Source organism: Treponema sp. JC4, from assembly GCF_000260795.1.
Classification (GTDB): Bacteria; Spirochaetota; Spirochaetia; order Treponematales; family Treponemataceae; genus Treponema_D.
The window spans coordinates 1-57,671 of sequence record NZ_AJGU01000002.1; the positions used below are offsets into that span (position 1 = coordinate 1).

Annotated in this window: 49 protein-coding genes and 1 other RNA gene (1 of these 50 running past the window's edge); 22 read left to right on the plus strand and 28 right to left on the minus strand. The window is 42.1% G+C overall.

Annotated features, from left to right (window positions below; translation table 11 throughout):
• From MSI_RS01295 to MSI_RS15125, 6 genes are all read left to right on the plus strand, one after another.
• A partial coding sequence (locus tag MSI_RS01295; RefSeq protein ID WP_039923918.1) for a cyclic nucleotide-binding domain-containing protein occupies positions 1-673 on the plus strand: 673 nt, incomplete at its 5' end.
• A 50-nt stretch (positions 674-723) separates the two neighbouring features.
• On the plus strand, positions 724-1,254 hold the full coding sequence (locus MSI_RS01300; protein WP_009102878.1) for an adenine phosphoribosyltransferase: 531 nt from the start codon (positions 724-726) through the stop codon (positions 1,252-1,254).
• A 12-nt stretch (positions 1,255-1,266) separates the two neighbouring features.
• The gene (asnA, locus tag MSI_RS01305; protein ID WP_009102880.1) at positions 1,267-2,298 is read left to right on the plus strand and encodes an aspartate--ammonia ligase; all 1,032 of its coding nucleotides are present in this window, start codon (positions 1,267-1,269) and stop codon (positions 2,296-2,298) included.
• Between the two features lie 26 nt (positions 2,299-2,324).
• Positions 2,325-3,311, plus strand: a complete 987-nt coding sequence (locus tag MSI_RS01310) for a hypothetical protein (protein ID WP_009102882.1) — start codon at positions 2,325-2,327, stop codon at positions 3,309-3,311.
• Entirely contained in the window at positions 3,302-3,955 is a 654-nt protein-coding gene (locus MSI_RS15120; protein ID WP_009102884.1) for a pseudouridine synthase, read from the plus strand. The genes MSI_RS01310 and MSI_RS15120 overlap by 10 nt, the downstream gene beginning before the upstream one ends.
• A gap of 17 nt (positions 3,956-3,972) precedes the next feature.
• Positions 3,973-4,314 (plus strand): pseudouridine synthase, encoded by a 342-nt coding sequence (locus MSI_RS15125; RefSeq protein ID WP_155815460.1) that lies wholly within the window; start codon positions 3,973-3,975, stop codon positions 4,312-4,314.
• Here MSI_RS15125 and MSI_RS01320 read toward each other — a convergent pair.
• Both MSI_RS01320 and MSI_RS01325 read right to left on the minus strand, forming a co-directional pair.
• Positions 4,279-6,117, minus strand: coding sequence for a hypothetical protein (locus tag MSI_RS01320; RefSeq protein WP_009102886.1), 1,839 nt, complete (start codon positions 6,115-6,117; stop codon positions 4,279-4,281). The genes MSI_RS15125 and MSI_RS01320 overlap by 36 nt on opposite strands.
• A 1-nt stretch (position 6,118) precedes the next feature.
• Entirely contained in the window at positions 6,119-7,090 is a 972-nt protein-coding gene (locus MSI_RS01325; RefSeq protein WP_009102887.1) for a hypothetical protein, read from the minus strand.
• Between the two features lie 136 nt (positions 7,091-7,226).
• Between MSI_RS01325 and MSI_RS01330 the strand changes: the two genes are divergently transcribed.
• From MSI_RS01330 to MSI_RS01345, 4 genes are all read left to right on the plus strand, one after another.
• Entirely contained in the window at positions 7,227-7,781 is a 555-nt protein-coding gene (locus tag MSI_RS01330; RefSeq protein WP_009102888.1) for an STAS domain-containing protein, read from the plus strand.
• A 417-nt stretch (positions 7,782-8,198) separates the two neighbouring features.
• On the plus strand, positions 8,199-9,251 hold the full coding sequence (locus tag MSI_RS01335) for a polyprenyl synthetase family protein (protein ID WP_039923973.1): 1,053 nt from the start codon (positions 8,199-8,201) through the stop codon (positions 9,249-9,251).
• On the plus strand, positions 9,251-9,772 hold the full coding sequence (locus MSI_RS01340) for a tetratricopeptide repeat protein (RefSeq protein ID WP_009102892.1): 522 nt from the start codon (positions 9,251-9,253) through the stop codon (positions 9,770-9,772). The genes MSI_RS01335 and MSI_RS01340 overlap by 1 nt, the downstream gene beginning before the upstream one ends.
• Positions 9,769-10,092, plus strand: a complete 324-nt coding sequence (locus MSI_RS01345; RefSeq protein WP_009102894.1) for a hypothetical protein — start codon at positions 9,769-9,771, stop codon at positions 10,090-10,092. Before MSI_RS01340 ends, MSI_RS01345 begins: the two co-directional genes overlap by 4 nt.
• Positions 10,093-10,179: 87 nt before the next feature.
• Here MSI_RS01345 and MSI_RS01350 read toward each other — a convergent pair whose 3' ends face one another.
• The 10 genes from MSI_RS01350 to MSI_RS01395 form a co-directional block, all read right to left on the minus strand.
• Positions 10,180-11,376: a chemotaxis response regulator protein-glutamate methylesterase gene (locus MSI_RS01350; RefSeq protein ID WP_009102895.1), complete on the minus strand. Its 1,197-nt coding sequence runs from the start codon at positions 11,374-11,376 to the stop codon at positions 10,180-10,182.
• A 43-nt stretch (positions 11,377-11,419) separates the two neighbouring features.
• The gene (locus tag MSI_RS01355) at positions 11,420-12,247 is read right to left on the minus strand and encodes a protein-glutamate O-methyltransferase CheR (protein WP_009102896.1); all 828 of its coding nucleotides are present in this window, start codon (positions 12,245-12,247) and stop codon (positions 11,420-11,422) included.
• 83 nt (positions 12,248-12,330) lie between these two features.
• Positions 12,331-13,350, minus strand: a complete 1,020-nt coding sequence (locus MSI_RS01360; RefSeq protein ID WP_009102897.1) for a sugar kinase — start codon at positions 13,348-13,350, stop codon at positions 12,331-12,333.
• A gap of 11 nt (positions 13,351-13,361) precedes the next feature.
• The gene (locus MSI_RS13725) at positions 13,362-14,480 is read right to left on the minus strand and encodes a hypothetical protein (RefSeq protein ID WP_009102898.1); all 1,119 of its coding nucleotides are present in this window, start codon (positions 14,478-14,480) and stop codon (positions 13,362-13,364) included.
• Positions 14,477-14,890, minus strand: coding sequence for a biopolymer transporter ExbD (locus MSI_RS01370; RefSeq protein WP_009102899.1), 414 nt, complete (start codon positions 14,888-14,890; stop codon positions 14,477-14,479). The genes MSI_RS13725 and MSI_RS01370 overlap by 4 nt, the downstream gene beginning before the upstream one ends.
• A 22-nt stretch (positions 14,891-14,912) precedes the next feature.
• Complete coding sequence (locus tag MSI_RS01375) at positions 14,913-15,521, minus strand: MotA/TolQ/ExbB proton channel family protein (protein ID WP_009102900.1); 609 nt, start codon at positions 15,519-15,521, stop codon at positions 14,913-14,915.
• Between the two features lie 30 nt (positions 15,522-15,551).
• Positions 15,552-17,234 carry a hypothetical protein gene (locus MSI_RS01380; protein ID WP_039923921.1) on the minus strand — a complete coding sequence of 561 codons (1,683 nt, stop codon included), beginning with the start codon at positions 17,232-17,234 and terminating at the stop codon, positions 15,552-15,554.
• An 18-nt stretch (positions 17,235-17,252) separates the two neighbouring features.
• Positions 17,253-20,159, minus strand: a complete 2,907-nt coding sequence (locus MSI_RS01385; RefSeq protein ID WP_009102903.1) for a tetratricopeptide repeat protein — start codon at positions 20,157-20,159, stop codon at positions 17,253-17,255.
• Positions 20,146-21,534, minus strand: a complete 1,389-nt coding sequence (locus tag MSI_RS01390) for a hypothetical protein (RefSeq protein WP_009102904.1) — start codon at positions 21,532-21,534, stop codon at positions 20,146-20,148. The genes MSI_RS01385 and MSI_RS01390 overlap by 14 nt, the downstream gene beginning before the upstream one ends.
• Positions 21,535-21,558: 24 nt before the next feature.
• Complete coding sequence (locus MSI_RS01395) at positions 21,559-26,076, minus strand: 2-hydroxyacyl-CoA dehydratase (protein ID WP_009102905.1); 4,518 nt, start codon at positions 26,074-26,076, stop codon at positions 21,559-21,561.
• A gap of 68 nt (positions 26,077-26,144) precedes the next feature.
• On the opposite strand from MSI_RS01395, the gene MSI_RS01400 reads away from it, so the two are divergent.
• Positions 26,145-26,546 (plus strand): N-acetyltransferase, encoded by a 402-nt coding sequence (locus tag MSI_RS01400; RefSeq protein WP_009102906.1) that lies wholly within the window; start codon positions 26,145-26,147, stop codon positions 26,544-26,546.
• 67 nt (positions 26,547-26,613) lie between these two features.
• On the opposite strand, the gene MSI_RS01405 is transcribed toward MSI_RS01400, so the two are convergent.
• Positions 26,614-27,300: a YitT family protein gene (locus MSI_RS01405; RefSeq protein WP_009102907.1), complete on the minus strand. Its 687-nt coding sequence runs from the start codon at positions 27,298-27,300 to the stop codon at positions 26,614-26,616.
• Between the two features lie 69 nt (positions 27,301-27,369).
• Here MSI_RS01405 and ffs point away from each other — a divergent pair.
• Positions 27,370-27,468: signal recognition particle sRNA small type (ffs, locus tag MSI_RS14235), an RNA gene on the plus strand.
• 333 nt (positions 27,469-27,801) lie between these two features.
• Here the strand turns inward: ffs and gdhA are convergent.
• Positions 27,802-29,160 (minus strand): NADP-specific glutamate dehydrogenase, encoded by a 1,359-nt coding sequence (gdhA, locus tag MSI_RS01410; protein ID WP_009102908.1) that lies wholly within the window; start codon positions 29,158-29,160, stop codon positions 27,802-27,804.
• A gap of 222 nt (positions 29,161-29,382) precedes the next feature.
• Here gdhA and MSI_RS01415 point away from each other — a divergent pair, with 222 nt between their 5' ends.
• Complete coding sequence (locus tag MSI_RS01415; RefSeq protein ID WP_009102910.1) at positions 29,383-31,587, plus strand: SpoIIE family protein phosphatase; 2,205 nt, start codon at positions 29,383-29,385, stop codon at positions 31,585-31,587.
• A gap of 80 nt (positions 31,588-31,667) precedes the next feature.
• Here the strand turns inward: MSI_RS01415 and MSI_RS01420 are convergent, their stop codons facing one another.
• Together MSI_RS01420 and MSI_RS01425 are read right to left on the minus strand one after the other, a co-directional pair.
• The gene (locus MSI_RS01420) at positions 31,668-32,876 is read right to left on the minus strand and encodes a maltose ABC transporter substrate-binding protein (RefSeq protein ID WP_009102912.1); all 1,209 of its coding nucleotides are present in this window, start codon (positions 32,874-32,876) and stop codon (positions 31,668-31,670) included.
• 25 nt (positions 32,877-32,901) lie between these two features.
• On the minus strand, positions 32,902-34,983 hold the full coding sequence (locus MSI_RS01425) for a methyl-accepting chemotaxis protein (protein ID WP_009102914.1): 2,082 nt from the start codon (positions 34,981-34,983) through the stop codon (positions 32,902-32,904).
• 178 nt (positions 34,984-35,161) lie between these two features.
• Between MSI_RS01425 and MSI_RS01430 the strand changes: the two genes are divergently transcribed.
• The 4 genes from MSI_RS01430 (at position 35,162) to araD (ending at position 40,274) form a co-directional block, all read left to right on the plus strand.
• Positions 35,162-36,184, plus strand: coding sequence for a LacI family DNA-binding transcriptional regulator (locus MSI_RS01430; RefSeq protein ID WP_009102917.1), 1,023 nt, complete (start codon positions 35,162-35,164; stop codon positions 36,182-36,184).
• Between the two features lie 22 nt (positions 36,185-36,206).
• Positions 36,207-37,808, plus strand: coding sequence for a xylulokinase (locus MSI_RS01435; protein ID WP_009102919.1), 1,602 nt, complete (start codon positions 36,207-36,209; stop codon positions 37,806-37,808).
• A 228-nt stretch (positions 37,809-38,036) separates the two neighbouring features.
• Positions 38,037-39,545 (plus strand): L-arabinose isomerase, encoded by a 1,509-nt coding sequence (gene araA / locus MSI_RS01440; RefSeq protein WP_009102920.1) that lies wholly within the window; start codon positions 38,037-38,039, stop codon positions 39,543-39,545.
• A 3-nt stretch (positions 39,546-39,548) separates the two neighbouring features.
• Positions 39,549-40,274: an L-ribulose-5-phosphate 4-epimerase AraD gene (araD, locus tag MSI_RS01445; protein WP_009102921.1), complete on the plus strand. Its 726-nt coding sequence runs from the start codon at positions 39,549-39,551 to the stop codon at positions 40,272-40,274.
• Positions 40,275-40,403: 129 nt separating this feature from the next.
• On the opposite strand, the gene MSI_RS01450 is transcribed toward araD, so the two are convergent.
• On the minus strand, positions 40,404-41,789 hold the full coding sequence (locus tag MSI_RS01450; protein ID WP_009102922.1) for a TrpB-like pyridoxal phosphate-dependent enzyme: 1,386 nt from the start codon (positions 41,787-41,789) through the stop codon (positions 40,404-40,406).
• 165 nt (positions 41,790-41,954) lie between these two features.
• On the opposite strand from MSI_RS01450, the gene MSI_RS01455 reads away from it, so the two are divergent.
• Positions 41,955-42,944, plus strand: coding sequence for an aldo/keto reductase (locus MSI_RS01455; protein ID WP_009102923.1), 990 nt, complete (start codon positions 41,955-41,957; stop codon positions 42,942-42,944).
• Between the two features lie 218 nt (positions 42,945-43,162).
• Here MSI_RS01455 and MSI_RS01460 read toward each other — a convergent pair whose 3' ends face one another.
• The 8 genes from MSI_RS01460 to fabF all read right to left on the minus strand — a co-directional run bounded on the left by MSI_RS01460 (position 43,163) and on the right by fabF (position 51,857).
• Entirely contained in the window at positions 43,163-44,023 is an 861-nt protein-coding gene (locus MSI_RS01460) for a DUF5718 family protein (protein WP_009102924.1), read from the minus strand.
• Positions 44,023-44,400, minus strand: coding sequence for a hypothetical protein (locus MSI_RS01465; RefSeq protein WP_009102925.1), 378 nt, complete (start codon positions 44,398-44,400; stop codon positions 44,023-44,025). The genes MSI_RS01460 and MSI_RS01465 overlap by 1 nt, the downstream gene beginning before the upstream one ends.
• 9 nt (positions 44,401-44,409) lie before the next feature.
• The gene (locus MSI_RS14860) at positions 44,410-45,843 is read right to left on the minus strand and encodes an HD-GYP domain-containing protein (RefSeq protein WP_009102928.1); all 1,434 of its coding nucleotides are present in this window, start codon (positions 45,841-45,843) and stop codon (positions 44,410-44,412) included.
• Positions 45,844-45,923: 80 nt separating this feature from the next.
• Positions 45,924-47,318 (minus strand): dihydroorotase, encoded by a 1,395-nt coding sequence (locus tag MSI_RS01475; protein WP_009102930.1) that lies wholly within the window; start codon positions 47,316-47,318, stop codon positions 45,924-45,926.
• A gap of 201 nt (positions 47,319-47,519) precedes the next feature.
• The gene (locus MSI_RS01480; RefSeq protein ID WP_009102932.1) at positions 47,520-47,954 is read right to left on the minus strand and encodes an aspartate carbamoyltransferase regulatory subunit; all 435 of its coding nucleotides are present in this window, start codon (positions 47,952-47,954) and stop codon (positions 47,520-47,522) included.
• A gap of 91 nt (positions 47,955-48,045) precedes the next feature.
• Entirely contained in the window at positions 48,046-48,969 is a 924-nt protein-coding gene (pyrB, locus tag MSI_RS01485; RefSeq protein ID WP_009102935.1) for an aspartate carbamoyltransferase, read from the minus strand.
• A 241-nt stretch (positions 48,970-49,210) separates the two neighbouring features.
• A complete protein-coding gene (fabV, locus tag MSI_RS01490; protein ID WP_009102938.1) occupies positions 49,211-50,464 on the minus strand; it encodes an enoyl-ACP reductase FabV in 1,254 nt (417 codons plus the stop codon).
• Positions 50,465-50,597: 133 nt separating this feature from the next.
• Positions 50,598-51,857, minus strand: a complete 1,260-nt coding sequence (fabF, locus tag MSI_RS01495) for a beta-ketoacyl-ACP synthase II (protein ID WP_009102941.1) — start codon at positions 51,855-51,857, stop codon at positions 50,598-50,600.
• A 160-nt stretch (positions 51,858-52,017) separates the two neighbouring features.
• On the opposite strand from fabF, the gene MSI_RS01500 reads away from it, so the two are divergent.
• The gene (locus MSI_RS01500; RefSeq protein WP_009102943.1) at positions 52,018-52,605 is read left to right on the plus strand and encodes an O-methyltransferase; all 588 of its coding nucleotides are present in this window, start codon (positions 52,018-52,020) and stop codon (positions 52,603-52,605) included.
• An 84-nt stretch (positions 52,606-52,689) separates the two neighbouring features.
• Entirely contained in the window at positions 52,690-53,370 is a 681-nt protein-coding gene (locus tag MSI_RS01505) for a lysoplasmalogenase family protein (RefSeq protein WP_009102944.1), read from the plus strand.
• A gap of 139 nt (positions 53,371-53,509) precedes the next feature.
• Here the strand turns inward: MSI_RS01505 and MSI_RS01510 are convergent, their stop codons facing one another.
• Both MSI_RS01510 and MSI_RS01515 read right to left on the minus strand, forming a co-directional pair.
• The gene (locus tag MSI_RS01510; protein WP_009102945.1) at positions 53,510-54,406 is read right to left on the minus strand and encodes an RluA family pseudouridine synthase; all 897 of its coding nucleotides are present in this window, start codon (positions 54,404-54,406) and stop codon (positions 53,510-53,512) included.
• A 4-nt stretch (positions 54,407-54,410) separates the two neighbouring features.
• Positions 54,411-55,871, minus strand: coding sequence for a PLP-dependent aminotransferase family protein (locus MSI_RS01515; protein WP_009102946.1), 1,461 nt, complete (start codon positions 55,869-55,871; stop codon positions 54,411-54,413).
• 86 nt (positions 55,872-55,957) lie between these two features.
• On the opposite strand from MSI_RS01515, the gene MSI_RS01520 reads away from it, so the two are divergent.
• Together MSI_RS01520 and MSI_RS01525 are read left to right on the plus strand one after the other, a co-directional pair.
• A complete protein-coding gene (locus MSI_RS01520) occupies positions 55,958-56,797 on the plus strand; it encodes a pyridoxamine kinase (protein ID WP_009102947.1) in 840 nt (279 codons plus the stop codon).
• 105 nt (positions 56,798-56,902) lie between these two features.
• Entirely contained in the window at positions 56,903-57,367 is a 465-nt protein-coding gene (locus MSI_RS01525) for a hypothetical protein (RefSeq protein WP_009102948.1), read from the plus strand.
• Between the two features lie 75 nt (positions 57,368-57,442).
• Here MSI_RS01525 and MSI_RS01530 read toward each other — a convergent pair whose 3' ends face one another.
• Positions 57,443-57,671, minus strand: partial view of a hypothetical protein gene (locus tag MSI_RS01530; RefSeq protein ID WP_009102949.1) — the 3' portion only. Its footprint extends 161 nt past the window's final position; the window shows 229 of its 390 coding nt (coding positions 162-390); its start codon lies beyond the right edge, outside the window; the stop codon is at positions 57,443-57,445.

The following is a 57,671-nucleotide window of genomic DNA, read 5'->3' on the forward strand; positions in this document are numbered from 1 at the left end:
CGTATACCTTCTGCTTTTTATCGTAACTCTCTATTATTATAAAATAGGTTCAGGAACAAAACCCAAATGGCGAATCTGCATTTTTTATTCTTTTCTGAATACCCTTTCTGCCTTTATCTTTTCCTTTTTCCTGAATCACTTTATCACCTTCGCAAATTACAACGTAATCTACGGTACAATCAGCGCATTAATCATCATGATGCTTAAAGTCTACTTCTTCTTTGTAATCTTTTTATTTTTTGCCCAGATGATTTATGCTTCCCAGTTTTTTGATACCCTTCTGCTTAAGGAACTTTACCTTCTTCCAGACTTTTATGAAAATAAATTGTTCAAAAACCTCAAACGCATCCTCTTTATAAATCCGATAAGCAATGAAACTTCAGAAAACTCCCTTTACTATAACGGAGGAGATGTCATTTTTACCCCGGAAGAAGAATCCGACTGCGTTTACTACATCTGCCAGGGCTTTGTAAAAATAAGTGATGAAAATACAACCAGGCTCATAAACCTTGGCAGTTTTATTGGAGACAGCAGCTGTATTCTTGGAAAAGAAAGAGGCCAGACTGCCATTGCTTTTACCCAGTGTAAATTGATTAAAATTTCACGAAAAGATTTTATGTCCGTCCTTCATGAAAACTCTCAGGCCGCCTCAAAGGCAATGGAAAAACTATAGGAAAGACTAACTATTGTTTTTTCTCATTAAGAGTACTAAAATAAACCATTATGAGTTTAGAATTACTTGATAGTGCGGTTCGCCGCGTTCACGATTTCCCAAAACCGGGAATCCTTTTTTATGATATTACAGGCGTTCTTGTAAACCCTGAAGCCTTTAAATTCTGCCTTGATAAAATGGTAGAATTGTACAAGGATGCAAATCTTGATGCCGTTGCCGGTGTTGAATCACGTGGTTTTGTTTTTGCAGCTCCACTGGCAGAAAAATTAGGCATTCCTCTTATCCTTATCCGCAAAAAGGGAAAACTTCCTGGAGATACTTACAGCTGTAAATATGCCCTTGAATATGGCGTTGCAGAAGTTGAAGTTCACAAAAAGGATATTAAAAAAGGTCAGAAAATTCTTGTGATTGATGATTTGATTGCAACTGGCGGAACTCTTGCCGCAGCTAAGAACCTTATTGAACAGGGTGGCGCTGAAGTTGAAGAATTCTTTGGAATTATCGGACTTCCTGAATTGAACTACGAAAAAGCACTTGCTCCTTGCAAGGTTACAACACTTATCAACTATCAGGGCGAATAGAAGGCAATTAAAATGTACACACTTCCTCTTACTTACAAAAGCATTTTGAACAACAAAGAAACAGAGCATGCTATTGTTGCAATTAAAGATTTTTTCCAGCTTGCTCTTTCTACAGAACTGAACCTTACCCGCGTTACTGCCCCTCTTTTTGTACCGGCAGGAATCGGTATTAACGATGATTTGAACGGTGTTGAACGCCCTGTTTCATTCCCTATCAAGGCTTTGAATGAAAAGAAAATGGAAATCGTTCAGTCACTTGCAAAATGGAAGCGCCTTAAGGTAACAGAACTTGGACTTGATCCAGACTTTGGTATTTACACAGATATGAACGCTTTGCGCCCTGATGAAGATCTGGATGCAATTCATTCTATTTACGTTGACCAGTGGGACTGGGAAATGGCAATTGATGAAAAGGACAGAACAGTATTCTTCCTTCACGAAATTGTAAAGAAGGTTTACCGCTGTATTCAGCGCACAGAATTCTTCCTTTACGACCGCTATCCTGAAATCAAACCGATTCTTCCAAAAGAAATTAAGATTGTATTTGCAGATGATTTGCAGCGTGAATATCCACAACTTACTCCAAAAGAGCGCGAAGATATCGTTACAAAGAAATACGGTGCAGTTTTCATCACTGGTATTGGCGGCAAGCTTGATGACGGCACAATTCACGACGGCCGTGCTCCTGACTATGATGACTGGATTACAGAATGTGGCGACGGCCACCGCGGATTGAACGGTGATATTCTTGTCTGGAACCCTGTTTTGAACAGCGCTTTTGAACTTTCTTCTATGGGTATTCGTGTAAGCCCAGAATCTTTGAAGGCTCAGCTTGAAGAACGTGGCTGCACAGAACGTGCTAAACTTGAGTTCCACTCAAAACTTTTGAAGGGAGAACTTACTCAGACTTTGGGTGGCGGTATCGGTCAGTCACGTCTTTGTATGTTCCTTTTAAGAAAGGCACACATCGGAGAAACCCAGGTAAGCATCTGGTCTGATGAAATCATTAAAGACTGCGAAAAACGCGGTATAAAGCTTTTGTAAAGCTTTTCGTTTATCGAACTCCTGTAGTGAAAGAAAAAGAATATAAATTTCGTTCCAATGAAATTGAAACTCAGATTCCTCATCTTGCAGAAAAAGGAATTACTGAGTTTTCAATTCATGACGAAAAACTTTCGTGTGATAAAACTTCTCTTTTAAGAATCATGCGTCTGGCTGCAAAAAAAGCGCCGGACGTATATTTTTCTTTTTTGATTGATGCATCGGCAATTGACCGTGAGGTTGTTGGCGCATTGCAGAATCTTTTTTGTTCCATTGATATCCCGCTTCGTCCAATTGAAAAAGGCGGAAAGCTTTTATTTGATAAAAAGTTTTTTGCAAATAAGGCAAACCTTTTGAACCAGGCTGGAATTGTATTCGGCTTTCAGCTGAAATATGCAGCGCAGACGGGCGACACATTAAAGGCTTTTACAGACCGCCTTGATTTTGCGGCCAATCAGTATCCAAATCACATTGATTTTGCCCAGACAGAAAATGCAGAAGAGGCACAGACTGCTTCTGTAAGCGGTATTTTCAGCGCAAAAGACATCCGCTATGCACGAGACCTGAGTTTTGCCTGCCGTACTTTTTATTCTGCCGGACGCGCAGTACCCTGGTTCTTAAACGTGCTAAAACCATTAAAAATCTACCCTTCCCGCTTTTTTGCAGACTTTGCTGAATGGCAGCGCTGTAATAACTGTGATTTTAAAAGCGGCTTTTTACCGGAAGAACAGAATCATACAGATATAGAAAAAATGCAGCTTCTCTTCCTTGCAGAAAAATACGAAGAAAAAAATCAGCACGATTTAATTGCACTTGTTGATGATGTAGTAAGAATTAACGGTGCAATTTCCCGCCTTGAAAAAGAAGGCGATTCTTGCGAACTTGAACTTTCCTATTCTGCAGATGATTTGCTTGGACCAGAATCCTTTGATTTGAAGGCCTTTTTAGAAAACGTCTGCATGGAGCCTGCAAAAATCAAACTTAAAATAGAAAACGGCGAGCTCAAATGCTTATAAAGATTTTAGTAAATAAAACCTGCCGTCTGGATGAACTTTTGCGGGAAGAACTGCCTGCACGAGTGCAAGCAGAAATGCCTTCTAGCAGCACAAATTCCTATTCCAGCCCAGCAATTTCAAACTCAAAAATCCGCCGCCTTATTTTAGCCGGCAGCGTAAGTGTAAACGGCCGCCAATGCCGCCGCCCCGCCTTTGAACTTCGCGGCCGCTCAGAAGTAATCGTAGACTTTGAAGCAGAAAAGTTCTTTTTTGAAAAACAGCCCGACGACATCGATTTTGTAATGACTGAGACTGACGTACTATACGAAGACCAAAACCTTATTTTTGTAAATAAACCTGCTTTTCTTCCCGTTGAACAGACAATCACTGGAAACAGAAAGAACCTTCACGACGCAGTAGTAGATTTTTTATGGAAGCGCAATCCGGAACTAAGAAACCCGCCTTACGTTGGAATAATGCACCGCCTTGACCGCGAAACTTCAGGTGTAATTCTTTTTACTAAAAACCGGGCTGTAAACAAAGCTGTTCACGATATCTTTGAAGCTCACAGCTTTACAAAGATTTACAAGGCTGTGGTTGTGCCTGCAAAAACACTTGGCGGGCGAGCAGCAAATCTTCTAAAAAAGGTAATACTTTTACAGTAGAAAACTATCTTGGCCGCATATCCTCAAAATCTCAGGCAGGAAAATGGGGCGCTGTACCGGAAAAAGCTGGCGGACTCTATGCAAAAACATCTTTCCGAGTCTGCGGAGAAGTTACCGTAGAAGGCAAGAAAGCTTATTTAATTGAATGCGAGCTTTTTACAGGCCGCACTCATCAGATTCGCGTACACTTAAGCGGAGCAGGCCTTCCCCTTTTGGGAGACAGTCTCTACGGAGGACTGCCTGCAAAACGAATCTACCTTCACGCAGAACGACTTGCCTGCTCCGAAGCGGGGCTGACCTTTGATGTTCAGAGCCCTTTCCCACTATCTGGCAGTATGTCTTGCAAAGAAGTAAAGTGACATCAGAACAAGAATTCCCGCATAGAGAATAAAGCCGATAAATATTGCCGAAGCCGAAGGAACAACTCCTACAATTACATAATTAATCAGTTTGAAGATATACAAAAGCCATTTATTTAAGAAATGGCAAATTATAATTATAAAAGGAAAGCCGAAAACCCAAGTCATCTTAAAATACTGATTAACTTTTGTCCTGTAATTCCAGGCAACAGAAGCATAACCAATCAAAAGAATTACAATCCAGAAAGGATAGAAAATGCGGTTCAAAAGAGCTTCGCAATAAACTTCAGAGGAATAACCGTAAAGGCTGGCTTTTTTTACAAGCTTATAAAGGTTGCCGAAAGGAATGCGGGCCGGTTCACTGGTCTGAGTTTCAAGCATGGTAAAATCGCTGTAATTCATTGGAAGAAGAATATATTCCGGCACATGAGCAGTTTCACCAGATTCATAAACGTAAAGCGGTTCTGTCCTTACATTAGGGTCATCGCGTCCTACAGAATTCAGCATAATATATGGAATAACACTTACTTTAAGATCAATTCCCAGAAGTTCCTTTGTTTTTTCATTGATTGATTTTATAGAAACCGGCAGAACCTTTGCATAAGGCACAGTCATAGTCCTGAAAAGACTGCCGTTTTCAGCGATTGTCTGAATTGTTAAATCACGAAGATACTGAACTGTGCGGCCTGTTTCCTTTATTGAAGTAACCCCGCGGAAATAAATGATATCCTTTGAACCGTCGGTATAGGTATAAGAAAAACAGATATCATTCAAATCTTCAAAACTTTCAAGCTGGAAAACTTCATCATCAAAGAAACAGCGCTCATCAATTCGCTTTGACGCAACATCCAGATAAAAAAGCACGTCCGGGTCTGTAGCATAATCACGAGAAGACAAGAATAAATCACGGAAAATATAATAGGCGGTTAAATCATCATTTTTTACAAGGGCAAGATAACCTTCGTATTTTGCATCATAAAATTTCTGATCGTCATTTTTTGCAAGGTTATGCTCTGTTGTAATCTTGTTCCAGGCCTGAGTAGCAATATCCTTCAATTTATCAACATTAGGATCTTTTGGACTTGAAAGTTTAAGCCCTTCCTGTGCATAGTAATGAGCATTAATCCACTCGCCCCTGTCAAAGCAGGAAGAAGCATTCAAAAAGCACTTATAGGCATCTGAAATTTTTCTTGTATCAATATTGGCCTTTGAAAAATTATCATGAGTTTCCTTGCTGGAACGGTATATTTCAAAACGGATATTAGAAGTATTTTCACGGTTAATTTCTACATCAGAACGATCTTTTAATTCCGCAGCTTCCCGTGAATTAGGGTTCAGCACAAGGGCCGCATCAGCATAGGCATAACTTTTTGAATAAAGCCCTTCTTCAAAGAAAGTCTGACCAGCCTTAATATATTGAGCAACAAGCTTTGGATGATTGATTATATTTCTCTTTCCCCTGTTAATTAGGCTTCCAAAAACTTCTGTACTCATAGTAAGAATCAGGGCGCAGGCACAGGCATAAATAATAAGGATTTTAAACCTGCCAAGCATTGCAGAAGAAAAACGGGTTAAGCTTCCCTCGCAGTTATTTCCAAAATAAACAGAAAGGCTTACCAGAAAGCCCGAATAAACAACAGAAGGAAGATAGCGCAGAAAATATCCCAGTCCTACAAGCAGTTTATATTTGCTGGCGGCATTTTCTGGTACACCAGTTGGAATACTGCCGATAAAACCAGCAACAAGACTTACAATAAGAGCAAAAACTAAAAAGAAGGATAAGGTTCCTATGATCTTCTTCATTTTAATCCTCCTCCTTTTTAACTGCAGTTTTTTTTAAGATGAACTTAATAATTCCTGCTGTTGTTATAATCAAACCAAATACCGTATTTACAAAAACAAGGAAGGAATTCTGAATGAATCTGTTTGTAAAATCAAAAAATCCTATTTTATAAATCTGTCGGATTACAGGCTGGAAAGCCGCAGAAAAATATAATGAATTAAAAATCAGGATTGCAGAAAGACTTACCACAATGGCGCATACATTCAGTAAGTTCCAGTCAAACATGGAAGAAAGACCATATATAGAACAAATAGCAAAGGCAAGTGAAAGAAAGCAGAGGTAAGCAATAAAACCTTTTGAAAAAGAAGTTTCGCCATAATCAACAAGACTTTTAAGATTTATAAAATTAGTAATAGAAGAATCTTCAAAAGTACTTTTTATGATAATATCCTTATAAGGTTTTCCAGCCTTCAAAAGTTCGAAAGCTTCATCAGAAAAAACAACTCTGTAACGGGCAGCCTGGTCACTTTCTGTATCAAGTTCAATAATGCGGGTTACGCGGTCATAATTATAATCTTCAACCAGATAGTAAATTTTATCTCCAACTTTTCTGAAATAACCGCCTGTAAGGCCCTGCTCCTTTTCTACTGTAGCAAAATCATAATTATTATTTACAAAAGTTTTAAGTTTATAATTCATAGGAAAAACTACAGTCCAGGTAAGGGCAAATATAAAAATATAGGCAAAAGTCTGGGCGGCTCCAAAAGGATGTCTTATGCGGTAATAGCACAAGACAGGACCTATTAAAAAAGCATAGCAGGCAGAAATATAAAAGAAGGACTTGATAATATCCCCGGTCTGAAAGAGAGCCATTGGCTGGCCCGCTGTAAAGTTTGTAACATTCAGATAAAGAGAATACAGGAGGGTTGCCAGAAGGGTTCCCAAAATGAGCAATACAAGATAAATCAAAATAAAATACAGTGCTTTTTTCATTAAAGTCTTTCCTATCTATATTATCGGCAGAAAATATATGAATTATTAATTACAAGAAAGTAAATAAAGAGTTTGACGATGACGAAATTGTTATATATAATTAAATAGAATAAATTACTAAGGAAAATATACGCGTATGGATAGCAACAATTCAATTATTCCAGGATTTGACAATGAAAAGGACGACAGCCTTTCAATTGCTTTAAAAAAGGCTGAAGGTGTTAACCGCGGAATTTTCATTTATCTGAACGGTTATATTGATACTTATAATTCTAGTTTTTTCCAGAAACAAATCACTAAAGTTATTGAAGCCGGTTATATCAATTTGATTTTTAACTGCTCAGCTCTTAACTATGTTTCTTCTACCGGTATCGGTTCATTTACTGTATTCTTGAAAATAGTAAAACCAAAGGACGGAGATGTTGTTCTTTTGGAAATCCAGCCAAAGGTATATGAAGTATTCCAGCTTTTAGGCTTCTCTCAGTTCTTCAATATTAAATCTTCTGCAGAAGAGGCTCTGGCTTATTTCTCTGCAGGCGGAAGTACAGCTCCAAGTTCAACCTTCCCTCTGATTATTTCCTGCCCTGTATGCAACAAAAAGCTGCGTGCAACAAAAGCAGGCCGATTCAGATGTTCAGGCTGCCGTTCAATTCTTGCAATCAACGACAGCGGAGAAGTTACACTGGGCTAAAAATTTACATGAACTTAAGCAGGGGTATTCCTTAGGGAATACCCCTTTTTTATCCACATTTATTCCACCTGAAATTTTATAAAATGTGGATAACTTGTGGAAAACTTCTTAAAATGTTTCACATGTTATATTTGTGAAACAAAATTAAAATGAAGTTTACGCCTTAAACCCCTACACAATATATTCGGATATACTACTTATTTCTTATTATTATATAGATTTAATTTGTTATAAGAACTATTCGTAAAAATTTTTAAACATTTTTTTCAAATTCTATTGACACGAATTTTATCCACAAGTCCAAAATCCAAATGTGGATAACTTGTGGATAAGGGGTTAATTAATGTTGATAAATGGTGAAATTCTTTGAAAATTCAAGGATTTGTTTTTTTGTCAATTCTTTTATATAATTTACTTATGAAACAGGAACTTTTAAATAGGCTCACAAAAATAGAGGAAGCACTTAACAAGTCTCTTTGCAAAGAAGTCTCAAAAAAATGGCAGGACTCTTCTTTCGGAAAGCTTTCAGAAGCCATTACAGAAAACTTTATTCAGAACCTGATAACCCCAAATAAAAACCTTATAGATCTTGGAGGAAAACGCTGGCGCCCTCTTCTCTTAATTTTATGCTATGAATTACAGAGCCGCCTGAACAGCACCACTTGTCTTTCAGAAGAAACAGCTTACTCTCTTACACCACTTGTTGAGTTCGTACACACTGCAAGCCTTATCCATGATGATATAGAAGACTCTGCTGACCTGCGCCGTGGAAAACCTGCTGCCCATATTACTTATGGATTGGACACAGCGCTCAACGCTGCCAGCTGGCTTTATTTTGAAGCTCCTGTCTGCATTAATTCTACAGAGCTTGAAATCCCGGATGACCGCCGTCTTACCCTCTACAAACTTTATACAGAAGAACTGCGCCGCCTTCACCTTGGTCAGGCAATGGATATTTTCTGGCACAGAACACCGGAGCTCTTCCCGACTAAAGAGGAATATCAGGGAATGGTACGCTGTAAAACAGGAACCCTTGCTTCTATGGCGGCAAAAATCGGCTATATAGCAGGAGGAGCAAGCCAAGAAGAGGCAGATAAAGCTGGAGAAACCGCTGCAAATATAGGCATGGGCTTTCAGATTATCGATGATGTAATTAACCTTACAAGCGGAAACCCTGGTAAAAAACGAGGAGATGACATTGTAGAAGGCAAAAAGAGCCTTCCGGTTCTTATTCACGTAGAAAAAAATCCTTCTGATGCAGAAAAGATTGCAAAGCTTATGAAGCAGGCGTCCGAAGAAGGCTTTGATTCCCCTGCCGTAGAAGAATGCATTAAACTGCTTGAAACAAGCGACTGTATAAAAGACGCTGCACAGGAAGGTAAAAAACTTATAAAAGATAACCTTGCCTTCTTTAATTCTGACTTAATTTCAGAACTCTTTACATCAATGATTCCGGAGAATTTCAGATAATGACAGAGCACCCAGATAAATTAAACAATGAAGCTATTCACCTGGCCTCTGCAGGACATTTTCCTGAAGCAATTGCATGTTTTAAACGGGCACTTACCCTCGACCGGTTCAATTATCTCTTATGGTTTAATATGGGGGTAACCTACCGCGATATGGGCAACACAAAGGCAGCAAAAGACTGTCTTGCAAAAGCCTACTCAATTGCGCCTCATAATCCGGATGTTGCCGAAACCTACGCACAGATCTGTCTTACCCTAAAGCTTTACAGCCTTGTTCAGGAAATCTGTGAAGAAGAACTTGATTTTAATCCTCTTGATACCCATTTGTGGAACCTGCTTGGAGTAAAATGCTTCCAGACAGAAGATTACGAAGCAGCCGCAGATTTTTTTGAACAGGCAGTTTACATCAATCCTTATTATGAAGATGCGCTTTTTAATCTTAAGGACACTTACAATGTGCTTGGAAACGCCACCGGTGAAGCTGAATGTACTAAAAAGCTTCAGGAAATGAATGCCCTATGAAAGATGTAATAAAAGATTTTATTATAGAAAAAGACTTACGACGCACCTGGAAGCAGAAAATCGGGCATACTCTCTGCCTTTTTATTCCAATTGCATCAGCCTTTGCTGGATTTTTCCTTTCTCCGGCTATTATAGCCTTTCTGACGGGCTCAAAACTTGAAGACGGCTATAATCCTTCTGAAGCCTCAAAGTTCGCCATAACGCTTATATTTTTCGCTATTCCGGCCATAATAATCTTTCTGCTATCCCGCGGAGCAAATCCAATCATGAAAATTATCGTAAAGGACGAAAAAAAAGCTGCCCTTTCGGACAGCCTTTAAATTTTATCCAATGCAAACTTGCGTCTCCGCAAGTTTGATGCTAAGGTTACATGCTTTCGGAAGTTGGAGTTCCCGTTACGACCTTAGCTAACAATGCTCTCTTGCTAACTTACTAATCTCATCAGCCATCTGCATAAGAGGAACCTGCTTCTGAACGCCGCCAAGTTCAAAGGCAACCTTTGGCATTCCGTAAACAATACTTGAAGCCTGATCCTGTCCAAGTGTCCAGGCACCCTGCTTACGCATTTCTGCAAGCTCTGCAGCACCATCACGACCCATACCGGTCATAATTACACCAAGAGCATTGTTCTGGTAGATTTTTGCAACAGACTCAAAAAGAACGTCTGCAGAAGGTCTGTGACCGTTTCTCTGCTCGTCCTGACTGAGTTTTACGTAATTACCGTCTGCACGATGCTCTACGAACATATGATATCCGCCTGGAGCAATGTAAACGTGTCCGCCTTCAATCTTTTCGCCGTCTACGCCCTCTGTAACAGTAAGAGGACAGATATTGTTCAAACTAGCCGCAAACTCTTTTGTAAAGCCGGCAGGCATGTGCTGAACAACCATTACAGGCTGTTTAAGGCGAGGATCTATCATTTTAAATACATCGCGCAAAGCATTAGGTCCACCTGTTGAAATACCGATTGCAATAAGGTCAATTCTACCGCCGGAGCGGGCTGGAGTAATGGTAACAGGTTCCTTTAGCTTTGGTTTATTCCACAAAGAAGAAGCCGGTAAGTCGGTCTTCTGAATGGTAAAGTTCTTAGCAGCTTCCTCACCCTTCTTAAGAACAACCTGACGCTGTGCTTCACGCAGTTTTACCTGCTGTGTAAAATAATCAGCTTCAGGAATTTCTTTTCCGTGAGCGCTCGCATAAGCACCACCATAAGACGCAATATATTCAATAATTTCACTTGATACATCAGCAATTTTAAGTGTTACAGAAGATCCGCCTGGCTTTGTAATAAAGTCAGAAGCACCAAGCTCAAGACACTGCATGGTTACTTTTGCACCTTCAGTAGCAACACTCGAAAGAATGATTACAGGAACTTTGATTTTCTGTTCCTTGCGTTTTTTAAGGAATTCAACACCGTTCATTACCGGCATTTCAATATCAAGAAGGATTACATCAGGATTACACTGAGGAATTTTATCCAGCAAATCCTGACCATTTTCAGCCTTTCCGCATACTTTCAAGCCGGTTGTTTCATCAACAATTCGTCCAATAAGGTTGCGCATCAACGCAGAGTCATCACAAACCAATACCGAAATATCATCCATAGCATATACCTCGCAGTTTTATTGAGATTTATTGAACTTTTTTTTATTTATCAAGAAGTTTTCTATAAAGACAAGCCCATTGAGTCTTTAAGAATTCAAACTTTGTATTCATACCGAACAGCGATTCCGAATGGCCGATGTAGAGATATGAATGAGCTGCCATTGAATTCCAGAAGTTATCAATTACCTTAAGCTGAGCAGGTTCATCAAAATAGATAAGAACATTACGGCAGAATACAACATCAAGGTTGCGTGCACCGGAATCGTTCTTAAGGTTATGGTAGTCGAATTTGATTTTTGCCTGCAGATCTTTATTTACCTGATAGCCTCCATCGACCTTGGTAAAATACTTCTGAAGATAATTTTCAGGAATACCATCGATTTTGTTGTCAGCATAAAAACCAGTCTGAGCGGTCATAAGACACTTGAGGGAAATATCCGAAGCCGTAATCTGGAAATCCCAGCCCATAGGTGTAATTTCCTTCATAATCATAGCCAGAGTATAAGGCTCTTCACCAGTAGAACAGCCGGCACTCCAGATTTTTATTGTCTTATCAAAAGAATTTTTTGCCTTTTTGGCTTCTATGATATTAGGAATTACATAATTGATAAAAGCATCAAAATGAGGTTGATTTCGGAAGAATCGGGTAAGGTTTGTTGTAACCGCATCCAGCATCTCCTTCATTTCCTCGGTGCTTTTAGTAATCAGGGCATAATACTCCTGAGGAGTGGACATATTCTTTTTGCGAAGCAGTTCCTTTATTCTGCTGTCGAGAATTGACCTGTTTGTTGCAGAGAATGTGATACCGCTTTCATCATAAATGACCTTTCGAAAAAGTTCGTAGTCTGCATCATTAAGTACTTCTAACATAAGTAAAATTATAAACCTACATTATCCAAAAGTAAAACTTTAAATTTAAAAATGCAGTATATTTAGAACAAATTGTTTTATTTTTAACGTTTTACGCGTCCACAGTTGTCGCCGCCGGCAAGAAAAAGCACTTCTTCCGCGCTTACCATATTAAAATCGCCTTCAATTGTATGTTTAAGACAGCCGGCAGCCACCGCAAAATCAAGCTGGCACTGACAGGTCATTTTCTTCAACTCGCCGTAAATAATTCCCGCAGTAAAAGCATCCCCTGCCCCAACGCGGTCTACAATGTTGATTTCATATTTTTTACTCTGAGTAAATCCGTCATCGCTGAGCATAAGTCCTGCCCAGCCGTTCAAACTGGCCGACTTCGATTCCCTGAGGGTAATGCAGACCTTCTTAAAGCCAAAACGAGCCGCAAGTTCTCCCGCAACCTCTCTGTATCCATCCATATTCAGGCTGGAAAAATCCTTCTGAGGCATATTTATTCCAAATAAAAGCGAAGCATCTTCCTCGTTTGTAATGCAGATATCCACATAACGGCAGATTTCCCCCATAACTTTGCCTGCGGTCTCTGCTGTCCAGAGCTTTTTGCGGTAATTGAGGTCAAAAACAACAGTAATTCCCTTCTTCTGTGCAATCTGACAGGCCTGAAGGCATATTTCCGAAAGAGCCTTACTAAGAGCCGGGGTAATTCCGGATAACATGAAAATCTTACAGCCCTCAAAAATGCTGTCCCAGTCATAATCCTCAGAAGTAGAGAGTGATACGGCAGAACCGGCACGGTCATAAATCACTTTAGAAGCACGGGTTCCGGCACCCTTTTCTAAAAAATATAGGCCGGTTCTGCCGTCTTCCGAACGGGAAATAAAATTTGTATTTACGCCAAATCTTCTTAAATAATTAACGGCACACTGGCCGATTTCATTTTCAGGAAGGCGGGTCACAAAAGCCGTATCAATTCCGAAGTTTGCAAGACTGACAGCAACATTTGCTTCTGAGCCGCTGTAGGAGGCGCCGAAAGTATCTGCCTGAAGAAAGCGCATATATCCTTCCGGTGCAAGGCGCAGCATGATTTCTCCGAATGTAACGACTGTGGACATAATATTCTTTCCTAAAGTTTTTTAATTGTGTACTGGAATTTTCCCATTGAAGAAAAGTCTGCACGTTCAAAACGCCATTTTCCGATAATCTGAGCGCGGATTTCCTGCTGAGCAAGAGGCGGTACAATGGAAGAAGGATTAACATCTACACTTGTAACATTTCCGCTAGGCTGTACTTCAATAATAATTGACACATTGATAGTTGTATCAACCTGATTAGCCGCCGCTTCAGACAAATCAATGCGGGGTTCTGCAGGTTCAATAAGACCGCGGGAAGAACCGTCTGCCATGGCAAACTGATTATGCCCGCTGCCATTAGAAACAGAAGCAGTAAGTTCAGAAGAATGGCTTGTTCCCGCACTTCCTTTATAGGTGGCATTTTTAATACCTTTAAGAGCACCGGTTGTAGATGAAGAGGCTGTTTCGTTTATAGAACCATCCTTTTCCTGCTGGCTGGTAACTCCAGAACTTGACGAATTTGCCTTACCGGAAGTTCCCGTAACAGAAGAGGAAGAAGCAACTTTCTGTGGCTGGGAAGAAGTTACAGGAGAATCATCATTTGAATCATCAAAATCATCCCAGTTGAAGGATTTGGTTGATGCAGATTTTGAAGACATCTGTTCTGCCATAAGTTCTTCTACGCTCTTTGCATATTCAACAGGAGCTGCGGGAGCTGGTGTCTTTGCCGGGGCAGCTGTCTTTTTTGTTTCCACCGGCTTGGCAGGCGCCTTTGCAGCTGGTTTTTCAGCAGCCTTTTTAGGAGTTTCTGCAATCTTCTGCTCTTTTTTTGCAGGAGCGGGTGCCGGAGCTTCTTTTACCTGTTCAGATTTTTTTATCTGCTTTTCTGAACTTGCCGCCTGTGGAGCAGCAGCCGCAGCAGCCGCCGCACTGTCCTTTTTTTCTGTCTTTGCAACCGGAGTAGAAGAAAGTACTATCTGAACCGGCTTGAAATCATTTTTCTTTGAAAAAGGCTTTGCAAAAATAAAAAAGAGAAAAAGAATCAGCCACAAAAGGACGGTTCCCGACAGAGCCACAAATTCACTTGTGTTCTGGGGATTGCTGTCGCGTCCAAAGACTGGTATTCCCTTATATTGTATTTTCTGGATTTTAGTCCATAAATTTTCTGTCATTTTTTGGATGTCGTCCTCAAATTAATTACCGCATATCCGCTTTCCCGGATTACGTCAAAAAGTTTTACGATAGTTCCGTTTTTAACTTCGCTGTCTGCTTCAAGAGAGATAGGAAATTCTATCTTTTTTGTATCACCGGTATCGTATTTTACAAGTTCCGCCTTAAGAGTCTTCATATTAACTTCTTTTTCATTAAAATAAAGACTTCCGCTGGCTTCAGCTGTAATTGTAATTCCCTTCATCGAAGTTCCTTCGCTTGTGGTACTTTCAGGAAGATTCAGTTTAATTCCAGGAAGAATGGCAAATGTTGTAGAAACCAGGAAGAAGAGAATCAGCTGGAATACGATATCAATCATAGGAGTCATATCAACATTAGAAGTTATTCTCTTTCGGTTTTTGCTTAATCTCATAAAGCAATTTCTCCTCGGCTAACTACACTCTGCCTGTAAGGCGGACAAGAACTTCTGTTACCTTTGCTTCCATTTCTACAAGACGGTGATTTACGCGCGAAATAAAATAGTTATGAAATATAACAGAAGGAATTGAAACGATAAGACCGGCAACAGTTGTTACCAGGGCTTCAGAAATTGCGGTTGCAAGAAGGGCTGGATCTCCCATAGTTCCACCGGCACCAAGAACACCAAAAGCCTTGATGTTACCAGTTACAGTTCCCAAAAGTCCCAGCAGGGTTGCAATATTTGCAATTGTACCAAGAGGAGTAAGAAGGTGCTCAAGACGAGGAACAACAAAGTCCATTTCTGCTTCAACAAGCTCGCGCAAATCTTTTTCCTGATAGCGGCGGCAGTCAAAAGCCTTTTTCAGAACCTGAGCCATTGGAGTTCCCGCTTCTGTACAGGCAACGGCACAGGCATCAAAATTCTGAGAACCAAGAGAGCCCTGCAAATCGTTCATAAGTTTTTCATCACGCTTTTTGATATTCAAAAAGTAAAAACATCTTTCAATAATAATAAAAGTTGCAATGATTCCGCACAAAATGATTGGAAACATCAATACTCCACCCGCTTTAATACTGCTTAACATTTTCTAAAACCTCCAAGTTTTTTTTATGTATTAAAAGAAAAATTTTACCATTACAGAAGCTGTTCCGCTTCTTGTTATATATTCCCCCGCATAAGTTCTTGTTGTACCAGAGAAGAGCTTGATAATATCTGTAAGCTCAGCCCCGATACTTACAGCCTGAGTGATTTTTACAGAACCGTCAAGATTGAAAATCGGAACAATTGCTGAAGAATCATCATCAAGTCCAAAATCTGCTGTAAGGCTTGTAGTGAACTTACCGCCGGCACTTGTAATGCCAGCCCCCAGACTAATAAGCTGATTATACTCAAGTACAGGAATATCAATCCAGTTTGATTTTACGCCTGCAACAAGAGAAAGGATTTTATAATACCAGGTAAGGCTTAATTCTGTGTAAAGAATGCTCAACTCATCCTGTTTATACATATAAAATCCATTATAGTCTTTGTCATAATAAGGCTGCCAGAGACCGTTTCCAAAAGCAGTCTTCTTATAGGCAATTTTTGCAGCGGCAGTAAAGCCCTTTCCTACAGGAACAGAGGAATCAAGCTGGATATACCAGTTTGTAACTTCCTGAGGAATAAAGTTCAAAGCCGTAAACTTATACTTTTCTTCAAGTTCTGCTACACGGGTACGTTCTGCAGAAAGTCCCCCTTCCAGCCCGATACTTGCCTTACGGTTAGCAAAAGGAACCGGAAAAACCGCACTTCCACCAAGTGTAAAAGGAGCAGTAATATAATTGTTGTTCATTGAATCACTTAGGAGTGCTCCAACGTTTGCGTAAGCCTTAAAAATCTGATTCTGCCATGAAGCCTGGACTTTAAAAAGTCCGCGGTTAGAAAGCTTACTGATTTCATTATTTCTGTTCTCTGGATCATAGGCAATTGAACCGTTTGTATTTGAATCAAGCCAGTAAGTGCCGGAAAATCCTATATCAAAGGCTCCTAAATCAACATTTCCAAAAAGTCCTGGAGAAATTCCAAAAACGCTGACATTCTTTAAGAAATCAGCAGCCTCTGTATCACCTGTAATTGCAGAATAGCGGTTATAGAAGTCTGCATTAAGACAAGCTCCTGCAGAAAAAATATCATTAAACTGCCAGGTAAAATCTCCGCCGCCTTTTACATCGTTCTGGGTAATGTCACTGAAGTTAGCAACCTTGTTCTGCAAACCGTTTACTAAAACCTTGTAGTTACCATTAAGATTTACAAGGGCCTTATTTTTCTGAATTGTTTTTGTAATATTAATACCGGTTGTGCTGTCTTTATAGCCGTCTTTTAAAGAATGACCAGAATAACCGGCAGCAGAATTATGATTAAAACCTATGAAGAAGGGATTCTGACCGCTCAGACGGTAAACAGAAAAATCTCCGTAAAACAAAGCAGGATAGCCGCCTCCAACCTTACCTTCTGCAAATACAGATTTTTCTTTTTTTGCAGAAGCGGCATCAGCGACACCTGGCTTTTCCTGAACAGTTACATCCGGAAGAACCGGCACGATTGAACCACTGCCTTTTGGTTCCTCAACAACATCAGAAAAGGCAGGAAGGGCATCTTCCCCTGCAATCAGATTTCCGGATTTAATAACCGTGGTAAGATCATCAAGTTCAATATTTTCAGCCTCATTTGACTGGGCAGAAAGTGCTGCAGCAAAAAAGAACATTCCTCCTGCAAGCAAAAGGGCCTTATTAAATTTTGTATTCTTTATTTTTTTCATAAGCATATCCTGTTTATCCTAATTTCCTGTAATTCTATCAACTGATTCAGCATAGTGACTCTGAGGATATAATTCCTTCAGGGTTCCAGCTGTTTCGCGGGCATCACCCATAAGCTTTGCAGCGGCAAAGGCCTCTGCGGCAGAGTAAAGACTTTCAGCAGCCTTTTCAGAGTTTCCAGAAGTTCGGTATGCAGCTGCAGCTTTCAGATATTCTTCTGCAGCAGTCTTATTCTGTCCATTTCTTCTATTATACTCTGCAAGTACGCTTGTATTCTGGGCAAAAAGTTCCTTTTCATCATCCCCGGTCTGAAGAGCAGCCAGTTCCCCGGCAAGTTTTACTCCTTCAGCCTGAGTCTCATTATTTCTCATATAAAGGCGGACAAGTTCACTTCCGATTTTGCGGCCTTTTTTAGTAGAAGCCTTTCCGGCCTTTTCATATTCATTCTGCTTAAGGGCAAGGGTTTTGTCAGTTCCTGAAACAAGCCTTTTAAGCTCCTGAGCCTTTTTCCCGATTCCGTCTCCTGCAGCCTGTTCCGGGTATTTCTGAACTAGAGTTTCGGCTGTAGTCAAGGCCATTTCATAATCCTGTTCGTCGTAGCAGGCATTCAAAAGAGTTGTATAAACTCCGTAGGCATAAATGCTCTGGTCGTATTTCTTAATGAATACCTGGCAAAGCATAAGGGCCTTTTCGTAAGAACCCAGTCTGTAATTACAATCGGCACAGAAGAAGAGGGCCGCATCACTGTATTTGCCATCTGCATATTTGTAGATGTACTGATTAAAGCGGTTTTCCGCAACTGAATAATTTTTCTGAGAATAATACATTTCTCCCTGGTGGAAAACTGCTTCTTCTGCAGTCTGAGAACGCGGGGCTTTTGTTATTATTGCTTCCAGCTGCTTTTCTGCAAGGTTCAAATCCCCCTGCTTTTCATAAATCTTTGCAATTTCAAAGAGGGCTGTAAGGGCAAAGTCTGATTTATCGCTGGTATAAGGAGTCAGAACTTCAACTGCCTTCTGACCGTTACCTGAATCTGCATAAATCTGGGCATTCAAAAGCACCGCTTCCTCTTTTTCTTCCTTAGTCTGGGAGATTTTTACAAGTTTTTCTGCCTGGGCAGAAGCATTCTTAAAATCGCCGTTCTGAAGGGCACTCTTTACGGCGAAGTCCAAAGCCTGGCGGACATATTTTATTTCAACAGGCTTTGAATCACTTTCCGAATTAAAGCGGACAAAAGAAGCATAGGCATTTTTGAACTCACCAAGATTATATTCAGCATAGGCTTTATAAAAGAAAGAAAGAAGCAGGAAGTCTTTTGATGAAGAAGCCTGCGAAATATAGGAATTAAAGCTGTTACGGGCTTCATTCCATTTTCTAAGGTTGATTAAATCAAGGCCTGCAATATACAAAGCTTCAGGAGCTTTAAGGGTGCGGGTCTTCTGGTAAGAGCTGGAAAAATGCTTAGTGATAAAGAGAGCTTTTGCGTATTCCAGAATAGACTTTTCATCAAGGGCAGAATCTGCCTCAAGTTCCTTATAAAGACTTTCAGCTTTTACGGCATTTCCGGCTTTAAGGCAGCTTGAAGCATACATTTTTTTACATTCAGTATCGTAGAGGTAAGCTTCCAGATTTTTTTGTACCGAAGAATAATCCCCCTTATTGTAAAAATAAGATGCCGAATAATAGGCTGCTTTTGCATCAGGCTTTTTAATATTTGCGTAGATTTTCTGAACTTCGTTCCAGTTATTCAAGACAACAGCAAACTGCAAAAGAGTTGAATAATAGGAATCAAGAATATTATCTGTAGGAGAGTTCTTAAAAAGATCTAAATTCTCATCAAAATGCTTTTTTTCAAGCAGCAGGACTTTTTGATCGCTTACAGTTTCAAGAACAGTCTTTGAACGGTAAAGGCAGATAAGAGCCAGATCTCCTTTCACGCCTTCATTTATAAGCTTTTCGGCGTTGGCAAAATAATCAAGTGCCGTTTCATAATTTTTTGCATCAAATTCATCTATACCAAGACGAATCCAGAAATCACAGACAAGCTCCGGCTGCTTTTCAAATAAGGCAGTATTACGGCTGAAAACCTCACCAGGATTTACAGGAACTTTTTTCTCTTCTGCAAGAAGATATGCTTTTTTAAGGGCAATTACAGAAAGGCTTTCAATCTGAGCATCAATTACAGCACAGTACAAATCATAGGCCTTCTGATATTCCTTTGTATTTTCATAGCCCTGAGCCGCATAAACGGCAGTTGTATAATAAAAGACCGGATCAAAACTTTCTTTTGGCAGGGAATTAAAAAGTTCAACAGATTTTTTTCCCTGATTAAGACCATTATAGGAAATTATCAGCTTTTGAAGGGCTTCATTAAAATCAGCCTGAGAATATTTATTTCCCTTTGAAACTACATACTCAAACTGGCGGGCAGAATCCTTAAAATTATCCTCAAAAAAATAAATGCGGCCGGCATAAAGCAGACTCTGATTGTAAATTTCCTGCTCAGAGGTAAGCTCAGAAGCTTTTGTTTTTTTTGCTGCCAGATAAAAGCTTGAAAGAGCATTTTTATAAAGGCTCTTTCCAAAATAAGCGCGGCCTAAAAGGTAATAACATTCCGCAAGCTGGGGAGTATCTTCTCCAAGAGAATTCAAAAGAAGCAGAAGTTCTTCCTGTGCAGAATCATTCATTTCTACACCGGTAAGCGCCCTGGCCTTTTGCAGACGAACTTCAGTAATATAGGCTGAATCCGGATATTTTCTTTCAAAAGTCGAAGCTTTTTCTATTACCCCCGGCAAAAATCCGGTTGAGTAAGCAGTATTAATTTCGTTATAAAGTGCCGTTTCCGACGCTGCTATATTCTGGGCATTGGTAAATACACAGAAATTGAGCAGAAGAATTGATGTAAGAATTATTTTATTTTTTATCATAAGCCGGGAAGAATTGTTCATTTGATTTTACCTTTGTTAGATAAAGAAAATCAGACTGATAAAGACGCATGAATTCATCAAGCGTAAGTTTTTTTCCATTCATATAAACTATGCAGGCAAAAGTACCGTCATCCAGAAAATACGGAAAGAAAACCGCATTCTGATTAAATACACTTACCTCTGGCGACACGCTTCTGTCTGTTTCACGGATTGCCCCCAGATAAAAAGTATCAGGCTCTGTAGCGGCAAGCACGTACAAAAGCGATTTTAACACCTGAATTCTATAACCAGTATTTTCTATAAAGGTTACAGAAGTGGCAACTCCCTTGTCATTTATCGAAGAAGCAAAAGGATTAATTGTTACGTCTACTCCAGACTGATTAAACATATAGTTTTTATTTGCATAAACAGAAATGACTGCCGAAGCAAGATTACGAATCCAGTTTAAGCCAAAATAGAGATTGTATTTCTGAGAAAGAATTCCCTGATGTCCGTTATCTTTTACCCAGACCGTATCCTGAACCAGAGGTTCCCTCTTAAGCTGGGCTCCGGCAATCGGTTCTACAAGTCCGTCGCAAATCCATTTCAGAAAGCCAGCCGAAGAAAGGAAGAGGCTCTGCCCTACCGAAGTTTTTCCAAGTTCATCAAAAGCAAAAGGCCGTCCGCTTGCAACATGAACTAAATGACCATCTCCATCATACATTGCGTCCGGGGCATATTTGATTTGAGGAAGGGCCTCATCAATTACCGCACTCATCTGACGGACGCCATGGTATTCATTCTGAGAAGTAAGAACATAGTTCCATGGAATTTTTGTTTCAGTTGTCTTCATCACGTTATCAAAAGATGAAGAATAATAGTAGGAAAAAGGAAGACCAGTAGGAGCGCCCCGGGCAGCGTAATTTCCAAAAATTACAAGGTCTGCAAGGGCTGATTTTCCGTATGGAGTGAACTGAACGTAAACTCCGCTGTCTTTAAGGAAATAGTAGCGGGCACTTAGAGGCTTTCCTGACAGTTTATCTCGGACAAGGACAAAGCTTCCTGCCACATCTCCGGGATAATAGGTTTTCTGCTCAATATGACTTTGTGAATCTGAAACAACCTTGATATTGATTGTTGTTTTAGGCGAAACAAATATATAGAAGAAAGAATCATCTTCTTCCATTCTTACCTGAAATTCCTGACCAATATTATTTGTAATAAGTTCAGCCTTATTCTGCCTGACCATTTCCAGCGGAGCTTCAAACCAGTTTTCGGTCAGCCCCGCACGGATTTCAGCAGAATCTGGAATTCCAAGAGTATTATATGCTGCAAAAAGCCTTGCAAAGCCTGCTGCAAAAAGAATTAAAAATGATAAAACAGTTTTTTTATTCATCGCAGAGCCTCCCTCCAGCGGCTATTAACCTATGCTCTCTTGTGCAGGATCTGTATCGGTAAAGCCGGTATTTCCTTCTGCGGCGCGAACTTCAGCTTTTACAAGACTTCCGTCCGGCATGCGGATCATTCCGTCTTTTCCAACTTCGTCCGGATGGCGTCCAACCGGCGCGTTAGAAAGCAGCAGCTTCAGGCGGTTCAGTTGGTTTACTTCCGAGCTGCCCGGGTCGTAGTCGATTGCAGAGATATTCGCATCCGGGAAGCGGCGGCGAAGCTCTTTAATCATACCCTTTCCGGTAACGTGGTTAGGCAGACAGGCAAAAGGCTGAACGCAGGCAATACTTGGAGCGCCTTCGTTGATAAGTTCAACCATTTCGGCAGTAAGGAACCATCCTTCACCTGTGATATTTCCAATCTGAACGATATCGTCTACGCCCTTCATCATTGTGTAAATTGAGTTAGGAGCTTCAAAACGACGGCTCTTACGAAGGTATTTCTTCATCTTGCGGCGGTAGAGATCCAGTCCCCATACAAGAAGGCGGGCATTACGCTCAGTTTTCTTAGGGAAGGCCAGCTGCTGATGGCGGAAAATACCTGTTGCAAAAGTGTAGAAGAAGAAGTCCAGAAGGTCCGGCATTACACATTCTGCACCCTCTTTTTCGATTGTATCTACAATCTGATTGTTTGCAGTCGGATGGAATTTTACAAGGATTTCGCCGACAACACCAACGCGTGGCTTTTTAATTGGTTTAAGCGGAAGGTTATCAAAATCCTTAATGATATTGCGCACAAGGCGGTTAAAGCGGGCAAAAGAAACGTGCTTTTCAAACATTGCTTCTGCCTTGGCATTCCATTTTTCATACATCTGATTTGCGCTGCCTGGAACTTCCTCGTAAGGACGAACTCGGTAGAGTACGCGCATAAGAACGTCACCTACAACCAGAGCCTTAATCAGATTATCAACAAGGCCCGGAGTAAGCTTAAAGCCAGGGTTCTTTTCAAAACCCTGAGCACTAAGAGAAAGTACAGGTACCTGTCCCCATCCCGCGTCATTGAGCGCACGTCGGATAAATCCAATGTAGTTTGTCGCGCGGCAACCGCCACCAGTCTGAGTAATAATCAGGGCAACCTTATCAATGTCATATTTTCCGCTTTCAAGGGCAGAAATCATCTGACCTGCAACCAAGAGCGACGGATAACATGCATCGTTATTTACATAGCGCAATCCTGCATCAATTGCTTTAGGGTCAACAGCATCCAGTACCACAAAATTGTAGCCGCCGCTGCGGAAAGCCTTCTGCAAAATGCGGAAGTGGATTGGCGACATCTGAGGGCCGATAATCGTGTGGGTGTACTTCATTTCTTTTGTAAATACAACGCGGTTATAAGCCGAAGTTTTTTCTTCAAGGTGACGTCGGTTTCTTCTGCGGGCCTTTACAGCCGCAATCAAAGAACGGATTCGGATTCGAACCGCACCAAGGTTACTTCCCTCATCAATCTTGATAAGAGTGTACATGCGGTTCTTAGCGCGCAAAATCTCATCAACCTGGTCAGCAGTTACGGCATCAAGACCACAACCAAATGAAGTAAGCTGAACAAGTTCAAGATTTGCCATCTCGCTTACAAACTGAGCGGCACGGTAAAGTCTGTTATGGTAAACCCACTGGTCAATAATTCGGAGCGGGCGTTCAATCTTTCCAAGGTGAGCTACAGAGTCTTCTGTAAGAACTGCAAGTCCAAGACCGTTAATCAGTTCAGGAATACCGTGGTTGATTTCCGGGTCAAGGTGATAAGGACGACCGGAAAGTACAATACCGCTTCCGCCCTTTGTGATGATTTCTTCAAGGGCATCTTCACCGGCCTTACGTACATCAGCGCGGAATTTCTCCTGCTCTGCCCAGGCCTTTTCTACAGCGTCGTAAATAGCTTCACGGGTAAGTTTCGGGAACTTAGGAAGCATTTCTTCGCAAAGACGTTCCTGCAGACGAGGCTTGTCGTAAATTGGAAGGAATGGATCCATGTACAAGATAGAATCGTCCTGACGGAGGGCGTCTACGTTGTTGCGCAAAACTTCAGGATAGCTTGTTACAATAGGACAGTTATAGTGGTTGCCTGCCCCGGAATCTTCCTTAAGTTCATAAGGCGCACATGGATAGAAAATAAACTTAATTCCCTGCTGCAAAAGGCTCTCTACGTGGCCATGGCTGATTTTTCCAGGGTAACATACAGATTCAGAAGGAATAGTTTCAATACCTTTTTCGTAAACCTTGCGGCTTGAACGCTGACTCAAACGAACACGGAAGCCAAGTTCATTAAAGAAGGTAAACCACAAAGGATAGTTTTCATACATATTAAGGACACGAGGAATACCTACATCGCCCATTGGAGCGTCTTCTGCCTTACGTGGCACATAGCTGAAAAGACGCTTATATTTCCATTCAAAAAGGTTTGGAAGCGGACCTGCATCGTCATCAAGCGATTTGTTTTTATCACTTGCGGCAAGAACCTGAACGCCTTCAATTTCAGCACCTTTTTCGCAGCGGTTACCGGTAATAAAGGTACGGGTTGCAGATTCAGTTTTGAATGTATTAATAGTAAGAAGACAGTTGTTCTGACATTTTCCGCAGCGGCGGAGTTCAAGATCTACGTGGAAAGATTCAAGGTCAGACAAAGTTGCGATATTAGAGTGAACTTCGTGAACTGTATCTTCCGGCTCGCCAGGTTGAGGAGCTGTCAAATCGCGCCACTGGTCGTAGGCAATCAAAGCCGAACCGTAGGCACCCATAAGACCTGCAACATCAGGACGGAATACATTTACGCCCGAAATATTTTCAAAGGCACGCAGAACGGCATCATTATTAAAGGTACCACCCTGAACAACAACCTTAGTTCCAATATCACTAGCCTTGCGAAGTTTAATTACTTTGAACAAAGCATTTTTAATTACAGAATAAGAAAGACCAGCCGAAATATCTGCAACAGAAGAACCTTCCTTCTGAGCCTGCTTTACGCGGCTGTTCATAAATACAGTACAGCGACTTCCCAAATCAACAGGCTTTTCTGCCATAAGGGCAATTTTACTGAAGTCCTTTACATCCATACCCATTGTGCGGGCAAAGTTATCAAGGAAGGAACCACAGCCCGAAGAACAGGCTTCGTTCAGCTGAATGGAAGTGATTGCCCCGTCTTTCATACGGAGACACTTCATATCCTGACCACCAATGTCCAGAAGGAATTCTACGCCAGGAACAAAGAAGTCAGCCGCACGGAAGTGAGTAATTGTTTCAACTTCTCCGGCATCAACATTAAAGGCCGACTGGAAAAGAACTTCGCCGTAGCCGGTAGAAACCGCACGACCAATATAAGCATCAGCAGGCAGCTGGGCATACAATTCTTTTAAAACCTTAACGGCAAGTTCAACAGGATTTCCCTGATTGTGGGCATAAAAATCCCAGAGGATTGCGCCTTCCTGATCAATCAAAACAGCCTTAGTAGTTGTAGAACCCGCATCAAGACCAAGGAAAACCGGTCCCTTTACAGATTTCAAATCCCCTCGCTTAGCCTTTTCCTGAGCATGGCGGTTTTTAAATTCTTCAAGTTCTGCTTCGTTCTTAAAAAGAGGTGGCAGACGCTGAACCTCGCTCAATTCAGCGCCAACAAGATTTTTTAAGCTCTCACGGAATTCAGCAATTGTCGGGAAGTGGAAATCTTCAGCTGAATCACCTGTAAACTTGCGCTCTGCACTAAAAGCTGAACCGCTTGCAACAAAAAGCTGCGAATCTTCCGGCACAATAATTTCATCTTCTTTAAGCTTAAGGGTTTCAATAAAGCGGTAGCGCAGCTGATCCATAAAGTGAAGCGGACCGCCCAAAAAAGCAACGTGACCGCGGATAGGCTTACCGCAGGCAAGACCAGAAATAGTCTGGTTTACAACCGCCTGATAAATAGAAGCCGCAATATCTTCCTTGCGGGCACCTTCGTTAATCAAAGGCTGAATATCAGTTTTTGCAAATACACCACAGCGGGCTGCAATCGGATAAATCTGCTTAGCGTTTTTAGAAAGCTCGTTCAAGCCGTTGGCATCAGTTTCCAGCAAAGCCGCCATCTGGTCAATAAAGGCACCAGTACCACCGGCACAAGTACCGTTCATTCGCTGTTCAACGCCGCCTTTAAAATAAGTAATCTTGGCGTCTTCACCACCAAGTTCAATTACAACATCAGTCTGTGGAATGATTTTCTTAACAGCTGTAGTAGCCGCAATAACTTCCTGAATAAAAGGAATGTTAAGCCAGTGGGAAACAGAAAGTCCTCCCGAACCGGTAACCTTTACAGTAAGAGTCTGCTTATCACCAGCAGGAAATTTCTTTTCTATATTATCTAATGCCTGATTTACAACCTTAATAATTGTGCTTCGAATGTCCGCACGATGACGCTGATAGTCGCCATAGATGAGCTTATCATCGTGGTCAAGAATTGCTACTTTTACCGTAGTAGAACCAACGTCAATACCCATTCTCAATGGGATAATTTCTTCATTTGCCATAGTATTCTATTTTAATGGTAAAAAGAAAAGGTTGCAACGGTGATTTTTTGCCTATAAAATAGAAGATAATGAATTTGAGTTATCGTATTCTTGACTGTGACATTTTTGAATCTTACATGGCTCTGGAAGGATGGGAAAACTTTCCCCTTCTCCAGTCCTACACAACTCAGGGGGAATTTCCCTTTCTGCTAAAAGACTGCAAGTATATGATTTTCGATTACAAGCCTTCAAGCGGCTTTTTAAAGGCAGTCTGCATCTATAAAATGATAGGCGACACCCTGATCATCGACTTTTTTGAAGTAAATAAAAATTTCCGCCACCAGGGCTTAGGCACCCGCGCCATGGAAAGACTTATGCTGGAAACAGGCGCCAAAAAGGTGGTTCTTGAAGCAAAAGATACAAACGCTGCGATTTTCTGGAAATCTCTTGGAATGAAGCGCGTCGATGAACAAACCTTCACCTTTGATTAAAGATAAAAGCTTATTGAAAAAGGATGAAGAACGCCTGACGGCTCCGGGGGATTAGGCAGTCAGTCACTTACTCATCAAATTTTAGAATGTGAGCTCTCATCCACTTACCTACAATAGTTACGACAGGGCCAATTGATAATGCCAGAATTATCGAACCAAGAAGAGAGCCCTGCATACCTTTTGGATTAGAAAGGCTTGCAAAAAGGCCAATTGAAATTGCAAGCATATCATAGCAGATTCGAATGATAAAAAAGGGCACTTTAGAAATCCATTTAGAAATAATCATAGGAAGGGCATCATAAGGAGCAACACCAAGTTCGGCATTCATATAAGTTGCGGCTGTAACTACAAAGAAGAAAATTGCAAAGGCAAAAATTATAATGCGCCAGTTCAGATTTTCAGAAAGCATAAGAAAATCATGAAGCCCTGCCCTTTTCCAGATGGCACAGAAAAAATCTGCAATATAACCGATACAAATCCAGTTAAAAAAAGTTCCAAAGCCGATAAGATTTCTTGCAAAAATCAGGCTGAGCACAAACATAAATGCATTGGCAATTACCTGTAAGTTTCCGAGTGTCAGCCCGAATCTGCTGGCAACATTACGGTTCATAAAACTGCAGGGATCAGTTCCGAAATTCACTTCTATTAATAAGGAAAGAAAGATTCCCATTCCCAGAATTGAAAGAACCATAATAGGGAATTTAACTGCAAAATGGGCTGTAAAAAACTGTTTTTTTAAATTATTTAAAATCATAGGATTTCACTCTACCATATTTACTAAAAGATTAAAATCATTTAATATCTGACAAGAGCCCTTTGATGAGTTCAGGTGCTATGCAAATCATCGCTGGAAAACCCCGCCAGAGGAGGAATCCAGCAACGGTATTCAGATGATGGTTGTGCCGTAGATTACCTGAACTCTTCAAAGGGCTTTTTTATTAGGCAGGACAATTTTACAAATATAAGCAAATGCTTTCGCCGGGAACCGTAATTTGCTCCGCTGCTTTGCGCTCGCCGCAAGCTTCGCTTGCTCTGTAGGCCTATTTACGCGTTGTATTCCCCGCATCGCGCAAAAACCTACGCAAATCACGACCCCCGGCTACGCATTTTCCTACAAAATAAAAAAAGCTGCCCCGAAGGACAGCCTTTCATCATAATTGGTACTCGGCAAGCACAGCTTGCCTCTGAGCCTTTCTTTCGATAATCCTAAAACGACCCTATCGGCTCGTTTTTTAACGGATTTTCGATTATCGGCTTATACAAGACCCTGTGCAACCATTGCATTTGCCACCTTAACAAAACCTGCTATATTGGCTCCCGCAACATAATTTACCCAGCTGCCTTCTTTAGCACCGAATTTAACTGCTGTGTCGTAAGCGTTATCGTGGATGTTGATCATGATGTTGTGGAGTTTTTCGTCAACTTCAGCAGCAGACCATGCAAGGCGCTCTGAGTTCTGGCTCATTTCAAGACCAGATGTTGCAACACCACCGGCGTTAGAAGCTTTTCCTGGAGCGTAAAGAATCTTTGCAGCAAGGAACTTGTTTACAGCGTCGATGTTAGAAGGCATGTTAGCACCTTCAGCAACAAGTTTTACGCCGTTATCAAGAAGTTTCTGTGCATCTTCGCCAAGAAGTTCGTTCTGTGTAGCACATGGGAATGCACAGTCACATTTAACTTCCCAAACTTTTTTACCTTCAAAGTATTTTGCAGATGGGAACTGTTTAGCATATTCAGAAATACGACCGCGGCGAACTGTCTTGAGCTCTTTAACCCAGTCAAGTTTTTCCTGTGTGATACCGTCAGCATCGTAGATGTATCCGTTTGAGTCAGAAAGTGTAACAACTTTTGCACCAAGCTGGATAAGTTTTTCTGCAGCATATTCTGCAACGTTTCCTGAACCAGAAACAACACAAACCTTACCCTTGAAGTTGTCTCCAACTTTCTTGAGCATTTCCTGAGCAAAGTAGATAAGACCATAACCAGTAGCTTCTGTACGAATCAAAGAACCACCGAATGTAAGACCTTTACCTGTCAAAACTCCAGTATATTCATCGCGGATTCTCTTGTACTGTCCGAAGAGGTATCCGATTTCGCGTCCACCAACGTTCTTATCACCAGCTGGAACGTCTGTGTCAGCACCAATATGGCGATAGAGTTCTGTCATGAATGACTGGCAGAAGCGCATAACTTCTTTATCTGATTTTCCGTGAGGATCGAAGTCAGAACCACCTTTACCACCACCCATTGGGAGTGTTGTAAGAGAGTTTTTAAGAACCTGTTCAAAACCAAGGAACTTCAAAACTGAAAGGTTAACTTCTTTAGAGAAACGAAGACCTCCTTTGTAAGGACCGATTGCACTGTTGAACTGTACACGGAAACCACGGTTTACATGATAGTTACCTGCATCATCCATCCAAGGTACTCTGAACTGAATTACGCGCTCTGGCTCAACAAGGCGTTCAAGAATTGCGTTTGGCTCAAGTTCTGGCATTTTTTCTACAACTGGATCAAGAGTTGTAAGAACTTCTTCTACAGCCTGCAAAAATTCAGGTTCGTTGGCATTCTTTGCTTTTACTTCTTCCCATACACGGTTTACGTAAGCATTTTTCATTTCGTTTTACTCCTCGGCAAATGTAAAAGGGATGCATTCAGCAACAGCATTCTGCATATTTATACATTTCCGAATAATAAATATACCAAAATCACTTTTTTTTATAAAGTAATTGAGAAAGAAAATTTTAATAAAATTAAATATTTTTAGTAAAAATAAAGTGTTATAAATATTATTTGATTTTATTTTCCATATTATTAAATACTGTGTTATAATAATCTTGTGTTTTTAACGTTTAATTTAAAAATACGAAAAATATTATTTCCTCTCTTTCTTGTTCTGCTCTTCTCTTCCTGCAAACCCCGTATTCCGGGCGCAGATAGAAAAATTGAAGTCGGAGACACTTTTTATTACTGGGAATCTACTGCAGATTCAACTCCCGGCGATGTAATGCAGAACCTCAAGTATTTCAGAAAGCTTGAAGATAAAACTGTTAACAACCTTCAGCATGTACTGGGCAAGGGAGAACATTACGTCTGGGTAAAATTCGACTTTACAATTCCAGATTACTTCCGCGGGCAGCCGCTCATGCTAGTTATCCCTCATATGAAGATGGCAGCCCAGGTATGGATTAACGGCATTTTCGTATCGCAGACAGGAAATTTTCCTCCTCGGCTTCAATCTACTCTTTTTAAGTCACACTTCTTCAGCTTCCCTGTAAATCTTTTGAATAATGAACCGGGTGCAACAAATACGGTTTTAATAAAAATCTACGCCATGGGAAAAAGCGGCATTTCAAGCCACTCCTTCCTGCAGCCGCCACAGTTTGCCTTCCCGGCACAGGAAATAATAAATTTCCATCATACCCGTGTTTATATGTTCCTGGTTGGAACCCTTATTTTTACATTTATTTTGTACATCTGTCTCTTTTTATGCATTCCTGCATTTAAGGAATACAGGGACTTTGCCCTGATGAACCTTTTTACCCTCTTCTTCCTGGTTCCTTTCTTTGCAACGGAAATGCCTATTTATAACAGCGGAAACATTCCTTTCTTAATCTTTACGAAATTTACCTATTGTATACCTGCATATTTTACAATAGCCTTTGCGACTCACTTTGCCTTCAATTTTATGCATACAAGACAACCTTTATGGGTAAAAATTGTAAGAACTTCAATCATTTTAAGTCAGGTTCTTATTACCCTTGCAATTCCAAGTTACGACAAGCTGGTAGATACAGCTCCCCTTCTTTTTGGAATGCTTCTTGCACAGGGAAGTTTTGCCGTTGTCCTTGTAATCATAAACTTTCACAAAAAAGAAAAACGCCGTTATGCAATTCTGTTTAGCATAGGTTTTTCACCTCTTATAATCACAACAGCAATCGATATTGCAAGACGAGTAGCAGACCATACTCAGACCTACACCTTCATAGCCCTTTTCGGATGGCTTTTTTCTATTGTATGTTTCATTATTACACTCAGTGTCCGTTTTGCGCGACTTTACGTAAATAACGAAAAGCTTACAAATCATCTTCAGGAAGAAGTTGATAAACGTACCCAAGACCTAAAAGGTGCAAACTACGAACTTTCTGTATTGAATGAACGCCTTGAAAAGGAAAAATTCAAATCTGATATGGATTTACAGATGGCTTCTCTTGTTCAGCAGAGATTTTTCCCCCAGCCTAACAAGCATTTCAGAGGATGGGAAATTGCAATTTTCTATAATCCACAGGCAATTGTCAGCGGAGACTTGTACGATTACTACAATTACAACGAAACTTTAAATGGACTTTCGCTTTTTGACGTTTCGGGACACGGTATTTCAGCAAGCCTTGTAACAATGCTTTCAAAGAACATTATTTCTCACGCCTTCCAGAAGGGCTACCGCCAGAACGAAAGAATGGATTCCATTCTTAAAAAGATTAACAATATCATCATTTATGAAAAAGGCGACATAGATAACTACATGACAGGTCTCTTGTGCCGCTTTAAAGATTCAGAAAATTCCGACAACTGTAATGTAGAAATTGGAAATGCAGGTCATCCTTACCCTCTTAAGTACTGTGCTAAAGAAAAAGAGGTTATCGAAATCCGTGGAACTGACAATAAAAAGCATTACGGCGCTATCGGTATGCAGGGAATTGCAGTTTCCTTTGCAAAATCTGAATTCGAAATGACAACAGGTGACATTCTTGTCTGCTATACTGACGGAATTACAGAAGCAGCAAATGCAAATCAGGAGCAGTTTGGAACCGGCTATATCAAGCAGATTTTAAAAGATAATCCTGATAAATCCTCTTCTGAATTGCTTTCTCTGATAACAGACAAGCTTACAGAATTTACAAAAGACAAACCTCTTGAAGACGATATTACAGTCATCATCGCAAAACGTACTGATCCTAAAAAATACGTTCCTGATGAAACTCCAGACGAAGAACCTCTTCTTGAACCTAAAGAAGAGCTGGAAGAACTCAGCGGTATAGATTAATTAAAAAGCAAAAAAAGAAGGGCCTGCAGAAAAGTTCAGAACGACACAATGTTCAAGACTTATCAGCAGGCATTAAAAATTTAACCACGTATTTTACTGTTCAGGGCATCCAGTTCTGACTGAACGTCAGCACCATACCAGATGTTATACAAGGCAGTTCCAGTTTCACTCCAGAATTTTCCCATAGACGGAATAGAAGGCATTGGGAAGGCATAATCAAGCTGCTGTAAGAAGCCCCGCATATAAGGGCTGTCTACCTTTGTATTTATGGAAGGCATTGCTCCTGTAAGCTTAAAGCGGAGCTGCTGCATTTCAGGAGTAAGAAGGAAGGCTGCAAAATCTGAAGCCTCCTTTGGATGCTTAGAAGCAGCCGTTACGAACATACCGCGGGTTCCGCTGAAGGAAGCAGCCGGTTTACTTTCACCAGGAAGAGAAGGAATGCAGGCTACACCAAAATTAAGACCTGCACTTTCAAAGGTATTTACGTTCCACAAACCTGTAATGTGCATTGCGGCATTTCCCGATGCAAACATACCGTCGCAGGAAGATGTACTGAGTTCTGCATTTTCAAGGCCAAGACTTTTGCGAAGACTCTGGAAGAATTTAATTCCCTTGACTGCGGCAGGGGTATTCATATTCGGACTGTTTGCATCTGCTCCGCTGTCGCCATACAGTCTGTTTCCATTTGAAGTTGTAAAGAGAATTGAATAATAACCGTTTGTAACATCCATTACAAAACCGTATTTTCCGGGATGTTCTTTATTGAATTTCTGTACCCATAAAACCAGTTCTTCCCAGGATTTTGGAACTTCATTCTCACCGATGTAATTTTTGTTATAGAACAAAGCATAAGTTTCGGCACTTGCCGGATAACCGTACATAGTTCCGTTATAAGTAAGAGCTTTAGAGCAGGCTCCAAGCACCTGTTTTGAAATGTCTTTTGGATTTTCGGTAGGTAAAATAAGCTTTTTTGTTACCAGAGCGCCAAGATTATCATGAGGAGCAGCAATAATATCTGCAGCAACGCCCTTTGGCGCGTCATTTGCAAGAGTATCAACGCTGTTATGAAGCTCAACATTTATAAAATCAATGATTATATGCGGATTTTTTTCTGTATAGGCTTTTCCCGCCTCTTTTATAAAGGAATCTATTCCGTTTTTACTTTCCCATACACGGATATGAATTTCTTTTTCATTTTCAACTACGGCACCAGATTTTTCTTTAAAACATCCGGAAAAAAGCGTAAAAGCAAGTGCAAAAACTGTAAATGTAAATATTCTGTTTTTCATTCTTCGTACCTCTTTCTTATATTTGCTATACCTGGAACTGATCTACCTGACCGCCAATTTCATCAATGGACTCTCCCATCTGGCTGGAAATGCTGGAAAGGGCTTTTCCAGTTTCCCTGATAACCTGAGCTCCAGATTCCATCTTATCCATGTTCTGTTTAAGTTCCATTGTAGAAGACTGAAGATTCTGGATTTCCTTAAGGATTGCAGCGTTTCCTTCCGACATTTCCTTTACGGCAGAAATTACAACCGAAGTAGAATCGTTCATGCTGTTCAAAGAAAGGTTAATTTTCTCTGAATCTTTGTTCTGTTCATCCATGGCAACAGAAATTTCCTGTACAAGGTAATCTGTAGACTGAATTTCCTGACTTACATCCTTAAATGCAAGGCGCGATTCATTTGAAGCAGAAATGATTTCATTAATTGAATCCTGAATATTCTTAAGCTGGTCTCCGATTTCCTTTGACTGAGCTGTAGAAGTTTCGGAAAGCTTACGGATTTCATCAGCAACAACGCTGAAGCCCTTTCCTGCCTCGCCGGCATGAGCAGCCTCAATTGCGGCATTCATGGCAAGAAGGTTTGTCTGACTTGCAATTTCTCGGATAGTTTTGTTGGCATTACCCAGCATCTTTGACTGGTCACCCACAAGTTCAATCTTATTGCTTACATCATCCTGTTTCTGAACACCATTCTGAGCCTTCATTTCAAGATTTTTGAATGAATCCGCCATTTTTTCTACGGAATTATTAACTCTGTTGATATTTTCAATCATTGCAGAAACGGCGCCGCTGGCAACCCGTACACTCTGGCTTTGATTTTCAACCATTCGTTCAAGGGATTCGATATTAGATGCAATTTCGTGAACTGCAGTTGCAGTCTGATCTACGCTGGCAAACTGCTGAGAAGTTCCGTCTCTTGTTGATTTAATGTTATCAATAATAGTTTCAATAGAAGAAAGTGTATTATCCGTATCCTGTTTAAGAAGATTTCCTACCTCAAAAAGGGAATCCTTAGATTCCTTCATAACCTTCATGATAGTCTGAAGCTTTTCCGTAAAGGTATTAAATCCATCAACAACCTCTGCAATTTCATATTCTGAGCGAAGTTTAATGCGCTGGGTAAGGTCAGCCTTTCCCGAAGCAATTTCATTAATACTTTTACTGACATTTCTTAAAGGACGAAGGCTTCTTGAAAGCAGAAGACCGCTCAAAGAACCGAGTACAATGAAAACAAGGGTAATAATTATCATCCAGAAGAAAATCTTATTCAAAACCGCAAGAGCTTCCCGTCTGTTCTGAATGATTCCAAGATGCCAGCTACCGTTATTAATTGTAACGAATGAAAGGAAATATTCCTTTCCGTCCATAAAGAAGGTATCAAGTCCAGATTCATTCTGAATCATTTTAATCTGAAGCTCACGGAACTGACCGAACTTTCCTTCCGGCGCATAGTAACCGTCGTGAATATTATTTTCAAGGGCGGTTCTTCCTTTATAATCTACACCGGCCATTTTCTCACCGGCATCATTAATGATAAAGATAAAACCTTCGTAATCAAGTTTAATGGAAGAAGTTATTTTATTTGTAAAAGAAGCATCGGCAACTCCTGAAAGAACTCCCGCAATTCCACCATCATCATCACGCAAAGGAGAACTTATAACAACAACCATCTTTTTGTAACGTTCATCATAAACAAGATCAGATATGTTTGCCGTTCCTCCAAGAGCTGTTCCATAATAAGAGCGGCCGCCTACCCAAATATCTTCTCCCTGTGTTGAATGAGCCATACCGTTAGGGTTTCCAACTTCAAAAGATTCAAAGCCAACACGTTTTGCCTCAGCCTGCAATACAGGACGCTGAACTTCCCAGTCCATACTGCGGATATCCGCACGCTGAGCTACGGCCTCCACCTCTCTGATATAGGCATCAATTGAAAGCTCAATAAGACTTCCTGCATCATCACGGATTTTTGCCATTGTACTGACAACCTGATTTGTCTGCACTTTGTATACAAGCACAATGGAAAAAGATGCAAGAAGAAGACAGATAAGAACAACAAGAAGGGCTATTCTGGTTACAATCTTAAAGGATAAGCTGTTTGTTTTCATAAAAAAAACTCCTATGAAAAAATTATAAGGCACTTTTATTTAGAAAAAAACATATTTTTTTAAAAATTTATTTGACAGAGGACTTACTTGGGTATATTCTGAGTGTAGTTAATGCGTGTACGTTCACGCACTTTTAAGGCAATTATGGCGTTTTTTCACGCTGAAAGCGGGGTTTAATTTGACTGTAACTGAAATAGCAGAAATTGCAGGAGTCTCAACGGGTACTGTTGACCGGGTAATTCATAACCGAGGACGCGTTTCAGAAGAGACAAGAGACAAAATCAATAAGATTATCTCTGAAAACGGCTACAGTCCAGACCCGATTGCAAGATTTTTAAAGAAAAAAAGCGAAATTAAGATTGGAGTTCTTATTCCGGCTATATCAGAAGAAAGCGGCTACTGGAAGGCAATCTACGACGGCATTTTAGACGCGTGCGTGAACGATTACGCAGCCTTTGGCTTTCAGATTGAACTGTTCGGGTTTAAACGTCCTGACGTATCTTCTTTAAAGGCTCAGTTTAAGAAGATGATTAAAGCCGGCTGCTCGGCATACATAATTGCTCCAATCATGCAGGAAGAAATTATGTTCCTTTTGAGCGAAACAAAACTTTCTGCTCCATATACCTTCATTGACTCCCCCCTTCCGGGAGCTCTTCCGATTACAACGGTTGCACAAAATCCTTTTAAGGCGGGCTTTCTGGCAGGAAAGCTAACTCACCTCTGCTCAGCCCAGAACGGAACCTTTGCGGTTATCAAGCCTTTCAGCGAAAGTTATAACCTTAATGAACGCGCTCGTGGCTTTGCATCATATTTCTTACAGACTTCAGATTGTAAGGCGGTTCAGAAAATTGCCCGGGGAAGCACAGAAGAAGAAATCATCGATGCAGTAGATAAAATCATCTATGAATATGAAAACATACGCGGAATCTGCGTAGTAAACTCGGAAGTTCACTTTGTAGGACAAAAAATTGAACAGATGGGTTTGAAAGATAAAATCTCTATTGTAGGTTTTGACCTGGTAGACAGCAATGTTGCAGCAATAAAGGAAGGAAAAATTGATGCCTTGATATCACAGGATCCTTACCGCCAGGGCGGGCTTGCAATGAAAGAGATTTATAAGAGTCTGGTGCTGGAAAAAGACGTTGAAAAGGAAGTGAACATTCCGCTCAACGTATTCTTTAAGGAAAATATTGATTTTTAAAAAGTTTTAGGAGGACTTATAAATGACAAAAGAAGAGATTGCGAAGGAGATTTCATCCGGCTCTGCCGTTGTGGGAATTGAATTCGGTTCAACACGTATCAAGGCAGTAATGATTGACTCTGCCAACGAACCGGTTGCGGGCGGTGCCTTTGACTGGGAAAACTCACTGGTAGACGGTGTGTGGACTTATTCACTTGAAGAAATTGCAAACGGACTTCAGACAAGTTTTGCAAACCTTAAGAAGGACGTTGCTGAAAAATACGGCGTAAAGCTTACAAAAGTCAAGGCTCTTGGTATCAGTGCCATGATGCACGGTTACCTTGCTTTTGACAAAAACGATACTCTTCTTGTCCCATTCAGAACATGGCGCAATACTATCACAGGAGAAGCTTCATCAAAATTAACTGATGAATTCAACTACCCTGTTCCTGAGCGCTGGAGCATTTCTCATCTTTATCAGGCAATCTTAAACGGCGAAAAACACGTAGGCAATGTTGCATTCTTTACAACTCTTGCAGGCTACGTTCACTATAAACTTTCGGGCAAAAAAGTTCTTGGAATTGGTGATGCATCTGGTATGTTCCCAATCGACGAAAAAACAAAGAACTACGACAAAAAAATGCTGGGCCAGTTTGACGCATTAATCGCAGACAAAAAACTGGGCTGGAAAATTGAAGAACTTCTGCCGGAAATTCTTCTTGCTGGAAAGCCGGCCGGAACTCTTACTGCAGAAGGCGCTAAGTTCCTTGACCCAACAGGAGAACTTGAAGCGGGAACTCTGCTTGCTCCACCGGAAGGCGATGCAGGAACAGGTATGGTTGCCACAAACAGCGTAACAAAACGCACTGGTAACGTAAGTGCCGGAACTTCGGTATTTGCAATGGTAATTCTGGAGAAGGCCCTTTCTAAGGCTTACAAAGACTTAATTGATATCGTAACAACACCAGACGGATCTATGGCAGCTATGGCTCACGCTAACAACTGTACCGGCGAGTACGACAAGTGGATTAAACTCTTTGGAGAAGCAATTGCCGCAACAGGCGGAAATGTTTCTAAACCTGTTTTGTACGATACACTGCTTGGTCTTGCCCTTAAAGGCGACCCTGACTGTGGCGGAATTATTCCTTATAACTACATCTCAGGTGAATCTATGACAGGATTCAAAGAGGGCCGCACTCTTGTAGTTCGCCAGCAGAACAACAACTTTACTCTGGCAAACTTTATGCGCGCTCAGCTTTTCACAGCCCTTGGAGCCCTGCGCACCGGTATGAACATTTTGTTCGACAAGGAAAATGTTGCAATCGATCGTCTTACAGGCCACGGCGGATACTTCAAGACTGCAGGAGTTGGAATCAAAATCATGGCAGCCGCTATGCACACACCAGTTTCTACAATGGAAACTGCCGGTGAAGGCGGACCATGGGGCATGGCACTTCTGGCAGCATATGCCGCAGACACAAAAGGCATGAGTCTTGGCGACTATCTTGATAAAGTAGTATTCAAGACAGCCAAAATCACAACCGTTGCCCCAGACAAGGCAGATGTTGACGGCTTCAACAAGTTCTTCGAGAACTACACAAAAGCTTTACCTGTAATGAAAGCTGCTGTGGAGAACGTTGATTAAAGATAAGGCTGCCATTTTTTAGACTCTAAAACTTGGCAGGTATAACACAGGGGCGTAGCAGGAAATAATTTTTGCGGCGCATTGAAGGCGATAGTTGCGATACAACGCGGAAGGAAAATACAGAGCAAGCGAAGCTTGCGTCGAGCCTTCTCGGCAGAGCAAAAAGCATTTCCTGTGAGAGCCCCTGAAGATTTACACAGATTTATAATTTTAGGAGATATTAAAAATATGGAAGCATTAGCAAACTATGAATTCTGGTTCATCACAGGCAGCCAGGACCTCTATGGAGAAGAAACTCTCAAACAGGTAGCAAAAGATTCAAAAGAAATCGTAGAAAAATTAAATGCAAGCAAAGCCTTGCCTTGTAACCTTGTATGGAAGCCTACCCTTCTTACACCGGATGCAATCCGCGAAACCTTGCAGCAGGCAAATGCCGACGACAAATGTGCCGGAATCATCTGCTGGATGCACACCTTCAGCCCTGCAAAAATGTGGATCGCTGGCCTTTCTGCATACAAGAAGCCGCTTTTGCAGCTCAACACACAGTTCAACGAAGAAATTCCATATGCCACAATGGATATGGACTTTATGAACCTGAACCAGAGTGCACACGGCGACCGCGAGTTCGGCTTTATCACAAGCCGCATGGAACTTCCACGCAAGGTAATCGTAGGACACTGGTCACACGCACGTACACAGAAACGCATTGCAGACTGGATGAGAATTGCCCGCGCCGTAGCAGACGGAAAAGGATTGCGCTGTCTCCGCTTTGGCGACAACATGCGCGAAGTTGCAGTTACAGACGGCGATAAAGTAGAAGCAATGATTAAATTCGGCTGGAGCGTTCCTTACTACGGAATCGGTGACCTTGTAGCTTATATGAACGAGGTAAAAGACTCTGACGTAAACGCATTGTTCGACGAATACAACCAGAAATACGAAATCGTTTACGGTTCAGACAAGGACTTTGTAACAAAACAAATTAAAGAACAGGCAAAAATCGAAATTGCCCTCCGCCGCTTCCTCAAAGACAACAATGGTAAGGCACTCTGTACAAACTTCCAGGACTTACACGGAATGAAGCAGCTTCCAGGTCTTGCAATTCAGCGCCTGCTTGCAGACGGCTACGGCTTTGGTGCAGAAGGCGACTGGAAAACTTCATGTCTGGTAAGAACCTTCAAGGCTATGACAGCTGGTCAGGTTCTTCCTGGTTCAAAAGGTAACGCCTTTATGGAAGACTACACTTACAACCTGGTTGAAGGCGAAGAACTCAACATGGGTTCACATATGCTGGAAGTAGACCCTGAAATCGCCGTTTCAAAACCAAAAATCGAAGTTCATCCGCTTGGAATCGGCGACAAGGAAGATCCTGCCCGCATGGTATTCAACACAATCGAAGGACGCGGACTTGTTTCGGCAGTCGTTGATATGGGTAACCGCTTCCGCTGCGTAGTAAATGAAATCAACGTAGTACCACCAAAGGCTCCACTTCCAAAGCTTCCAGTTGCCCGCATGGTATGGCAGCCACTTCCTAGCCTTGAAACTTCTGCAGAAGCATGGATTTTAGCAGGCGGCGGACACCACACAGCATTCTCTAACATCATCACTCAGGAAATGATTCAGGACTGGGCAGAAATGGTAGGAATTGAGTGCGTTGTAATTGACGAAGGAACAAAGATCCCGGCCTTCCGCAACGAACTTAGATGGAACAAAGCATACTGGGATAACAGGAGATAATTTATGGCAAGCGAATATCAGGAATTAAAAGAATTAGCCTACGAAGGAAACATGCAGATTCCCGCCCAGCATCTGGCAATTTTTACATGGGGAAACGTATCTGCAATCGACTGGGCAAAAGGCGTTTTTGCAATCAAACCGTCTGGAGTTCCTTACCCGGAACTTACCCCGGATTCAATGGTTGTAATTGACCTGGAAGGAAAACGTGTAGAAGGAATGCTCAACCCTTCAAGCGATACAAACACACATCTGGTTCTCTACAACGAGTTTGCAATGAAAGATGGGGCAAAAATAGGCGGAATCATTCATACCCATTCCACCTATGCAACTTCCTGGGCACAGGCTTTGCGCGACGTTCCTCTTTTTGGAACAACCCACGCAGACCATATCCAGAAGGCAATTCCTTGCACCCCATATCTTTCAAAAGAGATGGTAGAAAACAACTATGAAACAGAAACAGGAAATCTGATTGTAAAATACTTCCACGAGCACAAAATCAATCCTGCAGAAGTAAACATGGTACTTGTCGGCGGTCACGGACCTTTTGCCTGGGGCGAAACTCCTGCAAAAGCCGTATACAACGCAGCCGTAATGGAAGAAGTAAGTAAGATGGCCTTGCAGACCCTTATGATTAAGCCGGATGCAGAACCACTTCCAGACTACATCATCAACAAGCACTACATGCGCAAGCATGGCCCTAACGCCTACTACGGTCAGGGCAACAAATAAAATCGGTATAAGGGGCAATTAGCCCGTAAAATACAATCCTCCAGATTTTTACTCCGCCTTCACTTACAATACATGCAACCAGAAGGCGGAGTTTTATTTTAAAGGGGCGTTGCGGGGGCTCCTCCCTCCTTAGAATTCATTTCCAGGGAAGCGGGGAATTCCGGCAAAGCCTTTGGCAAGATCTTCGTCGGTTGGAATATAATCGCTCATAGTTCCGTCGTTGAAAGCCTTGTAAGCATACATGTCGAAGTAGCCGGTACCTGTAAGACCAAAAAGGATTGTCTTTTCTTCGCCGGTTTCCTTGCACTTCAAAGCTTCGTCAATTGCAACTTTGATTGCGTGGCTTGATTCAGGGGCCGGGAGAATACCTTCTACGCGGGCAAATTCCTGAGCTGCTCTGAAAACTTCTGTCTGTTCAACTGTGCGGGCTTCAATAAGTCCGTCATCATAAAGCTGAGAAAGAATTGAACTCATACCGTGATAGCGGAGACCGCCGGCGTGGTTAGGAGAAGGAATAAATTCACTTCCCAGGGTGTACATTTTTGCAAGAGGACAAACGTGACCAGTATCACAGAAGTCGTAAACAAACTTACCGCGGGTAAAGGAAGGACAGCTGGCAGGTTCAACAGCAATAAACTTGTAGTCAGCTTCACCACGAAGTTTTCTTCCCATAAATGGAGAAATAAGACCGCCGAGATTAGAACCGCCGCCAGCACAACCGATAATCATATCAGGCTTAATGCCGTATTTATCCATTGCAGTCATGGTTTCAAGACCAATTACAGTCTGATGAAGCAGTACCTGATTCAAAACGCTGCCCAAAACATAGCGGTAACCTTCCTGATGAGTTGCAGCTTCAACGGCTTCGGAAATTGCACAGCCAAGACTTCCGCCGGTGCCCGGGAATTCAGCAAGAATCTTGCGTCCTACTTCTGTTGTATCGCTTGGTGACGGAGTAATCTTAGCACCATAAGTGCGGATTACTTCGCGGCGGAATGGCTTCTGCTCGTAAGAAACCTTTACCATGTAAACCTGGCAGTCCAGTCCAAAGTAAGAACATGCCATAGAAAGGGCTGTTCCCCACTGACCAGCACCTGTTTCTGTTGTAACGCCTTTTAAGCCCTGTTTTTTTGCGTAATAAGCCTGAGCAATTGCAGAATTCAACTTGTGACTTCCGCTTGTATTGTTTCCTTCAAACTTGTAGTAGATTTTTGCAGGAGTTCCAAGCTTCTTTTCCAGACAGTAAGCGCGTACAAGAGGTGCCGGGCGGTACATTTTGTAAAACTCGCGGATTTCTTCAGGAATTTCAATATAAGCGGTATTATCATCCAGTTCCTGTTTAATAAGTTCATCACAGAATACAGGACGAAGTTCTTCAAAAGCCATAGGTTTGTGTGTACCCGGATTCAAAAGTGGTGCCGGTTTATTTTTCATATCAGCACGAACGTTATACCAGCTGGTTGGAAGTTCGTTTTCTGAAAGGTAGATTTTGTAAGGGATTTTTTCTTTACTCATTTTTTGCCTCATGTTATTATTAATAGAAACATTTTGTTCTTATTCATAGTAACACAAACTTTGAGTCAAGGCAAGAATAAAAAATTGTTTTAGGCGTTTTTAGAACAGCCATGTTAGAATAAATCAGCGAGGCGGACTGCCCCGCCTTACACAGGAGAAAAAACTATGTACAAAGCAGACGACAATCGTTATGAAACTATGCAGTATGTACACTGCGGAAAAAGCGGACTTAAGCTGCCGCTTGTTTCTTTGGGCTTCTGGCACAATTTTGGAAGCAAAGACGTTTACGACAATATGAAGGCTATGTGTTTTACTGCCTTTGATAATGGAATCACTCACTTTGACTTAGCAAACAACTACGGTCCTGAGGCTGGCTCAGCAGAAGAAAATGCGGGAAAAATCATCAATCAGGAAATGAAGGCTTACCGCGACCAGCTGATCATTTCTACTAAGGCCGGCTATTACATGTGGGAAGGTCCTTACGGCGAATGGGGTTCCCGCAAATATCTGATTTCAAGCCTGGACCAGAGCCTTAAGCGCATGAATCTTGAATACGTTGATATTTTCTATCATCACCGCCCGGATGATGATACTCCGATTGAAGAAACTGTCTGCGCTCTCGACCAGATTGTAAGAAGCGGAAAAGCTCTTTACGTTGGACTTTCTAATTACAGCACTGACCAGCTTAAAAAGGCACTTCCACTTTTGAAGGAACTTCACACACCTTTTGTGATTAACCAGAACAGCTATTCAATTTTCAACAGAACAATTGAAGATAACGGCTTTAAGGATTTCTGCGCCGAGCAGGGCTATGGAATTATAGCCTTCTCTCCTCTTGCCCAGGGACTTTTGACAGACAAATATCTGAACGGAATCCCGGAAGACAGCCGTGTAAAACGCGACGGCCGCTTCCTGCATGAATCTGATGTTGCAGCGCGAATTGAACAGATCAAAGCGCTGAATGAAATTGCTGCCAGCCGCGGACAGAGCCTTGCCCAGATGGCACTCAGCTGGGTTTTGCGCGACGGTAAGGTCACAAGCGTTCTTATTGGTGCCAGCCGCCCTGAACAGATTCTGGACAACATTAAGATTGTGGGAAAAACTGACTTTTCTGCAGGCGAACTTGCACAGATTGAAAAGATTTGCGGAAGGTAGATAAAAATGCGCCGCGGAAAAGTTGGCACAGATTGAAATAATCTGCGGAAGGCAGAGTTTGAACTAGGAAGAAAAATGCGGAGCATAGGTTCGTGATTTGCGTAGTTTTTTTCGCGATACAGACAGTACAACGCGTAAAAGTGCCTACAGAGCAAGCGCAGCTTGCGGCGAGCGAAAAGCTACGGAGCAAATTACGGTTCTATGCGTAAGCATTTTGCTTAAACTTCAACAAGCTGCACTAAAGAGCTTATATCCTCTTCATTCAATCTATTTTCTTTTACACGCTGCATAATTTCTTCCGCGCTATATTTATCCTCCGGATACAGCACCACCACGGCCTTGTCGCCGTTCTGCAAAAAGTTATGCTCGCCGTAATCAGTGTAACGGGTAGCACCAATGGAAACCAGGATGCGCTCCGGGAAGGTACATTTTGTAAGATAGGCGTTTACGTTTTCAGCAGGGCCTTCGTCCTTCTGCTGGTTCAGACGGTCAATTATCCAGGTGGTCAGCTTATTGTAAATGTAGCTGTAATCGCGGACTGCGCTGTCCTCTCCATAGGCAAAGGCCTCTCCCTCGCGCACAAGAAAGCTTGCAATGCGGTAGCGGTTTAAAATACCTTCTTTATCAAATCGGTCGATTTCAATTGTGTGGGAAGAAAATCCCTTAGACGCCCTGCCCCAGTTTTTTTTCAAACTGATTTTTTTAGCGCCTTCCTTGCGGATAGAACAGTCGTTTGAGGCACCGAATGCAATAGGAGTAAGACCTACTACACGGCCAGCCTTCCATTTTACATCACAAATTAAAGCGCACTCCGGCTCAATCTGAAGCTTCTGCTCACCGGCCGGAAAAATAATTTTTTCATCATCAAAGGGAAAGTCGTGCAGAAACATTGGCACCGACTGGTCATCAATGGTCATGCCGGGAGCCAGCGGAATGTATGTCGGGAAAAGAGCCTTAGGCGCATTGGCTTCGGCGGTGCGAACGTTTTCAAAATCTTTGGCTTCGCCAGCCTGTTCAAGGTGGCCTGTAAAATTTCCTGCAACACCAAAAGTGGGAATATTATGCAAATCGTAAGTCATTAGTCATCATCTCCAAGCCAGGCTTTAAGAAGGTTTGCAACTGCATCAGGATTCTGCTTCATCATGCCAAGAACTTCCTGCTGCTTCTGCTGGTAAAAGTCCGGTTTAGGAGGCGGCAAAATTCCCTTGTAAGCGCCGTAATCCATAACTTCCTGAAGAACCTGAACTTCGCGGCGTGCTTCAAAACGGCTCTGAGGATTATATTTTCCAAGTTTTTTGAAAGCCTTGTTTATTGCTTTTTTTTCACGTTCGGAAAGACCAACTCTCTCCAGCAAATCATCGCTGATTGCCATTCCAAGTTCGCCCAGAAGAATTGCAGTTTTTTCTGCCCCGGAAAGTTTGATATCCGGCTCTGCCGTTGCAATAAAGTTTTCCATTTTCCCACCTTAAATTTCTGGCTTTTCGCACATTTTATAGTCTTTATCTTCGTCGATCAGCCGCAGCATGATTTTTCCATATTCAGGATCAAACTGACTTCCAAGCCCTTTTTCAATTTCTGCGCGAACCACATTCTGAGGAAGAGGATCTCGATAGCTTCGCTTACTTGTCATAGCATCGTAGGCATCGGCAACAGCAATAATTCTTCCGATATCAGGAATTTCCTTTCCGGCAAGGCCTTTTGGATAACCGGTTCCATCATAATGCTCATGATGATAGAAAGCACCATCCGAAATATGCGGCGTCTGAGTAATATTTGCAAGAATCTGACGTCCAATTACAGGGTGAGTTTTAATAACTTCATATTCCTTATCCGTAAGTTTTCCCTGCTTATTGATAATATTATTCGGAACACCGATTTTTCCTACATCATGCAAAAGAGCCGCAAGGAAAATATCGCGGCATTCAGTTTCATTTTTACCTGCCATTCTGGCAATCTTCTTAGAATATTCGGCAACTCGGGTTGAATGACCGTGAGTGTATTTATCCTTAGCATCAATTGCACTGGCAAGAGCCTCTGCGGTTTCTGTTGTAATTCTGGTAAGAACATCAATACTGTTGGAAATAGCCGCTTCCATCTGGTAAACCGAATTAGCAAGAGTTCCAAGCTCATCACGGTTTTTTACAGAAAGCAGTTTTTCGCTAGGCTGGCCGTTGTAAGTGGCAAAACGGTTTGTTTCATTTGTGATTAATAAAATCGGCTTAATAAAGCGGATATCAAAATAACCGGTAAAGAGAATTACAAAGCCGGCTGCAAAAATCAAGGCAGTAAGGATTACAAAACGAACAAAAGCCCGTCTTGCATTTACAAACTGCTGAATACTTTTCTGTGCCCCGATTACCGCAACAATATTCCCTTGAGAATCATAAACCGGAAGCTGGGCCGTAATATGAGAACCGCTTCTTGTTTTAAAAGTATGACGGACAATTGTTGCACCTTCTTCAAATACCAGTTTTGTAGAAGCATTGTAATCTTTCTGTCTGTAGTCCTCTTCATGACCAAGAGGATAAGGCTTATATTTAAAATTCTTTCCAGTAGGATCATAAAAATAGAAAATGTGTGTGTAATCCGGAGCGTCAACCGCAGAAACGTAAATCATATTAAGTTCAAAACGGTCAACCATATTCTGAAGCATATTATTTACATTTTCATATGTCTGGTCTTTTTCACGGGTAAGACGGTAATTTGCAAAATCATCTGGATTCAAAAATTCGCGGGCTGCAGCACAGATTTCCCTGATACTGGAATCATACTGTTCCCTGAACTGGCGGTTAAAAGAAAGATAACTTGTAGCAAAGACAATGGAGCAAAGGATTATGTCTGCAAGGACGATATATAAGATTATCTTCTTTGTTATAGTTGAAAATCTTTTTTTCTTCATGTTATAAAACCTACTTTTTTAATAAATCAATTATAACACAAAAAAGCATTTAATGCGAAGAATTTCTATCCTGTCCCAAATCAAAGACTTATCATCTTTCCGTCAAGGATAAGTCCCTGAACCTTTCCAATGAGTTCTTCGCCTTCAAAAGGACTTGCTTTTCCCTTGCTCTTAAAATCGGCAGAGCGGACTTTCCAGCGTTTTTCAGGATCTAAAAGGGCAAAGTCGGCATCGTAACCGGGTTCCAGAAGGCCTTTTTTAAGCCCCAGTATTCTTGCAGGATTTGCAGACATAAGCTGGGAAAGTTTTTGAGGAGTAAAGCCCTGCTCTTTTACAAGCACGGTATTACAGACTGCAAAGGCAGTTTCTGCTCCGGTAAATCCTGGTGCTCCAGCAGCTTTATCATCCGCAGTATGAGGAGCATGATCTGTTGAAATTACATCTGCAGTTCCGTCCCGCAGGGCTTCAATCAGGGCAAGCCGGTCTTCTTCATGACGGAGAGGAGGATTTACCAGGGCCCGAATCATAGGCTCTGTATCTCCGGTAAGGGCAAGATGATGAGGCGTTACTTCACAGGTTACATTAATGCCTTCTTTTTTTGCAGCACGTACAATTTCTATAGAATTTTTTGTACTGCAGTGGGCAATATGAACATGACAGCCGGCTTCTTTTGCAAGCAGGATATTACGGTAGGTTGCAGAATCTTCTGCTATGGCAAGCAGGCTGTTTGCGGCAGTAAGATTTGAATCAATTTCTGTAAAGGTTTCAGGAGAGATTTCCTTTTCGCTTTCTACAAAGTGCCCCCAGGCAGAAAGTCCGTAGATCTTCATGATTTCCAGGGCAGCCGCACGATAAGGCTTTGCTTTAAGGGCAAGTTCTGGGTCTTCGCTGTGACAGCTTACTACAGCACCTTTTTCTGCGGCAAGTTTCATTGCATCAAGCATAACAGATGACGAAAGGACATCGTGGCCGTCTTCTGTGATTACAGGAATTCTTTTGGCATCAATTTCTTTTAAGTGAGAGACATCTTTTCCTTCAAAGTTTTTTGTAAGGCTTACGGTCTGGAAAACTTTTGTAAGCCCGATTTCTTCTGCTTCTTTTTCTATTTTAAGGGCAAGTTCTGCGTCTGAAACCACAGGATTTGTATTTGGCATTGCAACGACTGTACCAAAGCCACCGGCTGCAGTAGCGTGGAGACCGGAATTCAAATCTTCTTTTTGAGTCTGTCCTGGATAGCGCAGATGAACATGAAGGTCGATAAAAGCGGGAGTAAGGACGAGGCCTTTTGCGTCAAAGAGTTCTACAGGGTCAGCGGAATCTGAAAAAATTCCGTCGGCAAGCTTTACGGCGCTGGCTTCGGTGCAGAAATCGCTTTTGCAGACGGAAAGGATTTTTCCGTTTGAAACAAGAAGGGCACCGTAAGCGTCGGTGTTTTCATCGACAAGGCGTGCGTTGTAGATTAAAAGGTTTGACATAAAAACTCCTCTTACAAAATATAAGCAAAAATGTTTCCGCAGGGAATCATACTTTGCTCTGCCGAGAAGGCTCGGCGCAAGCTTCGCTTGCTCTGTAGGCAAATTACGCGTTGTATCGCCATTATCGCCTTCAATGCGTCGCAAAGTACGACCCCCTGCTCCGCATTTTTTTTCTACCGTTTTATAAATGCCTTTTTATGCCTACTTCTTTTCGCCGGCCAGGTAAAGTGTATCACAGTATTCGCACTTGTAAAGGCCTTTGGCGCGGTCGGTCAGGATTAATGTTGGCTTTACGTAGTGCTCGGTCTGGGTTATGCAGCGCGGGTTCTTGCAGGTGAAAACTCCCTGAACGCGGGCCGGCAGCTCCATATTTATTTTGCGGACGATTTTTTCGTCTTCGATTACGTTTACGCAGATGTTAGGGTCGATAAAGCCCAGAACGGAATAATCAATATTGATGATGTTATCAATTTTGATTATGTCCTTTTTGCCGGATTTTTCTGAAGGCACGTTCTGAATCAGGCAGGAAGTGAAAGGCGCCTTGTCTAAGCCCAGCCACTGGAAAATCTGCCAGCCGGCGCCGGCGCGAATGTGATCTATTACAAGTCCGTGTTTAATTGTGTTTACATTAAGCATAAAAATCTCCTAAATCGGGGCGTTGCGGGGTGTCCCCGCAGAAGGGGTAGCGAGCAACGCAGTGCGAGCGCAGGGGAAGGCTTTCCCCTCCTTACAATGCACCCGTAAGTTTTGCGATAAGCGCCATTCGCGCATACATTCCGTATTTTACCTGTTTGAAGTAAGCCGCACGCGGATCATCATCAACCTCAGGTGTAATTTCGTTTACACGTGGAAGCGGGTGCAGAACAATCATATTCTTGCGGGCAAGCTTCATGCGCTCTGTGTCAAGAATGTAGCTGTCCTTAAGGCGGATATAATCCTGCTCGTTGAAGAAGCGCTCTTTCTGAACGCGGGTCATGTAAAGAATATCAAGCTGATCAATTACAGCATCAAGGCTTTCTGTAATTTCGTATTTTACGCCGGCAGGTTCAAGAATATTTTTAATCAGATAGTCAGGAACTGTAAGCTCCTTAGGGCTTATAAAGATGAACTTATTACCCTTGTAGTGACGCATAGCCTCGGCAAGGGAATGAACGGTGCGGCCAAACTTAAGGTCGCCGCAGAAGCCGATTGTATGATTTTCGAGGCCACCGGTAAGCTGACGGATTGTTACCAGGTCGGTAAGGGTCTGGGTAGGATGATAGTGGCCGCCGTCACCTGCATTGATGATTGGGACCGGGGAATATTTACTTGCAAGGAGGGCCGCACCTTCTTTTGGTGAGCGCATTGCAATTACGTCTACATAAGAAGAAACTACGCGAATTGTATCGGCAAGAGTTTCGCCTTTTACGCTGGAAGTGTTGTCGGCATCAGAGAAACCTTCTACCGAACCGCCCAGGCGCAGCATTGCAGCCTCAAAAGAAAGCCTTGTTCTAGTGCTAGGCTCAAAAAAAAGTGTCGCAAGAATTTTCCCGCGACACACATCTTGAAATGATTTAGGATCAACAATAATCTGCTCTGCCAAAGAACAAATTTCATCAATTTCTGATACAGTTAAATCATCAGGCTGTATTAAATGACGACCAGTTAGCATTTTTTACTCCGTAAGAATTTTTATAAGTATAATATTTTTACGGACTTGTAACAACCTGAATGAATGCAGTTTTACAAATGTTAGCAAAAATGCTCTCGCATAGAACCGTAATTTGCTCCGCCAGCTTTGCGCTCGCCGCAAGCTGCGCTTGCTCTGTATGCACCCTACGCGTTGAGTGCCCCGCATCGCGCAAAAAGCTTCGCAACTTACGAACCTATGCTAGGCATTCTTTTCCTACATATTATATCTGATCCATTCTTGCTACATCAGCAGTGTAATCAACGCCTGCAACATCGAAGCCGTTTGTTGCGTAGAAGTCATGCTTGTAGCCGTCGAGGTCGCAGATTTCAGTAATATTGTCGTTGTTTACTTTTGCCATCAACTTGTCAACTTCGGCCTGAACATCCGGCTGCATTTCAAGGTCATCAACGCGGATGCGGTTTTCTTCATCAACAGGAACCTTGCCAGCAGAAGAGTTTTCGCCAGTGTAAAGGCGCTCAGCAAAAAGGCGTTCCATCTGCTCGATACAGCCTTCGTGAGTTCCCTTAGCCTTCATAACCTTGAAGAGGATTGAAAGATAAAGAGAAATAATAGGGATAACAGCAGAAGAACGAGTTACAAGGCCCTTGTTTACAGAAACGTAAGCAGCACCGCCAAGTTCCTTAGCAAGCTTTTCATTCAAAGTGTGGGCAGTAGCTTCAAGGTGCTTTTTAGCCTGACCAATAGTTCCATCGCGGTAAATTGCGTGGCTCAATTCAGGTCCAATGTAAGAGTAAGCAACAGTGCGGCAGCCTTGGGCAAGCACACCTGCAGCAGAAAGCTGGTCAATCCAGAGCTGCCAGTCTTCACCGCCCATTACCTTTACAGTGTTTGCAATTTCTTCTTCGTTAGCAGGCTCAGCAGCAGACTGCTTGAGAGTGTTAGTCAAAATGTCGATACCGTTTCCTGCGTATGTTTTTCCGATTGGTTTGATTACAGATTTATAAAGCACGTGAGCGCCAGTTTCGCTGTTAGGATCAATCTTATCTGGGTCAGAGCGAACAGGAGAAGCAAGAGAGTAAACAACCAGGTCAAATTTCTTGCCGGCTTTTTTTGCCTCTTCAATAATCATTATGCGTGTTTCGTGGCTGAAAGCGTCTGCGCTGAAAGTTTCTGTAAAAAGTCCCTCAGCCTTAGCAGCGCGGTCAAATGCCAGATTGTTGTACCAGCCCGGTGTTCCGCCTTTAGTTTCAGTTCCGGCCTTTTCAAAAGAAACACCGATTGTGTCAGCGCCATATTCAAAGGCTGCCGAAATGCGGCTTGCAAGTCCGTATCCTGTAGAACATCCCAAAACAAGAACAAATTTAGGACCGTTTCCGCCCTCTTTCAAAGATTTTGTTCCACGTTTTGCTTTCTGAGCCTTTACAAACTCAATCTGATTTTCAACTTCCTTTGCACATCCAATCGGGTGAGCGTTAAGACACATGTTCGAACGAACCATCGGTTTGATTACCATATCGTATTCTCCTATTTCTTTGGGCGTGTCCCTCGCTTCGCTCGGGCCGGGCTTTTCGTGGTTCCGCTATCGCTCCATACCGCGAGCGGTACAGCTTCGCTGCCACTACAATCCCTCACGCATTTTTATTATATTAGTTGCATTTACGCAAAATGACGCATCCATTGTGACCGCCAAATCCCAGCGAACAGCTTGCAGCAGCCTTTACTTCACATGCAACGCCGGTCTTTGGTGTATAATCCAAGTCACATCCATGCTCTAAGTCAGGCTCATCAAGATTTGCTGTCGGCGGAATAAAGTTTTCTTCCATAGCTTTAATACAGAAAATTGCTTCGATAGCACCTGCTCCACCTACCATATGGCCGGTTTCACTCTTAGTAGAAGAAACGTGCAGCTTCTTTGCATAGTCACCGAAGACATTCTTAATCATAGCAGTTTCTGCAGTATCATTTGCGCTGGTAGATGTTCCGTGTGCGTTGTAATACTGAACTTCTTCCGGCTTCATTCCGGCATCTTCAAAAGCAGCCTTCATAGCGGCAACACCGCCCGCTCCATCAGGACAAGGCGCTGTAATGTGGTAGGCGTCGCTTGAAGAACCATAGCCCGCAAGCTCGCACAAAATCTTAGCACCACGGGCCTTAGCGTGCTCATATTCTTCCAGAACTAAAACAGCAGCCCCTTCGGCCATAACAAAGCCGCTTCTGTCTTTATCAAAAGGACGGCTTGCAGCCTTAGGATTATCATTGAATTTTGTAGTCAAAGCAGAAAGAGCCTGGTAACAGCCGATATTAAAGCCTGTAATGTTTGCATCAGCACCACCGGCAAAACATACATCAAGGCGGCCGGCACGAATCAAATCAAGACCAACACCAAGAGCATCTGTTCCGGAAGCACAGGCTGTAGAAACAGTATAAGAAGGCCCGTGAATCTGAAAGTGCATTGCAACCTGAGCCGCAGCTTCGTTATTCAAAACAAGAGGAGCTGTAAGCGGCGGAATGCGTGTAATTCCGGCAGCAGGGTCGTAATATTTTTTATAGGCGTTTTCCAAATCATCAGAAAGTCCGATTCCAATACCGGTAACAATTCCCGATTTTACGCCATTCAAAGTTTCTGCATTGTAACCAGCCTGATTTCCAGCTTCAATGCTGGCACCAAGCAGGAATTTAGAAAAGCGTGACATTTTTCGAGCCAGCTTTTTATCTACACCGTAATTTTCCAGAGAAAAATCTTTTACCTCACCGGCAATCTGCACAAGATGATTAGAAGCATCAAAAAGCGTAATTTTATCGATTCCGCTCTCGCCCTTTTTTACTTTATTCCAGGTGTCCGAAACATTATTTCCGCAGGAAGAAACACAACCAATTCCTGTTACTACTACCCGTCTTCGAGTCATTATTCACTCCTAAAAAAATCAATTAAATAATTTTATCACACTCGAACTATTTTTATAATACTTTCATAGAATATATCATTTCGACAAAAATTGCAACTTTGTCATAATGATAATACTCCAAACAATAGCACAACCTTTATAAACTCACTAAAATACTTCTATGCAGCAAATCAATGACATCAAAGACTTTGCAGACATGCACTCCGTTCCCATCATGAAGGACGAAGGAATCAGCTTTATCTGCGACTATATAAAAGAACACAATGTAAAAAGAGTGCTGGAAATCGGCACGGCAATCGGCTTTTCTTCTATAAATTTTGCACGCGCCGGCGAAGAAGTTTTTGTTTCTACCATAGAAATGGATCTGGAACGCTATCAGGCAGCGGTAAAAAACATTGCAGACAACGGACTTTCCGACCGCATCACCTGCTACCTTGGAGATGCCGGTAGCTGGACTGCCCCGCAAGGCGAAGTCTACGACCTGATTTTTATTGACGGCCCAAAAGCCCAGTACATCAGCCACTTTGAACGCTTTAAGGAATGGCTGGCGCCAGGCGGGGTTATCATCACAGACAATCTTTCCTTCCACGGCATGGTAGAAGACCTGAGTCTGACCCACAACTACAGCACAATCAAGATGATGAGGAAAATCCGCAAATTCATAAAATTCTTGCGCGAAAACAAAGAATTTACTACCACTTTTTACGATTTAGGTGATAGAATTTCTGTATCACGGCGACGGTCGTAACTGACGTTTAAATTTGCAATGCATTGTACCTTCGCCTGACTTGAACCGGTGGTTCAAGTTTCTGCAATACACAGGAGGTACCCTTTGGCTATTTTAATTCTTATCGGAAGTATAATTTCATTTCTGGCTTTCCGCGTATTTTATTTTCTGGGTCTGCCGGTTCCAGAAGTAATTGCGAAAGGTATTACCAGCGAATTCTTTGTATTTTACGCCTTTTACTGCTTTTTCAAGAATCAGGACAAAAGCATTGCCTTTACCCGCTACGGAATCAAAATGCTCTGCGGACTTTCGCTAGCCGTAATCGCAGACATTGCAATCAACCTGCACATTCCTGCAGGAATTTCAGTTTTCCTTGTAATGCAGATTTTCTACATCCTTGCCTATCAGGAATTCAAGCCTTTTTCTTTTAAGAATTTTGCCCTTACAGTCGTAATGTCCATTGTATTTCTTGCAGGCGACCAGCTTTCACCTTTCTTTAATCTGAAAACTCTCTTCCTGCCGATTGCAATTTACACCTTCTTCCTTGCCGGCGCTGCCATTAAATCTCTTGATGCAATTCTTCTTCCAAATAAGCGCGCTCGAATCGTTCCTGCTGCCAGCCTTATCTTCCTTGCGTCAGACTTCGTGCTTCAGTTTACCCTTGGAGATATCTGCGACCTGCCTTTTGCGGCTGATCAGGTTGTAAATAATGTTTGTCACGTGCTCTACTACGCGGCACAGTTTATGCTGGCACACAGCTTAAGCGAAGATTTTATTGAAGAGTAAATGAAAAAATACTTCCGCATGGAACCGTGGTTTGCTCCGCCAGCTTTTCGCTCGCCGCAAGCTTCGCTTGCTCTGTAGGCATTGCTCCGCCTTGTATGCCCCTTATCGCGAAAAAAGCGTCGCAAATCACGAATCCATGCTAGGCGTTTTTTAGCTTCCCAGGTTTCAGTGAATCTGTCTTATCTGCAGTTATAAACTCTCCCCATTCCTTAGGTTCTGCCACCTCAAATTTCAGATGCTCGTGCGTAAAGGGATGGTCGAATTCCAGCGTGCGGGCGTGGAGTGCCAGTCTTCCAAAAGGATTTGTTTTTGCCCTGTAATTTTCATCGCCTGCAAGGGGGTAGCCCTTACTTGCCAGATGAGCGCGAATCTGATTTTTACGGCCGGTATCAAGACTCAGCTCAAAAAGGGTGTGAGTTTTTCCTCTTAAAATTACCTTATAGTGAGTACGGGCAGTTATCGTTTTAAACTCAGCTTTTCCACCCTTTACAGTAAGGTTTCTTTCATAAATCGACTGTTCGCTACGGCTTTTGTTATAGTGATTTTTTACCGCCTGCTTTGTCAATTTTGAAAAACTCGGTTTATCACCGGGCTTTGGAACAAAACCTACGTTATAGGCATTGTAAGCAAGTTCGTCATCAATAAGGCCGTTGTCCGGCAAAGGCTTTGGTGCATTTCGTCCGCTCGGATTTTCTGCAACGGCGCGGTAAAGGCGCTCGGTTACCATTTTGTGCCAGCTGCCCATGATTTTTTTCTGAGCCGCTTCACTCAGGGCAAACATCATTACACCCGAAGTATCGCGGTCAAGGCGGTGAACTGTAAAAGGCCTGTGATTTTTTGCCCAGCTGCCCTTTTTCCTCATTATCTGTTCCAGAACTGCAAGAGCCGTTTTTGCCTTGCTTCCAGGATATGGAACAGAAAGCATTCCGCTTGGCTTAAAAATCACCGCAATCCATTCATCTTCGTATAAAACTTCTATTCTTTCGTGCCCAAAGTCAGCCTTATGAGCCTTTTTATATTCCGTACTGGCTTTCATATTTTTATTGTAACGCTTTTTCCATACGCTGAACAATCGCCGGGATTTTTTCTTTTTCCAAAGCAGAATAGTTGATTACAAAAGTCTGGGAAAGCTGGTTTTCAGAAGATTCATCTGAGGCAGCATTTCCTTCTTCTTCCTCGTAATAAAACTCCTTCAAAAGCGGAAGGTTAAGTCCCTGCTTTGCAAAGGCGTCCTTCAGGTTTAAATGGTCTGACCCGCAAGTACTCTTAAAAGAAAGCAGAAAATGAAGTCCCGCCTCCTCTTCTGCAATATGAATAGAATCCTTAAAAGCCGAATGAGAAAGGGCATAAATAAAGGCGTTGCGCAGATTTCGATAATAATTTTTCATCCTGATAAGATGATTGTCATAAAAACCGTCGTTAATAAAATCAGCAAGGGTGTACTGTTCAAAGGCAGAAACCGGACAGGAATAAAAGCCCAGTTTTTTCTGAAAGGCCTCTGCAATTGCCGCAGGAAGAATCATGTAACTAATTCGGAAGGAAGGTGCAATTGTTTTTGAAAAGGTATTAACGTAAATTACTTTTTCGCTGCTGTCTCCGCTAAAAAGAGTTGGAAGAGGCTTTCCATTAAAACGAAACTCACTGTCGTAATCATCTTCTATTATATAGCGGCCAGCTTCTTCTCCCGCCCAGTTCAAAAGTTCAAGACGACGGCGGATTGGCATTACACGTCCGGTCGGAAAATGATGAGCCGGTGAAAGGTGAATTATATCGATTTTCTTTTGATTCAAAAGCGAAGTGTCCAGTCCCTGGGAATCTATCAGGACAGGCTTTACCTGGGCACCGTTCAAATGGAAAACAGAAGCAACCTTGTGGTAACCGGGATTTTCAACCCCGTAAATTTTACTTCGGCCAAAAAACTGCACCAGCATTGAATAAAGAGATTCTGTTCCCGCACCAATTACAATCTGCTCCGGCTGCAGGCTCATATTGCGGAAGCCGCTCAAATGGCGGGCAATGGCAGCACGGAGTTCGTAAACACCGTTAACATCCTGACGCTGCAAAAGCTTTTCGTCTCCACTTTTAAGGACCCGCCTCATAACGTGAGCCCACTGGGAAAATGGGAAGCGCTCCAGGTTTGGAGTGTTAGAGCGGAAATCGAAAAAGAATTTTTTGCCGGCGCGAGCGGGCGGAACTGCAAGTTTTACAGGAGCCTTTTCAGTCGCGGAAGATACATAATCCCCCGGCGCGCCTTCAGGTGCGATTTCAGTTACAAAAAAGCCTTTTTTTTCTATTGAATAGATGTATCCTTCATCAATCAGCTGCTCATAGGCATTCTGCACAGTAATAACGCTGACGCCAAGATGGGAGGCAAGAGCGCGTTTTGAGGGAAGTTTTTCATCAGCTTTAAGAAGACCGGCAGAAATCTGACTGCGGATAGAAGAGGAAAGAAAATCACAGAGACCGGCATCGCCGCGTTTGGAAAAATCAATGGTAATCACAATCTGATATTATATATTTGATACACTTTTGACTATATGAATAAGACCAGAATTTCTGTAATATGCCTGCAAAAAGGAGAAAAAATATGGATAAAAAACTTTTGACAATTCAGGACATTTCCTGCGTTGGACAGTGCTCGCTTACAGTTGCTCTGCCAATCATTTCTGCCTGCGGAATTGAAACTGCAATTCTTCCCGGGGCCCTGCTTTCCAACCACACTGCGGCAGGCTATTCGGGATGGACTTTCAACGACCTCACAGACGAAATGCCAAAAATCCTTGAACGCTGGAACAAAGAAAATATAAAATTTGACGCCTTTTACACAGGCTACGTTACAAAAACTCAGATTGCCCACATCCTTCAGATTATGGATAAGGCGGCTGTTCCGGGGGCACTCCGCATTGTTGACCCGGCTATGGCTGATAACGGAAAGCTTTATGCGGGATTTGACGACAACTTCCCTCAGGAAATGGCAAAACTCTGTAAGGGGGCAGACTACATTCTTCCAAACCTGACAGAAGCAAGCTTCCTTTTGGGCATTCCTTACGCCGGCTCAGATTACGACCAGGCTTACATAGAAAAAATCAGCCGCGACCTTGCAAAGCTCGGCGCTAAAAATGTTGTGATTACGGGTGTTTCTTTTGAAAAAGATAAGGTTGGTGCTTCTGTTTATCACGCAGATACAGATACTTTTGAATATTACTTCAATGAAAAAATTGACGTTGCCTTCCACGGAACTGGCGACGTTTTCTCTTCAGCCTTTGCAGGCGCCCTTATGAGGGGAACATCAGCAATTCAGGCAGCCAAAATTGCCGCCGACTTTGTAGTAGAAGCCATCAAAAAGACTCTGGATGACAAAAAAGACCACTGGTATGGCGTTAAGTTTGAAAAAGCAATTCCTTCGCTAATTAAGGCACTGAACTAGTGAAATTCCTCCAGAAAAATTACCCTTTCTGCCTGCTTTCGGAGTATAAATAGGCAGAAAGAAAAGCAGAACAATTTCAGACTGGTTGTTTTTTAGGAGGAAGATATGAACGAAAAGGAATTGAAGACACAGCTACTTGAAGCGGGTGCAACAGAAGAGCAGATTGCAAAAGTTGATTTTGCAAAGATTGAAAGCATTATTGATAATGCCAGCAGTATTGAGGGTCTTTCTAAATCATTAAAGGAAGCCTATCCTGATTTTAATGAGGAAGAATTTAAAAAGGCTGTCGCAGAAAATACTAAAGACAATGATGCTGTTGAAAACCTTTCTGATGAGGCTCTTGAAGCAGTTGCAGGAGGAAGCGTTGGCAGCTGGCTCAACAAAAACAAGGCTTGGCTTATTCCTGTAGCAACAGTTGCCGCTATTGGTATTGGGGGAGCTATTATTTATGGAGTAAAACGTAAATTAGCAGCAAATGCAGCGGCTAAACCACAGAGAAGCTCTAGTATAAGCAGCACTGATACCAGCTATAGTAACGATTCCAAATTCCAGTGGTTATGTGATTACTAGCAATTACCGCAGGAAAGCAACTTCCTTTTTATTCACCCCTCTGCCAGCCCGGTAAAGTGCAGAGGGTTGCTTTATTTACTGCTGTTCAGCGTAAAACCAGATTGTTTCTATAATCAGAACGTCATTTGTTGTTCTTTTAAGCTCTTTTATCTGTTCGTCAATAGCAGAAGCAGACGGTGTAATTTCACTGAGCATTTGTCTGAGCTGAGTTTCAGAAACTGTAGTTTTATTATAGGCAGTTCTATGCTCATATAAATAATCACGCAATTCTTTTTTATCTGCATAAGATGCATACTGTCCGATA

What these genes read in the sequence shown, in the direction of transcription:
- MSI_RS01300 (WP_009102878.1), top strand. Translation starts at nt 724, where the DNA reads ATGAGTTTAGAATTACTTGATAGTGCGGTTCGCCGCGTTCACGATTTC.
- asnA (WP_009102880.1), top strand. Translation starts at nt 1,267, where the DNA reads ATGTACACACTTCCTCTTACTTACAAAAGCATTTTGAACAACAAAGAA.
- MSI_RS15120 (WP_009102884.1), top strand. Translation starts at nt 3,302, where the DNA reads ATGCTTATAAAGATTTTAGTAAATAAAACCTGCCGTCTGGATGAACTT.
- MSI_RS01320 (WP_009102886.1), bottom strand. Translation starts at nt 6,117, where the DNA reads ATGAAGAAGATCATAGGAACCTTATCCTTCTTTTTAGTTTTTGCTCTT.
- MSI_RS01325 (WP_009102887.1), bottom strand. Translation starts at nt 7,090, where the DNA reads ATGAAAAAAGCACTGTATTTTATTTTGATTTATCTTGTATTGCTCATT.
- MSI_RS01330 (WP_009102888.1), top strand. Translation starts at nt 7,227, where the DNA reads ATGGATAGCAACAATTCAATTATTCCAGGATTTGACAATGAAAAGGAC.
- MSI_RS01335 (WP_039923973.1), top strand. Translation starts at nt 8,199, where the DNA reads ATGAAACAGGAACTTTTAAATAGGCTCACAAAAATAGAGGAAGCACTT.
- MSI_RS01340 (WP_009102892.1), top strand. Translation starts at nt 9,251, where the DNA reads ATGACAGAGCACCCAGATAAATTAAACAATGAAGCTATTCACCTGGCC.
- MSI_RS01345 (WP_009102894.1), top strand. Translation starts at nt 9,769, where the DNA reads ATGAAAGATGTAATAAAAGATTTTATTATAGAAAAAGACTTACGACGC.
- MSI_RS01350 (WP_009102895.1), bottom strand. Translation starts at nt 11,376, where the DNA reads ATGGATGATATTTCGGTATTGGTTTGTGATGACTCTGCGTTGATGCGC.
- MSI_RS01355 (WP_009102896.1), bottom strand. Translation starts at nt 12,247, where the DNA reads ATGTTAGAAGTACTTAATGATGCAGACTACGAACTTTTTCGAAAGGTC.
- MSI_RS01360 (WP_009102897.1), bottom strand. Translation starts at nt 13,350, where the DNA reads ATGTCCACAGTCGTTACATTCGGAGAAATCATGCTGCGCCTTGCACCG.
- MSI_RS13725 (WP_009102898.1), bottom strand. Translation starts at nt 14,480, where the DNA reads ATGACAGAAAATTTATGGACTAAAATCCAGAAAATACAATATAAGGGA.
- MSI_RS01370 (WP_009102899.1), bottom strand. Translation starts at nt 14,890, where the DNA reads ATGAGATTAAGCAAAAACCGAAAGAGAATAACTTCTAATGTTGATATG.
- MSI_RS01375 (WP_009102900.1), bottom strand. Translation starts at nt 15,521, where the DNA reads ATGTTAAGCAGTATTAAAGCGGGTGGAGTATTGATGTTTCCAATCATT.
- MSI_RS01380 (WP_039923921.1), bottom strand. Translation starts at nt 17,234, where the DNA reads ATGAAAAAAATAAAGAATACAAAATTTAATAAGGCCCTTTTGCTTGCA.
- MSI_RS01385 (WP_009102903.1), bottom strand. Translation starts at nt 20,159, where the DNA reads ATGATAAAAAATAAAATAATTCTTACATCAATTCTTCTGCTCAATTTC.
- MSI_RS01390 (WP_009102904.1), bottom strand. Translation starts at nt 21,534, where the DNA reads ATGAATAAAAAAACTGTTTTATCATTTTTAATTCTTTTTGCAGCAGGC.
- MSI_RS01395 (WP_009102905.1), bottom strand. Translation starts at nt 26,076, where the DNA reads ATGGCAAATGAAGAAATTATCCCATTGAGAATGGGTATTGACGTTGGT.
- MSI_RS01400 (WP_009102906.1), top strand. Translation starts at nt 26,145, where the DNA reads ATGAATTTGAGTTATCGTATTCTTGACTGTGACATTTTTGAATCTTAC.
- MSI_RS01405 (WP_009102907.1), bottom strand. Translation starts at nt 27,300, where the DNA reads ATGATTTTAAATAATTTAAAAAAACAGTTTTTTACAGCCCATTTTGCA.
- gdhA (WP_009102908.1), bottom strand. Translation starts at nt 29,160, where the DNA reads ATGAAAAATGCTTACGTAAACCGTGTATGGGAAGAAGTAAAAGCAAAG.
- MSI_RS01420 (WP_009102912.1), bottom strand. Translation starts at nt 32,876, where the DNA reads ATGAAAAACAGAATATTTACATTTACAGTTTTTGCACTTGCTTTTACG.
- MSI_RS01425 (WP_009102914.1), bottom strand. Translation starts at nt 34,983, where the DNA reads ATGAAAACAAACAGCTTATCCTTTAAGATTGTAACCAGAATAGCCCTT.
- MSI_RS01435 (WP_009102919.1), top strand. Translation starts at nt 36,207, where the DNA reads ATGACAAAAGAAGAGATTGCGAAGGAGATTTCATCCGGCTCTGCCGTT.
- araA (WP_009102920.1), top strand. Translation starts at nt 38,037, where the DNA reads ATGGAAGCATTAGCAAACTATGAATTCTGGTTCATCACAGGCAGCCAG.
- araD (WP_009102921.1), top strand. Translation starts at nt 39,549, where the DNA reads ATGGCAAGCGAATATCAGGAATTAAAAGAATTAGCCTACGAAGGAAAC.
- MSI_RS01450 (WP_009102922.1), bottom strand. Translation starts at nt 41,789, where the DNA reads ATGAGTAAAGAAAAAATCCCTTACAAAATCTACCTTTCAGAAAACGAA.
- MSI_RS01455 (WP_009102923.1), top strand. Translation starts at nt 41,955, where the DNA reads ATGTACAAAGCAGACGACAATCGTTATGAAACTATGCAGTATGTACAC.
- MSI_RS01460 (WP_009102924.1), bottom strand. Translation starts at nt 44,023, where the DNA reads ATGACTTACGATTTGCATAATATTCCCACTTTTGGTGTTGCAGGAAAT.
- MSI_RS01465 (WP_009102925.1), bottom strand. Translation starts at nt 44,400, where the DNA reads ATGGAAAACTTTATTGCAACGGCAGAGCCGGATATCAAACTTTCCGGG.
- MSI_RS14860 (WP_009102928.1), bottom strand. Translation starts at nt 45,843, where the DNA reads ATGAAGAAAAAAAGATTTTCAACTATAACAAAGAAGATAATCTTATAT.
- MSI_RS01475 (WP_009102930.1), bottom strand. Translation starts at nt 47,318, where the DNA reads ATGTCAAACCTTTTAATCTACAACGCACGCCTTGTCGATGAAAACACC.
- MSI_RS01480 (WP_009102932.1), bottom strand. Translation starts at nt 47,954, where the DNA reads ATGCTTAATGTAAACACAATTAAACACGGACTTGTAATAGATCACATT.
- pyrB (WP_009102935.1), bottom strand. Translation starts at nt 48,969, where the DNA reads ATGCTAACTGGTCGTCATTTAATACAGCCTGATGATTTAACTGTATCA.
- fabV (WP_009102938.1), bottom strand. Translation starts at nt 50,464, where the DNA reads ATGGTAATCAAACCGATGGTTCGTTCGAACATGTGTCTTAACGCTCAC.
- fabF (WP_009102941.1), bottom strand. Translation starts at nt 51,857, where the DNA reads ATGACTCGAAGACGGGTAGTAGTAACAGGAATTGGTTGTGTTTCTTCC.
- MSI_RS01500 (WP_009102943.1), top strand. Translation starts at nt 52,018, where the DNA reads ATGCAGCAAATCAATGACATCAAAGACTTTGCAGACATGCACTCCGTT.
- MSI_RS01510 (WP_009102945.1), bottom strand. Translation starts at nt 54,406, where the DNA reads ATGAAAGCCAGTACGGAATATAAAAAGGCTCATAAGGCTGACTTTGGG.
- MSI_RS01520 (WP_009102947.1), top strand. Translation starts at nt 55,958, where the DNA reads ATGGATAAAAAACTTTTGACAATTCAGGACATTTCCTGCGTTGGACAG.
- MSI_RS01525 (WP_009102948.1), top strand. Translation starts at nt 56,903, where the DNA reads ATGAACGAAAAGGAATTGAAGACACAGCTACTTGAAGCGGGTGCAACA.